Here is a 57,671-nt window from a genome sequence, read left to right as displayed (position 1 = left end):
ATCCCCCTTATACAATTACCAGAAATAATGAAATGAATCCCTATCTGTCTCTAACCACATACCTTTTTTCTTCTATTAGAGACACAATTTTCATTTCACCCTGCGCTAACGAGTAGTCCCCTTAAACGCCCGATTGATGAAGACTATTAATTAATAGGAAATAAAGCTCCCACTCATTAAAGTTTCACCTTATCTGACATTATCATATATAAAGTTCTTTCCTATCGTCAATATTTTTTGACAAACTTCAACAAATTTTCTGTAAAGTTATTATAAACTTTTCATAAACATATAATATGCCCTTACATTGCTAATACTGCTGAATATGATACAATTACCAATTACAAGGAGGATGAATTTATGAAAAAAGTCATCTTAACAATTGTTTGTCTCCTCCTTCTGATCATTTCTTATTCTTATTTTGAAAAGAACGACGAGACAAAACAAAATGAATCTGAAGAAAAAACAGAAAAAACATCTGCCCCAAATTGGATTGATAAGCAAACAAACGAATCTTTTTATCATCTTGTATTAGGTGATTCACTCGCTAAAGGATATGGATCGACACAAGGTGGATTTGCTGAATTAGCTTCTAAGCAAATAGAAGCACAAATTCATAAACCAATTACAGTAGAAAACCTTGGGGTAAACGGTCTTACAACAGATCGTCTCGCTAAAAAAGTTCAATCAGAAGATGTAAAGGAAAAAATTAGAGCAGCAAATATAATTACAATTAATATTGGAGGAAATAATTTATTTCGTTTAAATCGTGATGTTGGTGTTATAGATGGTATAAAAATGTTAAATAAAGAAAAAGCCCATTTTGAAGCGGATATAAAAAGTATTGTAAAGACAGTTCGAGATCAAAATCCGGACGCTTTACTCATTCTCTCAGAACTCTATAACCCGTTACAACTCGATGACTCCATCGCAAGTTATGCAGATATGTTTTTAGATGGCTGGAATGAATCTGTTTATTCCATTTCCAAAGCAAATCAACCATCTATCGTTTTACCAATTCGCAAATTAATATCGAATGATAAAAAAGAGTTATTATTTGACCAAGTACACCCAAATGATAACGGCTATGCAATTATTGCCAACACATTTACAAAGCAAGTGTTATCCTACAAATATTAAAGCGACCATGAAACAATTCTATTTTTATAACATGTCTTTTTTGTTACAATGATAGTGGAAGGGGGCCTTTATATGGAATCACGCGAGTGGGAACGTATTGTTGATCATCTTCTTTCGCTAGTGCCTCTTTTTTATCGCAAATTTATGCTTCCTGGAGAATTTTCTTCTCAAAGACATATGCCGCCATCACATACACAAGTATTACTGCTTTTGCATGAAAACGGCACATTAGCAGTTTCCGAAATCGGCAAGCGGCTAGCGATTTCACGGCCTAACATGACACCTCTATTAAACAAACTTATTCAAGAAGAACTAATAGAGCGTCATTATAGCGAAAAAGATCGACGGGTCATTTTAATTTCTCTAACAGCTGAAGGGAAATTATTAGTAAATCAGTATCAGCAATTCATTTTAGACAAACTAAAAGAAAATTTCCAAACATTATCTGAGGAAGAGCGCGAAAAGCTCATTCATTCTCTTCAAACCATTCAAAATTTAATTTTGAAAACAAACGTATAAAGCTGCTTCTAAATAGAAGCAGCTTTATGATTCGTAATAATTACCATAGTATACATTGGAATATGGCCATGTTGTTAAATATGGTTTTTTTTCCTGTGTAGGCTGTTGTGTTGGTAATTGTGGTATTTGTGATAATTGCTGTAATTGTTGTTGCCGATATAATTCGTATTGTCTACTCGTATCATAAACCGGATAATAATTTACATATGGATATACTTGAGGCACGTAATAATAATACATTATCCTCTCCTCCTTTTTCTTAAACATATTCAAAGGAGAAAATGAATGTGACATTGTTTATAATTGTACAAGTGGTTCTCTCACTCGTTTCTTCCTTTTCTTCAAACGTAACTTACGGTTCTTTTCGTATAAATAATGCACAACGAAATATGAAATGAGACCAAACACAACTCCTAAAGTCGTCATTCCAATTAATACATACACTTCACTTTGTAATAAGCTCTTTAATATCGTAAAAATGTGACTTGAAAACAAGTCCGATATCGTAAATGGTTCATGATGAATTTTCTGTACATGAAATGGATAAATCATTTTTCCTAGCGCATACGCAAGCGGAAATAAAAATACTGGGAGAAACGATATTTTCCCAATAATATTGCCAATAACTGCCGCAGGAAAAGATCCCTTTGCTAACCTGACGATTGGATAAAATATTACATATACGAGCGATGCCGTATAAATGACTAACATTTCTAAGCCGAATCCTATAGCAAACCCTAACGATACTTTCTTTGCGCCTTCTGGCGATCGAAGCAACTTATAATATTGAAACTTTAATATTCTCCACATCCGCTGGAAAAACGAATATGTTTTCTTAGTTGTTTTCACCCTCATCATCTCTTTAACTATATTTTTATATGTAGTATGTCCTTACACACTCTGAAAAACAAATTTAGTTTTCTCTTTTATTATAAATGATATCGAAATGGTTAACCAAATATACATCCGACATTTTAATATAAAAAAACCTCCCTTTTAGGAAGGCTCTTCTACATTTTTAAATAAACTCACTAATAACGCTTTTTGAGCATGCAATCGATTACCAGCTTGCTCAAAGACGATAGACTGCGGTCCATCTATAATTTCTCCTGTTACTTCTTCTTCACGATGGGCAGGTAAACAGTGTAAGAAACGATATGTTTGCTTCGCATGCTTAACAAGTTCGTTATTGATTTGGTAAGGTTGAAATAAAGTATACTTCTCTTCTTCGCCCTCTTGCCCCATGCTCATCCAAACGTCAGTATAAATGAAATCTGCTTCATTCACTGCTAATTCAGGATCATGCAAAACTTCAATTTCAGCTCCTGTTTCCTTGGCAATTGCTAACGCTTTTTTTACAATCTCTTCATTCGGTTCATACCCTACAGGCGTTGCCACAGTCATATGCATTCCGACTTTTGCACTCGCTAGCAACAATGAATGACATACATTATTTCCGTCACCTACGTAAGCCAATTTTATTCCTTTAAATGTATTTGTTTCTTCGTATATCGTCATAAGGTCTGCCAATGCTTGACAAGGATGATGATCATCCGTTAAACCGTTAATAACAGGAATACTCGATTCTTTTGCAAGCTCTTCTACATCCGCGTGTGAGAATGTACGTATCATGATCCCGTCAATATACTGCGATAATACTTTCGCAGTATCTGAAACGCTTTCTCCTCTTCCCATTTGCATCTCTTTCCCACTTAAAAACATACCATGTCCCCCGAGCTGTACCATTCCTGCTTCAAAAGATACACGAGTACGAGTGGAATGCTTATCAAAAATAAGCCCTAATATTTTGCCTTGTAATAAAAGCTCTTGCTTATTCTTTTTTAAATATATAGCGAACTCAATTAAAGAAATAATTTCTTCTTTCGTTAATTCTTCTAGTGTTAAAAGATCTTTCGTATTTAATTTCGGTACTTGTACAGTTGACATGAAACTTCCCCCTTATATGATTGATACGTTTTTTGTACAAACTACTTTTTTTATTATATATACTGCCTGTTCTAACTCTTCATTCGTGACAATGAGTGGCGGTAATAGTCTTATCACATTAGGACCTGCTTGTAATACGAGAAGTCCTTCGTTTTCTAGTTGTTCTATAAAACTTGCAACTTCATGCTTACACTCAATCCCAATCATAAGCCCCTTACCACGTATATTTTGAATACATTCGACATGCTGTAATTCCTCTTGCAACTTCTCTAATACGTACTCGCCTTTTTCTTGTACTTCTTTTAAAAACGATGGTTTTTCACTTACTTGCAATACTTCTTTCGCTGCAGCCATCGCGATGTAATTCCCGCCAAAAGTTGAACCGTGTGATCCTGCAGTAAACGACGCTCCGAGCTCTTTCCGGCCAATCATCGCTCCGACAGGAATCCCATTCCCAAGCGCCTTTGCAACGGTAACGATATCAGGCTCTATTCCCACTTGTTCATAAGCGAATAGTGTTCCAGTTCTTCCTATCCCCGTTTGTACTTCGTCTATAATAAATAAGGAACCGAACTTATTACATAATGTTTCAATCTCTTTCAAAAAAGATAGATCAGCAGGTATTACTCCTCCCTCTCCTTGAACAACTTCTACCATTACCGCCGCAACTTCTTCATTCATTACTTCCTCTAATGCTTTAATATCGTTAAAAGGGATATGTAAAAAAGATGGAAGTAATGGACCAAATCCTTCTTTTACCTTATCTTGGCCCGTTGCACTCATCGTTCCAAATGTTCTACCGTGAAAAGACTGCTGGCATGTTACGACGAGAGATTTTCCAGTATGCTTACGTGCTAACTTTAAAGCCGCTTCATTTGCCTCTGCCCCACTATTACAGAAAAACACATAATCTAATGCTCTATTTTCTGTTAATAATGACGCAACTTCTTCTTGCAAGCTGTTTGTAAACAGGTTAGATATATGCCATATATCATCAAGTTGCTCTTGTACACCTTTGAGAACAGTAGGGTGACAATGTCCTAGATTACATACGCCAATTCCTGATGTAAAATCTAAATATTCCTTACCGTTATTATCAATAACTTTCGTTCCAGTTCCCTTTACAAACTCAATAGTTCTTCTGCCATACGTTTGAAAAAGATGACTCGTCATGCAATACTCACACCTTTCGTTACCGTCGTTCCAATACACTCTCCCGTAACCTCAGTAAAATCTTTTGTACCATTCACAATACTTATCTTTTGCACTCCCATTTTTAATGATGCTAGTGCCGCCTGTACTTTCGGAATCATCCCACCTGTAATAACACCTGTTTCTATAAAAGTAGCAATTTCCGATTCATCCGTTTCCTTTACCAAATTCCCTTCATGTAATATTCCATCTACATCCGTAATAAAAATAAGCTCTTTTGCCCCTAACGCAGCCGCAATCCCAGCTGCAGCATTGTCCGCATTTATGTTATAAATTTCATTACCATTTATCCCGATTGGAGCAATAACAGGAATATACTCCATATTTATTAATCCTTTTAATAAGGCTGTTTCTACATAACTTACTTCCCCCACATATCCTATCTCTTCGCTGACAGGTTGAACTTGAAGTAAATTGCCGTCACACCCTGAACAACCTACCGCAAGTAAATTATGCTTTTGTAAATTCATTACGAGTTTTTTATTCGTACTTCCGCATAGCACCATTTGAACAACATCCATAACTTCTTTTGGTGTTACGCGTAATCCATCTCTTTTTTCTACGTTGATGTTACAATCTTTTAATTTGGCATCAATTTCTGGCCCACCACCATGGACAATCACTACTTTATACTTCTGCTGTAATTTCTTTATACAATCAAAAAACACATCATTTAATTGATTCAACATACTACCGCCGCATTTCACTACAATATATTCGCTCATCTTCTCTCTCCTTATGTACGATAACAAGCGTTTATTTTCACATATTCATAGCTTAAGTCACAGCCCCAAGCTGATCCTGTCTCTTCTCCTAAGTGTAAGTACACATTAATGACTATTTCATCTTCTTGTAATCTCTCTTTCATTTCTTCTTCAGAAAATGTTTGAGGCTCACTATTTTTTAATACCAATATAGATTGAAGAGTAATGTCAATTGTATTCGGATTAATAGCTACTTCACTTTGTCCAATACTGCTAATAATTCGCCCCCAGTTTGGATCTTCACCATGTATTGCTGTTTTCACAAGACTCGAACCGACTATTTGCTTTGCAATTTTTTTTGCCTCTTCATTCGTTTGAGCTCCTAGCACATTTACTTCGATTAACTTTGTAGCGCCTTCACCATCTTGCGCAATTTTCTTTGCTAAATCTTCACATACCTTCTGTAAAGCACATACGAAAGTTTCCCAATCTGTATGTTCCATATTTATCGGCCTTGTTTCTGATAATCCACTTGCCATAACGATGACCATATCATTCGTAGAAGTATCTCCATCTACCGTAATTTGATTAAATGTATGATTCGTAATTTGGGATAATGCCGTTTGCAATACGTCATGCTCTATATGAGCATCTGTCGTAATAAAACTAAGCATCGTTGCCATATTCGGATGAATCATCCCTGAACCTTTTGCAACACCCGCAATCGCCACTTTCTTCCCATCAATAATCATTTCATAGCAAGTTTCTTTCGTTATAAGATCCGTCGTTAAAATTGCTTCAGAAAAAGAATATGCTTCACTTTCTTCCTTCGTCGGTATAAGAGTTGCAACTCCCTTTCGGATTATATCCATCGGCAGCGGAACACCAATTACACCTGTTGAAGCTACTGCAACGTAATTTTCTTTCAATCCAAAATGTTCCGCCCCTAATGCGCGCATCTCGTATGCGTCTTGTAATCCTTTCATTCCAGTACAAGCATTTGCATTTCCACTATTAACGATAATTGCTTGTAACTTCCCTTCTGCCGTTATACTATCCTTCGTTACTTGTAAAGGGGCTGCTTGTATTTGATTCGTTGTATACACAGCGGCACATGATGCTGGTACGTCACAAACGATTGCCCCTAAATCCTTTTTCTCCTTTTTCAGACCATTTGCAGTACCAATTGCCGAAAAGCCTTTCGGCGTTACAATCGAACCATTTTCTAATTTTGTAATAGACGCTACTTTAATCATCATGTCCCCCTTATAGATAAAGCGGCATATGTTGTAAACCTGTTGTCTCTTCTAGTCCCGCTATTATGTTTGCATTTTGAATCGCTTGCCCAGCCGCGCCTTTCATCATATTGTCTATAACAGAAACGACCGTAACTCTTTCTGTTCTTTCATCGTAAGCTATGCCAATATCACAATAATTTGAGCCTCTCACTTCTTTTGGACTTGGAAATTTCCCTTGCGTACAAATTCGGATGAAAGGCGATTGTTCATACGTTTCTTCATACAATTTTTGAAGTTGCTTTATTTCCATCTTTTGTTTTACTTTTGCATAAAGTGTAATCATGATTCCTCGTGATATCGGTATTAAATGTGTGCTAAATGTAATTGGCTGTAATTCACTATTCCATTCTGTAAGCATTTGCTCAATCTCTGGAACGTGCTGATGCTGGTTTACTTTATAGATGTGTAAGTTATCGTATAGCTCAGGAAAATGAGTCATTGTTGTTGGTGTTTTACCTGCTCCTGTTACCCCTGATTTCGCGTCAATAATAATCGAATCTTCTTCAATCATGCTACTACGTACTAACGGTGCTATCGCTAGCAATGTGGCTGTAGCAAAACATCCTGGGTTTGCAATTAAATTTGCCTTTTGAATCTCAGTCCTTTTCCATTCACTTAACCCATACACTGCTTTTCTAAGAATTTCTTCTTTCGCTGCTGGCCTTTTATACCACAATTCATATGACGAAGGATCTATCATACGAAAGTCTCCAGATAGGTCAATTACTTTTAAACCTTCAGCTAATAACTTGGGAGTTAACTCCGCCGATACTCCTGCTGGTGTTGCTAGAAATACGATTTCTGCTTCTTTCCCTATTGTCTCCACATCAATTTCTTGTAACGTATGAACGAGGACATTTCGAAGATGCGGATATACATTTGTTATACACTCACCAACTTGTGAAAAAGAATGAAGAGATGCTATAGAAAAATATGGATGTTGTTCTAATAAACGAATTAACTCAATGCCCCCATATCCAGTGGCTCCAATAATTGCGACTTTCATAAGTTCCTCCTCAAATCGATTCTTTAAATTAAGTATGATTATAATATTGTATATTTATAGAGTCAATTAAATATTTATAAATTTTACAAACTTAAAAAACTTAATTTTACTAGAAAAACAATATACACAACCGAATTTTTATACAAAATAGTGCATGGTAGTTTTTTTATTTCACTTCAAGTACAATAAAACAATACATACGTACATACAGGCGGGAAAAAATATGAACGAAAAATTAATTGAGAAAATGATTATAAAAAGTTTTCAGCAATATCAATGCAGTCCAATATCAAAAGAAGATCAGGAAATGCTAGTGAAACATATTCAAACGGTGACTCATTCAAATATTGAAATTGATTTATACGAGGAGATTGAGGATATTGTTTATGATTATGTGACTGGAAAACAATAAAAATAGGAGATTTCCATGTGGAAATCTCCTATTTTTTACTTAATGATTTACCTGCTACACGTTCAAATAAACCTGGGAATAAAGCATAAAGTTTCGGGCCAATTCCCATCCACTTCGGTAAGTTTACTTCACGTTTTTTCGTGTGCATCGACTTTACGATTTGTTCTGCTACGTATGTTGGTTTTAACATGTAACGTCCCATATTCTTTACATATGTACCAGATTGATCCGCTATTTCAAAAAAGTTTGTATCTATCGGACCTGGATTAATTGCTGTAACATAAATATCTGTATTCGCTAATTCCATGCGTAAACTATTCGTAAATCCTAATACAGCATGTTTCGTTGCTGCATACGCACTTGATTTCGGAGTTGCAATTTTTCCGGCAAGGGAAGCAATATTAATAATATGTCCTTCGTTCTTGTTTACCATATAAGGTAGTACCGCTTTCGTACATGCTACTAATCCAAATACATTTACTTGGAACATATCTTTCACTTCATCCATTGACGCATCTTCAAACGTTTTAAAAATACCAAATCCCGCATTGTTTACTAATATATCAATACGTCCCACTTCTTGTAATACCTTTGAAAAAACAGACTGTACTTCCATCTCTTCACTTACATCTAATACATAATAATAGCAAGGCGTATTATAAGTTTCTTTAATTTTGTCTACTAACGCTTGTAGTTTCTCTTCTGTTCGAGCCATTAATACTGGAGTCGCTCCCTGTGCTGCAACTTGCATTGCAACTTGCTCACCAATCCCACTAGAAGCACCTGTAATGACGATTACTTTATTTTGTAAACGTCCTGTCATTGCTGTCACCTACTTTGCATAATAAATCAATTGTTGCGATGACTCATCAATCATCACTTGTTGATTATATGCTAAATAGTCCAATTGTCCAACCGTTTCTGAAATAGTAAGTGGTAATTGTTCTTTATATAATACCGGAAATAGTTTTACACATACTTCAAATGCTGTCATTGGTTTTTCCTTTAATAACTCAAGCACTTTAAAAGCACGTGTTTCTTGCTTTTGTAATCTCGTTTCAATAAGTTGTTTCACATTTAGAACATCTTCCCCATGCCCTGATAAAATACGTGAAATATTCATTTCGCTTAAACGCTGTAATGTTTGATTATATTGTAGTAATGGGCGTGCCCGTTCTGTTTGCCCTTCATATGGTGGTTCTAGTATTGGATTCGAAGAAATATGACTGATGAGAGCATCTCCACCAATTAATATTCCATCAGATTCTCTATATAAAGAAATATGAGTAGAAGCATGACCTGGTGTTTCAAGTACTATAAATCCAGGCAAAGAATCAATACGATCTCCTTCTCTCACAGTATGCGTTAACGATCTATTACAAGAATATTTAAGTGTCCTCGTCGTCAATAACGACTCGTCTTTCAAAAATGCTGCTGGCACACCAAACTGTAAGGCCGTCTCTCTAAAAAATTCATGATACCGCTTTAAAAATTCTGGATTTTGTGTGATCCAAGGCTCATTCCAAGGATGTCCAATAATATTCGTCTTCTCAGAAAATATATTTAAAAGTCCACAATGATCTGCATGATGATGCGTAATGACTACTGTTTCAATATCTTCTAGCGTATGTCCTAATGCACCTAATTGACTTTCTAACGCATTCCTTGCCTCTTCTGTATTCGTCCCTGTATCAATTAATGTTAATGTCTCCCCCTCAAATAAAAACACATTCACAGTTTCCACTGCAAATGGTACAGGAATCTCCATTCGGTGAATCGCCGTCATGCTTAGCCCCCCTGTCTCTTTCCGGTTCAAAAATGAATACTTCTTCAGTTTACAACTTCTATATATATTTGTCATTATTTTCAGATAAAAAGAGGTGTTTCCTATAAAAAAACGAATGTATGTACATTTATAAGAATTTCTAACCAAAATTAAAGGAGGAACATCATGTCTATTCAAAACATTTCCTTTCTCGGTGCAGGCTCCATTGCCGAAGCTATTATTGGTGGCTTGTTACATGCAAATGTTGTTAAAGGTGAACAAATTACTGTAAGTAATCGTTCTAACGAGACAAGATTACAAGAGCTACATAAAAAATACGGTGTCAAAGGTACTCATAATAAAAAAGAATTGCTTACTGATGCAAATATTCTTTTTCTAGCAATGAAACCAAAGGATGTTGCAGAGGCGCTTACCCCTTTTAAAGAATACATAAATAATAACGTGCTTATTATTTCATTACTAGCAGGTGTTTCTACTGACTCAATTAGAAAACTACTTCAAAAAGACGTTCCAATTATTCGTGCAATGCCAAATACATCCGCAGCCATTTTAAAATCAGCTACCGCTATCTCCCCTTCAAAACATGCAACAGCGGAACATATTCGCACTGCAACATCTTTATTTGAAACGATTGGTCTCGTCTCTGTTGTAGAGGAAGAAGATATGCATGCTGTCACTGCATTATCCGGAAGTGGACCTGCTTATATTTATTACGTAGTGGAAGCTATGGAAGAAGCTGCAACAAAAATTGGTTTAAAAGAAGATGTTGCAAAATCACTTATTCTTCAAACGATGATTGGTGCTGCTGAAATGTTAAAAGCAAGTGACAAACATCCTTCTATTTTGCGAAAGGAAATTACTTCTCCTGGTGGAACTACCGAGGCAGGTATTGAAGTATTACAAGAACATAAATTTCACCAAGCACTTGTTTCTTGTATTACACAAGCAACGAAACGATCACATAATCTTGGAAAAACATTAGAACAACTAACAAAAGAAAAATAGAAAAAGGAGCTCAAGTTTATTTGAGCTCCTTTTTCTATAATTACACTTAGTTATTGTTCTTCCCAAAAATCTCTTCTTGCAGGCGACGACCAGTCGGCGTTGCTGCAAGTCCACCTTCTGCTGTTTCACGAAGTGCTACTGGCATCGTTTGTCCGATTCTAAACATTGCCTCAATTACTTCATCACATGGAATTGTACTCGTTACACCAGCTAATGCTAAATCTGCTGAGATCATCGCATTTGCAGCTCCTGCTGCATTACGTTTTACACAAGGTACTTCTACAAGTCCTGCAACAGGATCACACACTAAACCAAGCATGTTCTTTAATGAAATTGCCATCGCTGTAGCTGCTTGATCTTGTGTTCCACCAGCCATCTCAACTGCAGCTGCAGCCGCCATTCCACTTGCTGAACCAACTTCAGCTTGGCATCCTCCTGCCGCACCAGAAATACAAGCGTTATTCGCAACAACCATACCGAAAGCTCCTGCTGTAAATAAGAATTCAATCATTTCTTCACGTGTAGGCTGCAATTTTTCTCTTAGTGCAAATAGTACACCTGGCACTGTTCCAGCAGACCCTGCTGTTGGTGTTGCACAAATAATTCCCATCGCTGCGTTTACTTCATTTGTTGCAACAGCTTTGCTTACTGCATCCAAAATCGTATCTCCAGATAAGCCTTTTCCACTCTTCATATACGCTTGAACTTTTACAGCATCTCCACCAGTTAAACCAGTTGGTGATTTCACGCCGCGAATACCACGTTCTACTGCTTGCTCCATCACGACTAAGTTCTTTTCCATACCAGCAATTACTTCTTCACGTGAAATACTTCTTGTTTCCATTTCACATTGAATCATAATTTCTGCGATTTTTACATTTTGTTCTTTAGCTTGCGCCACTAGTTCCGCTGCGTTCCGAAACATGGTGTGTCCCCCCTGCAATTATTCCATAATAGTTACTTGACAAATATTTTGTTGCGCTTTTATTTCTTCAATTACTTCATCTGCTAATAATTCATCTGTTTCGATGACCATAAGCGCTCTTCTTCCTTTTTCTTTACGAGATACACTCATTGTACTAATGTTAATCTCATGTTTCGCAAGGATTGAAGCTACCGCTGCAATAGCACCGAAGCGATCGTTATTTACAATAAGTAGTGCTGGGCTCGTGCCTGATAATTGAAGATCGAATCCGTTTAATTCTACAACTTCAATTTTACCGCCACCAATTGAGCAAGCAACAACTTCAATTTCATCTTCACCTTTATACAAACGAATTCTCGCTGTATTTGGGTGAGGTGCATTGGCATCTTCTTCAATGAATTCTACTTCAATTTCGCGCTCTTTTGCTATTTCTAGCGCCTCTGGAATACGTAAGTCATCTGTTTCAAATCCTAATATCCCACCTATTAGCGCTACATCCGTACCATGCCCACGATACGTCTTTGCAAATGATCCATATAATGAAATGCTTACTCTTTCTGGTTCATGACGAAACAGCTGGCGAGCAACTTGCCCCATTCTTGCCGCGCCTGCTGTATGTGAACTTGATGGTCCAATCATAACTGGACCGATAATATCAAATACTGAGCGATACTTCATCATAACTCCCCCTAAACCTCTATGAAAAAATTTATTCTACTATTCTATTAAGCTGCTACATCTGTCGCTTTTCAAGTTGTACCACGAATTTGTTCTGCTGTACGAATTGGATAGTTTTTGAATAAAAGTAATCCAATATAACCTGAAATAATGCCAGTTATCATAATACATAAAATTCTTAGTATTATTTTTATTAAAAAATGATATAAGATAATCCACAATAAAGTCTGGTAGCAATCCAAAGTTTAACACAGAAGCCATTGCAAGCATAGCATAAACAAGTGATATAACCATTGCTAATGCAACTAAATTTGCACCCGCTATTCCGCCTAGACTACCTGCTGATGTTCTGAACTCTTTTAAAGAGTGGTGTACCAATTAAATCTCCACCACCTTATTAATAAAAAGCTTCTACTAAGGAACTTGCAATAGATACACTCGCTAATCATATCGTTTAGCTAAAAAGTGAAAAAGACTTATGACAAATAATAGTAATATCTTTCCTATTATAATTCTCGTGTTACTCTCTCATGATTTAGTCAACTTCACTTGTTACGATAATGACTAAAATACATGTGACTTATCATAAATTATAATCTGCCCTCATTATAGCTTGTTTTTTATAAAACGCTTACTTTTGTTGAATTTTAAAAGTTCTGAATAAAAGTCCATTTCTGCTATTTGTATCACTTGTATGTCATCTGACTTATATAACAGTTTTTCTAAATAATCATTATTTCGTATTTTTATCCTATATATTCAAACCATCCTAATTTTCTGTATCATCCAAGTATAAGTATAAAATAATAACAGTTTTATTTTTAAATTTTTTTAGACATAAAAAAATGGTAACCCGCCGTTACCATTTTTTATAAAATTATCATTTTTCTACTGGGAATGATTTCAAATCCGTCGCTATTTCTGTATTAGAAAACAACTCTCTAGCCTCTTTCAATAATTCCTTATATGTATCTCCTTGATAGCGAGAACTAATGTGAGTTAATATTAGTCGCTTCGCATTTGCCTGAAGTGCAATGCTCGCAGCTTGCTTAGATGTAGAATGAAAATAATCATACGCTTGTTGCTCATCTTCTGCTGCGAAAGTCGCTTCATGGACAAGTACATCTGCATCTTGCGCAAGCTCCCTACTCGCTTCGCAATATCGCGTATCACCTAAGATAGTAATAATTCTTCCTTTTTGAGGTGGGCCGATAAACTCATTTCCATTTAATATCGTGCCATCCTCTAATTCAACTGCTTCACCATCTTTTAAACGTTTAAAGATTGGACCTGGTTTCACACCCATCTCAAGCAACTTATCAACTAAAAGAGCACCTTGTATATCTTTCTCTACAATACGATATCCAAAACATTCTATACCGTGTGACAATCTTTTCGTTTCTACATAAAATTCATTATCTTCAAATACGGTACCTTCTTCTGTTATCTCCACAACTTCAAGTGGATATTTCACATGTGTCGTACTTACCGATAATGCCACTTCAATAAATTGTTTAATTCCTTTCGGTCCATACACCGTTAAAGGCGTAGTTCCTCCTTGAAATGAACGGCTACCTAATAAACCAGGCAATCCAAAAATATGATCGCCATGTAAATGCGTAATAAATATTTTTTCAATGCGGCGCGGACGTACAGATGTATGTAATATTTGATGTTGCGTGGCCTCGCCACAATCAAATAACCAAGTTTGTCCTCGTTCTTCTAACAATTGTAAAGCAATTGCTGAAACGTTCCTTCCTTTTGAAGGAACACCTGCACCAGTTCCTAAAAATACAAATTCCACTTTCTTTCCTCCAGCTCTAAATATACTCTATCTCTCATCTTACGGAATGTTATTTCAAATGGCAAATTGAATTTACATAACCAATCATCTAGACAACTATATAACACGAACATTATACTTAAAAAATTTAGCTATCGTTCGTGTTTTATGGTAAAATGATTATACTACATTTTAAGGGAGCGTTTTATTATGAAAGAAGTATTTCGTTTACAAACTGATTTTTCATCTTCATTTGATCGCTGGGTAAGTTCTTTCGTGTCTGATCACCCAGCACAATTAGAATGGACAACTTTAAAGGAATTAATCCATGAATATACAACATCACATACAAATGATACGTTACCAGCATATATTTCTTCAGCTTTAACATATTACGCCCAACGTGTTTCAACTACAAACAGTTCAGAGATTGTTATTTTTGAAAACCCTACAATCTCGTAATCTATAAATAAAAAAGCACTGGTTACAGTGCTTTTTTATTTATACTTATTTAGTAAATCGTCATATTCCGTCCAAAAGTTTGTATACATCCTTTGATCAAACTCATCTAAAATTATCTTGTCACTTGATTTATTAAATAATTCTTTTGCTTGTAGTGCAAAAGAAACAATTTGTCTTCTATATTCATTTTCATTCAATTCTATATGAAGTCCTTCATAGTATATAGCCTTTTGATCAGTAGAAATAACTTTGACAAAGTCCTTTAAAATCACGTTTTTACCTATATGGTTTATAGTCCAATGAATTGAAATTGGGCATCCTAACATTAGCATAGTGCCACATCCGTGCAAAATAAGCCCCTCTTCATTTTCAATATCACAAATATATTCTTTATCTAAAGTTCGTAACAAAGCTAAAGCTGATTCACTTATTCCCCATTCCTCATCCATACCTGCCTGCGTAATAATCGTTCCAGCCATATTTAAATATATTTCTCCATGAGAACATAAATCTTCCTGCTCATTAAACAACCATTTTTGATTCTCAATATTTATAATAAAATTTTGTGGTACCATTACAAATTCCCCTTTTATAAAAATATTTATTTTCCATATTATTTATAATCAATATCATGCATTTCATCCCATATATCTATTATAAATCCATTTAATATTTTAAAAACACAGATAAAAAAGATATTGACACTAAGATTTTACAGTGCTAACATCAACATGTAATTGAATATGGTCTCTGTTAGGTGAGGCTCCTGTATAGAGAAACGCTGCTGCCCAAAAATGTCGAGAGACGCCAATGGGTCAACAGGAAAGGTCGGAATGAAGGCCTTTTTTAACGTAGCTGGTTTCAGTACCTATGCTATACAGTGCTAAAACTCAACGAGGGAGAGGTGCATGTATTTTGTCATACACAAAAACTGTTTTTATTTATATCTACTAACAGTCTTTGTTGTGGACTCTTTTAACTGCGAATTCAGACCTTTACTCGTTTTGAGTAAAGGTCTTTTTACGTCTATATGCACCTTACTATGAAACAAACATAGCATATTCAGAAACTACTAAATTGTACGGAGGTGAGGAACAGTTGGCAATTGATGATTCGGCCCAGATACCCATACGTTTTACATTCATATTTCATCATGTAGGTAGGAAAGAAACTGTTCCTCACCATTTCAAATAGTTAGGTAACAGATTGTTTCCTCCTTCATGACAGAGGAGGAACTACCGATGTTTAATTTACAAAGACAAGAAACAAAGCATGCTTATGAGCAAGATAGCATGAAAACAAATAACGAATTATTAGTGGAGGTTGCAACACAAGATGTAAGCTCTGCGTTAAAACTTTTAGAAACAACACAAGATGGATTATCTAAACAAGAAGCGTCTCGTAGACTTTCTTTATATGGTCCGAATGAAATAGCTCATAATAAAATGGCGCCGTGGTACATTCAATTTCTATTGGCATTTAAAAATCCATTTATTTTCGTTTTATTAGCTCTTGGAGCACTCTCCTTTTTCACAGATGATATGCAAGGAACGATTGTCGTATCTGTAATGGTCCTACTTAGTGCAACGATTCGGTTCTCCCAAGAATTTCGTTCTCAAAAAGCTGCCGATAAGTTAAAAGCTATGGTTCGAACAACTGCGAGCGTATTTAGAATAAATGGATTTGTACATGAAACAAAAAATGTAAAGAATTTAAACCGAAATTACACAACAGAAATTCCAATTGAGGAACTTGTACCTGGCGATATTATTTCCCTTTCAGCTGGTGATATCGTTCCAGCTGATGTGCGTGTTGTATCCGCTAAAGATTTATTTGTTAATCAATCTTCTTTGACAGGGGAAGCACTTCCTGTAGAAAAATACGAACACTGCTACCATACAGAAAATAAGCATATCTTACCGAAAAACATGAAAAAAAATTACAATCCACTCGATATGGAAAACCTTTGTTTCATGGGAACAAATATTGTAAGTGGCAGCGCAAAAGCTGTTGTCATCTCAACAAGTACCGATACGTATTTCGGCTCTTTAGCAAATAAGGTAATTGGAAAGCGTGTAGAAACAAGCTTTGATAAAGGTGTAAACAAAGTAAGCTGGCTCTTAATTACATTCATGCTTATTATGGCACCTATTGTCCTTCTCATTAATGGATTCACAAAAGGAGATTGGCAAGAAGCTTTCTTCTTCGCTATTGCCGTTGCTGTTGGCCTTACACCTGAAATGTTACCAATGATTGTAACTGCTAATTTAGCTAAAGGTGCCGTTAACATGTCTAAACAAAAAGTAATTGTAAAACAGCTAAATTCTATTCAAAACTTAGGTGCTATGAACATTCTTTGTACAGATAAAACCGGAACTTTAACAGAAGATAAAGTGGTCCTTGTTCGTCACTTAGATCCCAAGGGAAATGAATGCAATCGCGTCTTGCAATTTGCCTATTTAAATAGTTTCTATCAAACTGGATTGAAAAATTTAATAGATAAAGCTGTTATTAAGCATACAGAGGAAAACAATAAATTTAATCCATCAGCTTTTCAAAAGCTAGATGAAATTCCATTCGATTTCGCCCGCCGGCGTATGTCAGTTATCGTAAAGGATATTTCAGGTGAACATACAATGGTTTGTAAAGGTGCCGTAGAAGAAATTTTATCAATTTGTAACTACACTGAAGTGGATGAAAAAATCGTTCCACTCACCGAGGAAATACGTTCAAATGTCAAAAAACTAAGTGAGACACTAAATAGTGAAGGTATGCGAGTTATTGCTGTGGCTTATAAAAAAGATAGAAGAATAAATGATACAGAGTACGCAGTAAAAGACGAAACTGATATGATTCTCAGTGGATATATCGGCTTTTTAGATCCACCGAAACCATCTGCAGCAGCTGCAATTCAAGCATTACAAAAACATGGTGTACAAGTGAAAATTTTAACTGGCGATAACGAAATTGTTACAAGAAAGGTTTGTAAAGAAGTTGGATTAGATATCGGCGAACCAATCCTCGGTTACGAGATTGATTCTTTACCAGATAAAGCATTAGCAAAACTTGCTGAAGAAACGACTGTATTTGCGAAGCTTAATCCAATGCAAAAATCTCGTATTATACACGCATTACAAGGAAATGGACACACTGTAGGTTACATGGGAGACGGCATTAACGATGCTGTAGCATTACGTGAAGCTGATGTCGGAATATCTGTTAATACTGCTACTGATATTGCGAAAGAAGCTTCCGATATTATTCTACTCGAAAAAAGTTTAACTATATTAGAAGCAGGTATTTTAGAAGGACGTACTACATTCGGAAATATTTTAAAATATATTAAGATGACAGCTAGCTCTAACTTCGGTAATGTGTTTAGCGTGTTAGTAGCAAGTGCTTTCATTCCTTTTTTACCGATGCTTGCCATTCATCTTTTAATTCAAAACTTACTTTATGATATTTCACAACTTTCTATTCCATGGGACAAAATGGATAAAGAGTTTCTAGAAAAACCACGAAAATGGGATACTGCAAACTTACGAAGCTTCATTATTTCTATCGGCCCAATTAGTTCCGTATTTGATATTATCACATACGTAGTCATGTGGAATGTATTTGGTGCAAATACACCGAGCGAGCAATCATTATTCCAGTCCGGTTGGTTTGTCGTTGGATTGTTAACACAAACTTTAATTGTTCACATGATAAGAACACAAAAGATTCCATTTATTCAAAGCACTGCATCAACACCAGTCGTTTTATTAACCGCTCTTATTATGGCAATCGGGATTTATATTCCATTCTCACCACTTGGTGCAGCCGTTGGTTTGCAAGCATTGCCACTTAACTACTTCCCTTGGTTAGTAGGAATACTATTAGGCTACGCTTTTTTAACACAGTTCCTAAAAAAGCTTTATATTAAAAAGTTTCATAGCTGGTTGTAAAAATAAGAATGAGTGGATATTCCCCGCTCATTCTAAAAAACATAACACATATTTATATATGGAGGTGACCATGATGGTATGGTACGACATTGTATTCAGATTAGTTATCGCAATTATTGTAGGAGCTTGCATTGGAATGGAAAGACAATGGAGACACCGAATGGCTGGGTTACGGACAAATGCTCTCGTATCACTTGGTACCTGTATAATAGGAAAGGTGTCATGATTTTACTACTTCATGACACCTTCTACATAAATTTATTTTCTAACTTTTGTTGAAACGACTTCTCTTGCTTACGTAGTAGTTGACTACCTCGTTGTAAAATCGGTGTTCCATACTTATCATTAATTTGATCAATGACAGCAAGTAGTGGTTCTTTTTTCGCATCCTCTTCAAATGAAAACAAATCTAATTGTTTCACCGATTCTGTCTTCCACTCTATTTCAGTAGCTGTAACACCTAGTAAACGAACGGAATCACCATCCCAATGTTGCTTCCATAAACGGGATGCTGCTTGAAAAATATCGCGTTCTTCCCAAATTGCATTTTTCAATTGCTTACTCCGTGTTACTGTTCGCCTATCATGGTATTTAATCATAATTTGAATATTATAGCTGACAAGGGTTCGCTTTTGTAATCTTTTACTCACTGATTTTGATAAACGTTCTAACATATCAAGCAATTCTTTCTCTTCATCCATATCCTTTGAAAAAGTCATCGAGTTACCGACACTTTTATGTTGGCCCATTTGACTCGGATCCACTTCCCTATCATCCGTACCTTTTGCACGCTTTTGTAAATCAATACCGTGCTTCCCAATTTTAGCGCGAATGATATGCTCGTCTCCCTTCGCTAACTGTTCAATTGTATGTATATGAATTTCATTTAATTTTTCAGCTGTTTTTTCTCCAATCCCATGCATTGCTTCAACTGGAAGTGTCCAAATCATTTCTGGAACATCACGTTTTCGAAGTACGGTAATACCGAGAGGTTTTTTCATATCAGAAGCTGTTTTTGCTAGGAAAAGATTTGGAGCAATTCCGATACTACACGGAAGCTGCAACTCTGTTAATAGTGCTTGTTGAATCATCTTTGCTATTTCAAGAGGCGAACCAAGTGCGTAGCAATCTGTAATATCTAAATATCCTTCATCTATTGAGACTGGTTGTATCTTTTCTGTAAAACGGGAAAGGACTTGAAACATTTGAAATGAAGCTTCGCGATATAATGTGAAATTAGGACGCCTTACAACTAATTGCGGGCATAACCTTTTCGCTTCCCAAAGGGGCATCGTCGTACGTATTCCGTATTCTCTCGCCTCATAACTACATGTTATAATAATTCCTTTTCTCTCTTTTTCATTTCCAGCAACCGCTAATGGCTTTCCTTGTAATGATGGATCATGAGCAATTTCAACAGATGCGAAAAAGCAATTCATATCTACATGTAAAATAACACGACCATTTTTCGGATACATTTCTCGCATAGTACTCACTCCCTAATCAGAACGTTCGTTCTTTCATTATATCAAATTTTGCACAATAGTTATAATAATTACTTGTTCTTTTTTATAATCGATATAAAGAGGATATATATGTGAAAGGGTCTGATTATGATGAGATTAACTAATAAAGTGAAACTTTAATCAGCCTCACCAATCGGGTTTTTGCGGGCAGCAGGGCCCCCACTTAACTTCTTTACTTTCGCAGAATTTTGAGGTAGGGAGCTTACTGTCCGGCAAATAGCGGGATAAACTCAACTATACATGCCTTGTAGTTATATTAATCATTGCAATTAATTATTTACTACTTCCGATTTTCAATATGAATACGTTAGGATTATTCCTTCGTCTAGTACATGTAGCAACAACGTATATACTTCCATAGGTTTTCTTATATTGGCTTATACGTCTTGTCAAAGCAATCGAATCAAAATAAAAAGCGTGTAAATCACAATTGATTTACACGCTTTTTCTATTTCATTACTTCGCTACTTCTTCAATAATTGCAACAACTAATTCTGCTGTTTTTGCTAATTCTTCAACAGGAATCTTCTCGTTTGTTGTATGAATTTCTTCATAACCAACTGCTAAGTTAACTGTTGGGATACCATGTCCTGCAATTACGTTTGCATCACTTCCGCCACCACTTTGGTGAAGAGAAGGTGTACGACCAATTTTTTCAGCTGCACGTTTTGCAACTTCTACAACGTGATCGCCATCAGCAAATTTAAATCCTGGGTACATAACGTTTACTTCAACGTCTGCATGCCCGCCCATTTCTTTTGCAGTTGTTTCAAATGCTTCTTTCATTTTCGCAACTTGTGCTTCCATTTTCTCATTGATTAAAGAACGAGCTTCTGCAAAGATTTGTACATGATCGCAAACGATATTCGTTTGTGTACCACCTTCAAAACGTCCAATATTTGCAGTCGTTTCAGAGTCAATGCGACCAAGTGGCATCTTCGCAATTGCTTTCGCTGCGATAGTAATTGCAGATACACCTTTCTCCGGCGCTACACCAGCGTGAGCTGTTTTTCCGCGAATAATTGCGTTCACTTTCGCTTGTGTTGGAGCTGCAACAACGATTTCACCAACTTTTCCATCGCTATCTAATGCGTAGCCATATTTCGCTGTAATACGCTCACGGTCTAATGCTTTTGCACCAACAAGACCTGATTCTTCTCCGACTGTAATAATAAATTCAATTTTACCATGAGGGATATTTTTCTCTTTTAAAACACGGATTGCTTCGAACATTGATGCTAATCCAGCTTTATCATCCGCACCTAAAATTGTTGTACCATCTGATACGATATATCCATCTTTAATAGAAGGCTTAATTCCATTACCAGGAACTACTGTATCCATATGAGAAGTAAAGTAAATTGTATCAACACCATCTTTTGTTGCTGGTAAAGTACAAATTAAGTTACCTGCACCATGACCAGTTACAGCCATTGTGTCATCTTCAAATACTTCTACACCTAAATCTGTGAATTTCTTCGTTAATACTTTGCAGATTTCTGCTTCAAATTTCGTTTCAGAATCTACTTGTACTAATTCCATAAATTCATTTACTAAACGTTCTTGATTAATCATAAGACTGCGCCTCCTGCACTACCATTATGTATGTAACACTATTAATTATAACAGAATTTCGCAAAAGTTTCGAAATACAAGACAAAAAACAGATGGTTTACATGTCTAGATAACCATCTGCTTTCTATTACTCATTTAACAATACCCAGCGCATATGATCTTCCCACACGCCATTTACCATTAACATCTTCCTAGACACGCCTTCATATTGAAAACCTATCTTCGTTACTACTTGTATAGATGCTAAATTACGAGGCATAATCGGAGCTTCTATACGATGTAACTGAAATTCCCCAAAAGCAACTTGAATTGCTTTTCTAAGCGCTTCTGTCGTATACCCTTTGTTTAACTCTGCTTTATCTAATTTATAACTGAGTACACAAGATTGATAAATGCCACGAACGATTAAATTAAATGAAATACACCCAATTATTTTCGTATCATCACCCTTTTTAAAAATCCATAGTCTGATGATTTTCCCTTCTTCGAACTCTTTTCTATCCTTTTGCAACTTTTTCTTTTGATAATCTAGCGTAAAAAAATCATCCGGTCTATACTCTTCCCAAGCTTTTAAAAATTCACGATTTCTGTCGTAATATTGAAGAACTGTTTCAGCATACGACTCATCAATTTCCCTTAAGTATAAACGATCTGTTTCGTATATTTTCATCATCGTATCTCCATTCTTCAGCTTGCCCAACTAAAAATTAACAATATACCCTTTTACTATATTCTCTACACACTCTCAAATTTCCTGTTATATTTTGCAATCCCCTCCCGAATTTTGTCCTCACTCTCCCCTTGTCCATAATTTCATTTCTCGTTACAATGAAATTGTACTGATTTGCAAGGAGGTATAACGATGCATAAAAAAGCTCAAAAAGTTATGGTTTATGTGATGCTAATTTCTATGCTTGTAACAACATTACTTGCTGGCGCGAGTATGTTTTGGTAAAAAGGGCGATGTGTTCGTCCTTTTTTTACTTTTTACACATAACAAAATAAACCATCTCGACATCGAGATGGTTTATTTTATATAAAACACAATCGCTACAATACTAAAGGAAAATGACATTACAAGTGCTATTACAAAACTTGTATATTGTTTCTGCTGAAATGCCCCAATAACAAAAGTGAGATTAAGTAATGCCATACATACAATCGCTACAAGATAAGAACATATATTAAAAGTTGCCAATATGAATGTAATAACAAATAGAAATCCCATAAAAAACTGCATATACGAAAGTTTTGGATTCAAGTACATATGAGCAACCCCTTTATCTAATTTTATCTTTCTATACTCTCATTAACGCACGGTTATGTACACATGTCAAGACAACTTATTATAATAGAAAAAGCCAACCTTTTTGTTGGCTTTTTCATATGCAACGGCTCCTTTTTCTTTTGCCAATTGCTGAAATGATTTTTTCGATTTCACAATCCATACTTTCGTTCCAATTGGAATGCGATCAAACAAATATTCCACATCGTTTTTCTTCATTCTTATACACCCTTGTGAAATATACTTTCCAATTGAACTCGGTTGGTTTGTTCCATGTATTCCATATTTACTTCCATCAGTTCCTCTTGCATTAAATCCAATCCACCTTGACCCAAGTGGATTTTTTGGCGATCCACCTGGAATATCCTTCGCAATGTAATACGGATCCTTTGCTTTCATTACAACATCAAAATTTCCTTCTGGAGTTAATTCATTCGTTTTCCCTGTCGCTACTGGAAAAACCTTTTGAATCTTTCCATCGTCAATGTAAGCTAATTTATTCGTTGCTTTATTTACAATAATAAAAGGATCTCCGGCACGTGGATTATCCCCAAGAGGCCAAATCGGTGATAAAGAAAGACATAATATGATAGAGAGAAGATACGGCATAGATAATTCCTACCTTCTATATAAGTTCTTTTATATTATCCTTTCCCTTAAAGCGACTTTTAATGAGTAAATATTGTTCCATTTCATACACAAGTTGAACAAGTTTCGCACGTATCTCAAATTCTTCGCGTGTAGCTGGCAATGGCATGTCTCTAAATAATTCCCTCATTTCTTGAAGCTGCCTTAAGGAAATAACGCCAGTACTTTCAGGGCTAATAGCATTACCAATGTTTTCAACAACATCTGCAATCATGTCAGCTTGTTCATATGTCCACGATAAAGAAGCTGCTAGTGGTATCATTCGCTCTAAAATTTCGAATTGTTGCATACGCATATTAAAATAACGATAGTAATAATCATCTTCTCGCATAAATGCATTCTCAAGTTTTTTAAACGATAAATCTCTTGCTTCATTTAACATATTCTCGGTTTCAATGAGTTCTGCTCCACTCCAACTACTTTCTCGATTTCGTAAATACACAACCATTTCAAACAAAATCGTTTTAAAATTATTCTCTATTTTATCCTGATACTCTTTTAGCTTATTTTCACTACTCGGCATATACATATTTACTAATAACGCCACGCTAATCCCTATCGTTAATATAGCAATTTCATTTCCAACTATAAGCCATGTAATTTGCTTCAATGAATATAGATGCATAACAATAACTGAACTCGTGACAATACCTTCTTGAATTTTAAGCATTACTGCAGTCGGAATAAATGTAAGTAACAATATGCTAATTGCAAGTGGTGTATAGCCAATCGTTTCAAAAATACAAAACGCGAATGCCATTGATAATACACACGCTAGAAAACGATGTAACGACACTTGAAGTGATTTGCGCTTCGTATTTTGTACACATAAAATAACTAAAATGCCTGCTGAACTATAAAATTCTAACCCTAATAACTGAGCAATAAAAACTGCCGCACCTGTCCCTATTGCTGTTTTTACTGTACGATATCCAATTTTAAACATATCATTACTCCTATATGTATAAACGTATTTACAGCTAGTATAAAAAAAGGATGACACAATGTCATCCTTTTCTACTTATTATTCACATAACCTTTTCATATTACAATATTTTTTGTAAAAATTGTTGCGCACGTTCACTTTTCGGCGCTGCAAAAAATTCTTCTGGCGCACTATCTTCTACAAGCTTTCCTCCGTCCAAGAAAAGAACACGATCTGCCACTTCTTTTGCAAAGCCCATTTCATGTGTAACGATAGCCATCGTCATTCCTGTCGTAACTAACGATTTCATAACTTCTAACACTTCTTTCACCATCTCTGGATCTAGCGCCGATGTCGGTTCATCAAATAACATAACTTCCGGTTCCATCGCTAACGCTCTTGCAATTGCTACACGTTGCTTTTGTCCTCCCGAAAGACGATTTGGATACGTATCTTTTTTATCTACTAATCCAACCTTTTCTAAAAGTTTCTCAGCTTTCTTTTCAGCTTCTTGCTTCGTTACCCCTTTTACATTGATAGGAGCATACGTAATATTTTCTAATACAGTCATATGAGGAAATAAGTGAAAATGCTGAAATACCATACCGACATTTTCACGAACATGCATAACATTCGTTTTCGGATTCGTTACTTCTTCCGTCCCAATCCAAATGTGACCATCCGTTGGTGCTTCTAACATATTCATACAACGTAAAAATGTTGATTTTCCTGATCCAGAAGGCCCTATAATTGCGACTACTTCCCCTTTTTCAATTGTTGTTGTAATTCCTTTTAATACTTCGTTTTTACCAAATGATTTATGAAGGTTTTCAATTTTAATCACTTTTCTTCATTCTCCCTTCAATTGCCTTCCCGACTAATGTAAGAATAATGACTAACATATAATAAATCAGTCCAACAAAAAGTAATGGTTCAAGATATTTAAATGTCTCACCGCCTACAATGTAAGCACGACGCATTAAATCAGTCGCGCCTATTACTGTTACTACAGCCGATTCTTTCGTAAGTGTCGCAAATTCGTTCACAAGCGCTGGTAATATATTTTTTAATGCTTGAGGGAAAATAATATTTCTCATCATTTTTCCGTACGGTATCCCTAAAGCCATTGCTGCTTCTGTTTGTCCTTTATCAACCGCTTGAATACCAGCACGAATTACTTCTGACATGTATGCACCTGAATTCAAGCTAAATGCAAGTACAGCAGCTAAGAACGCTGGTATTTCATAACCAATTATTTGTGGGACGCCGAAATAAATAATCATTAATTGCAATACAAGGGGTGTACCACGAAAAATTGATGTATAAAAATCTGCTGCTATATTTAATGCTCGTATTCTAGCAATTTTACAAAGTGCTAATAGCGTTCCTAAAATAAATCCTGCTAAAGCTGATACTGCTACAATTTTCAAAGTAACTTCTAAACCTTTTAGTATATATGGTATCGAAGGCGTAATCGCCGAAAAATCTAAGTTCATTCTTTTCATTCCCCTCACAGAAAAGTGAAAGGCAGCTTATTTTCCGCTGCCAAACCATTTCTTCACTAATTTATCCATTTCTCCATTTTCTTGCATTTTTTTAATTACTTTATTAAATTCAGCTGTTTTATCACTGTTTTTCGGAAGGGCAATTGCTGCTCCAACTTCTTCTGGTGCTTCTTTAATTTCAATTCCTTGTAAATCTTTCATTTTCTCTAAATAATTTTTAGCAACTGTATCTTCTATAATTGCAGCGTCAAAACGACCAGCTTTAATTTCTTGTACGATTTCTGGTATACGGTCACGTCCCTCAACTTGGAAATCTACTTGTTTTTTAAATTCTGCAGCTTTCTCTTCTTGAATAGACCCTGTTTGTACCCCTACTTTTTTCCCTTTTAAATCCTCTACAGATTTAATGTTAGAATCCTTTTTAGAAACGACCATATTTTTCGCAACAAAATAAATATCTGTAAAATCAACATTATTTTTACGCTCTGCAGTTGGCGTCATACCTGCCATTACGAAATCAACTTTTCCTGAACTAAGAGATGCTAATAAACCACCAAAATCCATATCTTTCACTTTCACTTCATACCCAAGTTCTTTTCCGATATATTTAGCAACATCAACATCAAAGCCAATAATTTCATCGCTCTTTGACGCATCTACATATTCATAAGGTTTATAATCTGCTGAAGTTCCCATTACGAGTACTTTTTTATTTCCTTTTGTTTCTTTCGATTCCCCATTACTACAAGCGCTGAATATACTTACAATTAAAATAAGTGCAAACGATATTGATACTAACTTCTTCATCTTTCTTCCCCCTAATAATGTATATTTAAAAGTTTAATAGAATATTTATTCGATGTTTGTATTGTATCAGCACTTTTATTTTTATGCAATATATAAAATAAAAATAAATAATCAAACAATATAAATGCTGTTTGTTATGTATAAAATGATGCATAAAATAACACAACTATGCATATCTCAGAAATTTTAATAATAAATAAAAAAGGCGGCACATCCACTTGATTGTGGACGTGCCGCCTTTTCTCTTATTTTTTATAGTTCTTCACAATTCTCTTCGAAATATGATTGTAGTTTCGCAATAACTTGCATCGGTTCATGACCTTCAATTTCATGACGCTCTACCATCGTTACAATTTTTCCATCTTTTAATAAAGCAAATGATGGAGAAGAAGGTGGGTACCCTTCGAAATATTCACGCGCTCTTGCTGTCGCTTCTTTATCTTGACCTGCAAACACCGTTACAAGGTGGTTAGGACGTTTATCATAATGTACGGAATGCGCAGCAGCAGGACGAGCAATACCACCTGCACAACCACATACAGAGTTTACCATTACAAGTGTTGTTCCATTTCTTTTAAACGCTTCTTCTACCGCTTCCGGCGTCGTCAATTCTGTATATCCAGCAGAGACAATCTCTTCACGCGCTTGGCGGACAACATCATTCATAAAAAAGTTAAAATTAATCACTCTTTTCCCTCCTCTAAAACTACCTATTTGTATCTTACCAGTTAATGTTTATGAAATACAAGTAAGTTTACTTGTATTTAAGTATAGAAAAGGTGTTAGAGCTCTTGCTCTAACACCTTTTCTTTAATGACCACGATGTTTTTGCTTTGCTTTTTGTACTTTCATTAAACGTCTTCTTTCTTTTTCAGCTTCTCGCTTCTCTTTAGACTGCAGTTTCTTTTCTTGTTTATGCAATTCATAAGATAAAGTAATCGCCTCTTGCGCCTTAGTAAAACGTTTAATAGTTGTTTCTTTTGCTGCTTGTCGTATGATACGCTTTATGTTTTTAGAACGCTGTTTTTCTTTAACTTCTACACCACATTTTGCAAAGTGCTGAAAATGCTCTAAAAGTGAACCATTCACAAACATAAGCACTTCTTCATCTGACGGTTCCGCCCCAAAAATATACCTCGCCCCATACAATTTCCCTTTTTCTTTACATGTAATGATTCCAACAAAAAATTGGCCATCGTGATATACTGTCAAATCCATTGACAGCCCCTCCTTTAAAAGATTAGAAATACGGGACATCCCGGAGGGGAAGGTTACTGACATGAAATCATGCGTCTGGACTACCAACCAGAGCTGTGTTTTTGTATTTCTTTCACTATTATTATATCTTTTTTTCCATAATCTTCATATATTCAGCAATCATTTTTTTATGCGATCCTACAATATAGTCAGGTAGTTCTGTTACTGAAAAGAATTTAAGCTGAACTGCTTCTTCTTTATTCATAACAAAATCCCCTTCGTATTCATCCGTATAATAGGCGGTTGTTACAGATTGAAATTCATCACCGTTTTCTAATTTTGTAAAGTAGTTCGCTCCAGAAAATACATTGATTAGTCGCAAGTTCTTCACTTTTATTCCTGTCTCTTCATATACTTCACGATAAGCTGTTTCTTCTGGTGATTCACTAAGCTCCATTAGCCCGCCAGGTAGCCCCCATTTTCCGTACGGCTCTGTCCGCTGCTGCAATAAAACATATCCATTTTCATTTATAACGAGTACAACAGCACCAACTAAAATTAAAGGGCGATGACCAACTATTTTTCGTAATTCTTCTACATATCCCACCGTATCGCCTCCTTTTTCGTTGTCCACACTATTGTATCATATGTACGAAACGACAAAATGCGTATATTTTTCATTTTTTTAACAAAATATTTATTTTATGTGATTCATCTACTGTAGCTAACATAATAGATTCGACTTCTGTACTCTCCTCTAGAAATTCTCTCGCCCACGCTTCTGTTTTTCCTAATAATGCAAGAACATCTTTCTGTATCCTCCCATCCTTTACTAATACAAAAGAAACTGGAGATTTTTTTCCCGCCACTTTAAGATCAAGCCGCGAAACTGCTTCATATTCTGGATACCGAAATATAGAAACGACACCGTTTGCTTCCCATAACGCTAATTTAATCGTTTGAATATCGCTCACATTTCGCATACGAAGTTCCGAAAACAAATATTCCAAGGTAATTCTCGCCTTTTTCAAATTGCTAAAATCAATGGAACCATTGTGTATAAGAATAATAGGTGCAGGCTCTAAAAAGCGTCTCCATCTATCCCATTTCAGCATTAACACTGAGCTTATAATATGAAGTACAACAAGTATGAACGTTGTAATCATCGATCCCAGTAACCCTACTTTTTCATCAGACAATGCGTTAGAAATATTCCCACCAAGCAATAACACTAATACAACATCTAAAAAACGAAGTTGTGCGATAGACCTTTGCCCCATCGCTTTCGCAACTAATATTAAAAATATGTATGCTATAATAGCCCGAATAACCCATTCACTAGTAGAAAGATGTCGTGCTCCTTCAAAAATATGCATATGCATCACTTTGCACTCCTTACCCGTCTCAAACTGCTATCCTGTTTAGTTTGCAACGTTTATGAGCATATATGTAAAAAAGCTGGTTCGTTTAAAAACGAACCAGCTTTTTTTACTTAACTGAAAACATATATTTTTTATAAGTTTTCCGTACCGATAATATGAGCCCCATCATAATCATATTTGAGAATAAGGAACTTCCCCCATACGATAAGAAAGGTAATGCAATACCTTTTACAGGCATTAATCCAACGATCATACCGATGTTTTGGAATATTTGAACTGTTAATATACCGATTGATCCAGCGCATAATAATGTACCAAATAAATTATCAGCGGAATAACCAATAATAATTGTTCGATATAGTAGTAATAGGAACAAGAAGACAACTAAGGCTGCTACGATAAATCCACCTTCTTCGGCAATTGTAGCGAAAATAAAGTCAGTATGCTTCTCTGGGATATAGACGCTTCCTCCACCGTATCCTTTACCTTCCATTCCTCCACTACCTACAGCTAAAATCGATTGTTGCGTTTGATAACCTTGATCTGCATTTTCAAATGGATTTAACCAACCTACAATACGCGACTGTTGGTGAGGTTTTAGTAAAGTAACTAACTTATTATAGAAAAAATCTGGATACTTAAAGAAAATAAATATTAAAGCAGATAATATGGTCAACGGAATAACTGTACATAATGCTATCAATTTCTTTTGAATACCTGACATAAATAAAATACATGCAATAGCAGCAGCATATAAGAACACCATACCTGTATCCGGTTGGCTATATACAACAGCCATAGGCGGAAGAGAAACTAGCATAATTTTACCTACTAATTTTAAATCCGTTTGGAATGTCCTCGCCATATACTGCGCATTATGTTTCACAGCTATGCTTGCTACTACAAGAAGCAATGCAATTTTGAAAAACTCCGACGGCTGAATTTGCCCAAGTACTGGAAAAACGAACCATCTTTTTGCACCTAATTTTTCAGGTGTGAAGGTGGAAACCGGTAGTATTTTCAAAAGAATAAGTGAACCAAACCCGGCAATATAAAGTGGCCAAGATAATTTTTGCAATTGATCTAAGTCGATGCTTGCAACAAGAAGTAACAATACAACCCCAATTATGTAGTTAACACCTTGTTTCATAGCAAAGTTTGCAGCTCCATACTGTCCCGTTTGCTGACTGCTATATATAGCAGCTATACTCGTCACACATAGTGCACACAAAATTAAAATTAATTTTACATCTAAACTTTTTAGAAACTCGGTACTTCTTTTCATGACATCCTCCTGAAACATTGTTACGGCAAAAATAAAAAACCAGGAGTCAACATTCTTCATGTTTTGACGACTGATTACACATTATCTATAAAACACTTATATAGAATAACTCTCTTTTTCATACAATACAATATATTATACTACAGTTTCGTCAGTAAGATTTGCCAAAAAAATTATTCTTTTCTTATTTTATATCCATATACCATATATCAGCAATGTATTTTCGTAAATTCCTAATACATAATCGTTTATTGTAAGATTACTGGGAAAGATATTTATACATATAGTAGGATGTAGATGAAGAAATAAGATAATAAAAAGCTCGCATAAGCGAGCTTTTTATTAATATACAGATGTATTGTTTTCTGACATGTTTTCTAAAATTTCTTTAACACGTCCTAAGAACTTACCACAAATTAAACCATCAAGTACTCGGTGATCAAGTGATAAACATAAGTTAACCATATCACGAGCACCGAACATTCCGTTATCCATAATTACTGGGCGTTTTACAATTGATTCAACTTGTAAAATAGCTGCTTGCGGGTAATTAATAATACCCATAGATTGAACAGAACCGAATGATCCTGTGTTATTAATTGTAAATGTTCCACCTTGCATTTCGTCTGCTTTTAACGATTTCGTACGTACTTTTCCTGCAAGTTCTGTAATTTCACGAGCGATACCTTTAATTGTTTTCTCGTCCGCTTGCTTAATTACTGGTACAAATAGTTCTTCCTCTGTTGCAACAGCGATAGAAAGGTTAATATCTTTCTTCTGAACAATTTTATCGCCAGCCCACATTGAATTAATTTGAGGATACTCTTTTAACGCTTGTGCTACTGCTTTTACGAAGAAAGCAAAGAACGTTAAGTTAAAGCCTTCACGCTTCTTAAAGTCACCTTTAATTGAGTTACGGTATGACACAAGGTTTGTCACATCTACTTCAATCATCATCCAAGCATGTGGTGCTTCGTGTTTACTACGTAACATGTTTGCTGCTATTGCTTTACGCACACCTGTTACTGGAATTTCGATATCTCCAGGCATTGTAGGTACAGAAACTGGTTTCGCAGCTTCTACTTTTTGCGCTACTGGTGCTGCTTTTGGTGCTTCTGGGCGAGCTTCTACTACTGCCGCTACAGCTTCCTCTTTCTTCGCCGCACCTGCTTGTGGGATATTTCCAGATTCCACTAGCTTTAAAATATCTTTACGAGTGATACGGCCGTTTGCTCCCGTACCTTCTACTAGATCTAAATCAACGTTATGCTCACCTGCAAGCTTTAACACAGCTGGTGAAAAACGTGGTTTTCCATCAGTTGGTTGTTTTACTTTCGGTGCTTTTTCAGACGTAGCTACTTCTGCCTTTGATTCTTCTTTTGTTTTTTCCTCAACAGCTGTTGCTGCTACTTCATCTGCGCCTTCTACTTGAATAACACAAACTACTTCACCTACAGCTAACGTATCACCTTCACCAGCGATTAACTCTTTCACAACACCCGTGAAAGAAGATGGTACTTCAGCATTTACTTTATCAGTCATTACTTCTGCAAGCGGATCATACTTATTTACGTGATCGCCAACATTAACGAGCCATTTACTAATTGTGCCCTCTGTAACGCTCTCCCCGAGCTGAGGCATTGTAATATTTTCTACAGCCATGTATAGTCCCCCCGATTAAAATTCCGCAAGTTCACGCATTGCTTTTTCAACTTTATCTGGATTTACCATAAAGAATTTTTCCATTGTTGGTGCATATGGCATTGCTGGAACGTCTGGACCTGCAAGACGTGCGATTGGCGCATCTAAATCAAATAGACAGTTTTCAGCGATAATTGCTGCCACTTCACTCATAATGCTTCCTTCTTTATTGTCTTCTGTTACAAGAAGAACTTTACCTGTTTTAGAAGCTGCTTCAATGATTGCTTCTTTATCTAATGGATATACAGTACGTAAATCAAGAATGTGTGCAGAGATGCCATCTTGTGCTAACTTTTCAGCCGCTTGAAGAGCAAAATGAACACATAATCCGTACGTGATAACTGTAATATCATCACCTTCACGTTTTACATCTGCTTTTCCGATTGGTAATACGTAGTCATCCTCCGGTACTTCACCTTTAATTAAACGATATGCACGTTTATGTTCAAAGAATAATACTGGATCTTCATCACGAATGGCTGCTTTTAATAAGCCTTTTGCATCATATGGTGTAGAAGGGATAACGATTTTTAAACCTGGTTGGTTTGCAAACATCGCTTCTACAGATTGTGAATGATACAATGCACCGTGAACACCCCCGCCAAATGGTGCACGGATTGTAACTGGACAAGTCCAATCATTATTAGAACGATAACGAATTTTTGCTGCCTCAGAAACAATTTGGTTTACTGCTGGCATGATGAAATCAGCAAACTGCATTTCAGCGATTGGACGCATACCATACATTGCTGCACCAATTGCTACCCCAGCAATTGCAGATTCTGCAAGCGGTGCATCAAGCGCACGATCTTCACCAAATTGATCATACAAACCGTGTGTCGCTTTAAACACGCCACCTTTTTTACCAACATCTTCTCCTAAAACGAATACTTTCTCATCGCGTTCCATTTCTTCGCGCATTGCTAATGTAATAGCATCAATATAAGACATTACAGCCATGAAACGTTCCCCCCTATTCTGCGTATACGTGCTTCAATGCATCTTCAGGTGCTGCATACGGAGCATTTTCTGCATATTCTGTTGCTTCATTTACGATATGCATAATTTCGTCTAACATTTGTTTTTCGGATTCCTCAGTTAACACACCAGCTTCTTTTAAATAAGCTGCGAATGTTATAATTGAATCTTTTTTCTTTGCTTCTTCTACTTCTTCTTTATCACGATAAACACGATCATCATCGTCACTAGAATGTGCTGTTAAACGATATGATACTGTTTCAATTAAAGTTGGTCCTTCACCACGACGACCGCGATCTGCTGCTTCTTTTACAGCTTTATATACTGCAAGTGGATCGTTTCCGTCTATTGTATATCCAGGCATACCGTAACCAATCGCACGATCTGATACGTTTTTACATGCTAATTGTTTTTCAACTGGAATAGAGATTGCATATTTGTTATTTTCACACATAAAAATAACAGGTAGTTTGTGTACACCAGCAAAGTTTGCTCCTTCATGGAAGTCACCTTGGTTTGAAGAACCTTCTCCAAATGTAACGAACGTTACTAAATCTTTCTTCTCCATTTTTCCAGCTAGTGCAATACCAACTGCATGTGGTACTTGTGTTGTTACTGGAGATGAACCTGTAACAATACGATTTTTCTTTTGACCGAAGTGACCAGGCATTTGACGACCACCAGAGTTTGGATCTCCAGCTTTCGCAAAAGCAGACAACATAAGCTCTTTAGCTGTCATACCAAATGCTAGTACAACACCCATATCACGGTAGTATGGTAATGCATAATCTTTCTCTCTATCAAGAGCGAACGCCGCTCCAACTTGTGCAGCCTCTTGTCCTTGACAAGAAATTACGAATGGAATTTTACCAGCGCGGTTTAATAACCACATACGTTCGTCAATTTTACGTGCAAGTAACATCGTACGGAACATTTCTAATACTTGCTCATCACTTAAGCCAAGCTCTTCATGGCGCTTTTCTTTTACTTCTGCCATTTTTCATAACCTCCTAAATCCACATTTTTATGCGTGTAACGCTCTTCCATCTACAGCAAGTGCTGCTTCACCAATCGCCTCAGATAATGATGGATGCGGATGAATTGTATGTGCTACTTCCCAAGGTGTTGCATCAAGTACTCTTGCAAGACCCGCTTCAGAAATCATATCTGTTACATGTGGTCCAATCATATGAACACCAAGAATGTCATTTGTCTCTTCATCAACTACAAGTTTTACGAAACCATCTGATTCTCCGTATACAAGTGCTTTTCCGATTGCGCGGAATGAGAACTTACCTACTTTTAACTTATAGCCTTTTTCTTTCGCTTCTTGTTCTGTTAAACCGACAGAAGCAACTTCTGGACTGCTATATACGCATTTTGATACCATAGAGTAATCAATTGGTGTAACTTCTTTCCCTGCAATATGTTCTACTGCAGCAATTCCTTCATGAGAAGCAACGTGAGCAAGTTGCAGGCCACCGATTACATCTCCAATTGCGTAAATATGCGATTCTTTCGTTTGATAAAACTCATTTGTTTGAATGTATCCTTTTTCCACAACGATATCTGTGTTCTCTAAGCCAATATTTTGCGTATTCGCTTGTCTTCCTACAGATACAAGCATTTTTTCTGCTTTAAATTCTTTATTTTCACCGTTGTGTTCAGCTTGGATTGTTACTCCATTATCTTTTACCAATGTTTCTGGTAATACTTTTGCACCAGTTACCACTTTAATACCTTTTTTCTTAAATAGACGTTGCATTTCTTTTGAAACGTCTTGATCTTCTAGTGGTAATATTGTTTTTGCATACTCTAATACTGTAACTTCTACACCGAAGTCAGCAAGCATAGATGCCCACTCAATACCGATTACACCGCCACCAACGATAATAATCGAACTAGGAAGCGTTTCCATTTTTAGGGCATGATCTGAAGACATTACGTACTCTCCGTCTAATTCTAAACCTGGTAATGAATTTGGACGAGAACCTGTTGCAATAAGTACATTTTTTGGAATTAACATTTCATTCTCTTCTCCACTTGCAAGTTCAACTGAAATTGTCCCTGGCATCGGAGAGAAAATAGATGGGCCAAGAATACGGCCAATACCTTCAAACACATCAATTTTACCTTGTTTCATTAAGTGTTGAACGCCTTTATGAAGCTGCGTTACAATCTTCTCTTTACGCTCTTGTACTTTCGCAAAGTTTAGTTCTACATTGCTTGCAATAACTCCGAACTCTTCGCTTTTTTTAGCAGTTGCATATACTTCCGCACTACGTAAAAGAGCTTTACTAGGGATACATCCTTTGTGTAAACAAGTACCACCAAGATTTTCTTTTTCGACTAGTGCAGTTTTTAACCCTAGTTGTGATGCACGAATTGCAGCAACATATCCACCAGTACCGCCGCCAACGATGACTAAATCATATTCTTTTGCCATTATCTCAACCCCTAGCTACCGTTTCTTTTTCACGTACAACGTATTCTTTTGGAGCTTCTTCTTCACGTAATACACGAAGTGCTCCTTCTGCTAACGCTTCTAACTCATCTTCGCCTGGATGTACGATAACATCTGCAATCCAGTCCACTCGCTCTTTTATTTCATCGACAAGAATTTTACTGTATGCCAGTCCACCAGTTAATACGATTGCATCGATTTTCCCGTGAAGTACAGCGCTAGCTCCGCCAATCTCTTTTGCAACTTGATATGCCATTGCTTTATAAATAAGAGTTGCTTCAGGATCACCTTTTTCAACCATTTTCTCTACTTTAATCGCATCATTTGTACCGATTAAACTTACAAGTCCACCTTGTCCGACAAGCTTTTTAATCATTTCATCTCGGTAATACTCACCAGAGAAACACATTTCTACTAGTTGCCCTACTGGCACTGTACCAGCACGCTCTGGACTAAATGGTCCTTCTCCGTTTAAACCGTTATTCACATCGATTACTCTTCCTTTTTTATGAGCACCAACTGTAATACCACCGCCCATATGTGTAACTAATAAATTTAAATCCTCATATTTGTGGTTTAACTGTTCGGCTACTTTACGAGCAACTGCTTTTTGATTTAATGCATGGAAGATACTTTTACGTTCCATACCAGCAATACCACTTATACGAGCAACTGGCTCCATCTCATCTACAACGACAGGATCCACAATAAATGCAGGAATGTTTAATCCAGAAGCAATTTCATATGCTAAAATGCCTCCAAGGTTTGAAGCGTGATGACCGCTAAACCCATTTTTTAAATCTTCTAACATCGCATCGTTTACTGTATACGTACCGCCTTCGATTGGACGAAGTAATCCACCACGTCCACAAACAGCGTTTAATTTTGAAATGTTAATACCATGAGAATGTAGAACTTCTAAAATCGTTTCTTTTCGAAACTCATATTGGTCGATAATTCGCTTGTATTTCCCAATCTGTTCTACGTCATGACGAATCGTTTCTTCTAAAACGGGTCTTTCATTATCAAAAACACCAATTTTTGTGGATGTACTACCTGGGTTAATAACAAGAATTCGATTTACAGACAATGTTGCTACCTCCACTAATAAATTCAAAAGGAAGTGGAAACCTCATAAGAGGTAACCACGCCTTTTGTAAAAGTTATATATGAATGATTAGCGACGGCTAATAATATCGTGACCGTTGCGTAAGTAAGTGCTACGAGAATTTTTCAAGCTTGCAATGCGCTCTTCAGCTAGACGATCTGCCGCTACATAAGTTGCTATGCCATCGCGTTTTGAAATTTCGATTACTTTTGCAATTGTGTCATAAATAGACTCAACACGTTTTAGTGCACGTTCTCTATTGTATCCATATAATTCGTCTGCTACGTTAATTACGCCACCTGCATTAATTACATAATCTGGTGCGTATACAATACCCATTTCATGAATGATGTCACCGTGACGATTTTCTTTTAATTGGTTATTTGCAGAACCTGCGATTACTTTTGCTTTAAGTTGTGGAATAGTTTCATCATTAACTGTTGCGCCTAATGCACATGGTGCGTAAATATCGCATTCAACACCGTAAATTTCATTTGGTTCAACTGCTGATGCACCGAATTCTTCTACAGCACGTTGTACAGCTTCTTTATTAATATCTGTAACGATTAATTTTGCTCCTTCAGCGTGTAAATGTTTGCATAGGTGATATGCTACGTTACCAACGCCTTGAACAGCAATTACTTTTCCTTCTAAATTGTCAGTACCGAAAGCTTCTTTTGCAGCTGCTTTCATACCACGGTAAACACCGTATGCAGTTACTGGAGATGGGTTACCAGAAGAACCGAATGATGGTGAGATACCTGTTACAAAGTCAGTTTCTTCATGGATAATATCCATATCATCTACTGTTGTACCAACATCTTCAGCTGTAATGTAACGTCCGTTTAGTCCTTGGATATAACGTCCTAGTGCACGGAACATTGCTTCGCTCTTATCTTTACGAGGATCACCGATAATTACTGTTTTCGCACCACCTAAGTTTAAACCAGCTGCTGCGTTTTTGTATGTCATCCCTTTTGCAAGACGCAATGCATCTTCAATCGCCGCTTCTTCAGAATCATATGTCCACATTCTTGTTCCACCAAGAGCCGGTCCAAGTGTTGTATCATGAATTGCAATAATTGCTTTTAAACCAGATTCTTTATCTTGACAAAATACTACTTGCTCATAATCATATTTTTCTAAGTATTCGAAGATTTCTAATGTCATTGTCGTTTCCCCCTAATGTTTTACCCTTTTTGGTTTATTTTGAAGCAGTCGCAACTGCCAATGCTAATGAATATACTTTTGTTTCTGCTGAATCAGCACGAGATGTTAAAACAATCGGTGCTTTTGCGCCAGCAATCATTGCTCCTACTTTTGCATCCGCAAAGTATACGAGTGATTTATATAGCACATTTCCAGCTTCAATCGTTGGGACGAGTAAAATATCTGCCTTACCTGCTACATCACTTACTATGCCTTTATGTTCTGCTGCAATTTGTGATACTGCATTATCTAAAGCAAGTGGTCCATCAACGATACAATCTTTAATTTGTCCGCGGCGATTCATTTGTGTTAACATCGCTGCATCAATTGTCGCCTGCATCGCTGGATTCACAACTTCTACTGCTGCGATTGGTGCCACTTTGGGCAAGTCGATTCCTATTGCCTGGGCAACTTCTACAGTATTTTGTATAATAGCAGCTTTTTGTGTTACGTCAGGTGCGATGTTCATCGCTGCATCCGTAACGAAAATAAGACGGTCGTAATTTTGAACTTCAAATGCTGCTACATGTGAAAGTACGCTACCTTTACGTAGGCCCCACTCTTTGTTTAACACAGCCTTCAAAATATTCGCTGTTGGGATGTTCCCCTTCATAAGCACATCTGCTTCACCATTTCTCACAGCTTTAACAGAAAGTTCTGCAGCTTCAGCACTAGACATTGCTGCAATCACTTCAACATGTTCTGAAGTTTGTAAACCATGTTCTTGTAGCATCCCCATTATTTTTTCTTGATTTCCATATAGACGAAATTGAGCTAGCTGTAATTTAATTGCTTTCGCTACAGCTTCAATTACTTCATGATCTTCAGCTACTGCTACAGCCACAGTTTTTTTAGGCTTTCCTGCTGCTTGATCAATTAAGTATTCTAACTTCATATTTTGTAATCAACCCTTTCCGTCGTCCCTCGTCTATTTATAAAGCAAATACCGTGCCAACTTTTAAAAGTGGTCTTACCAATAATGAAAACGCATTCAAAATGCAGTAAAATCAATACTTTGGAAAATAACGAAAGATTCTGTCTCATTTTGTCGCTTTTTGTATACCATGCAATAAATTGCACGGTACGCAATTTATTGCATGCTATTTTTTGCATGGTCATACTTTTCTAGCTTGTAATATAAATTTCGAACGGAAATTCCTAACGCTTTTGCAGTTTGTGTTTTATTCCCATCAAATCTCTCCAAATATTCATAAATAATATTCCCTTCAAACTCTGTCACTAAATGTTCAAGTGGCTTTTCTTCTAATTCAGGTAATAAATGAGATTGCTTTGACTCCACCTGCTCTTCGTTATGTAATGGCGGTAAATGGTGTACATCAATATAGGTCTCGTTATAATTCATAAAGATAATAGCTCTCCCCAAAATATTTTCAAGTTCCCTCACATTTCCTGGCCATTCGTATGATTGTAAATATAAAACGGCTGAATCAGTGAGCCCTTCTACATTACGACCGTAATCTTGATTAATTTTTTGAATCAATCTGTCCGCAATTGTCGGTATATCTCCTTTACGTTGACGAAGAGATGGAATTTGAATTGGAATTTTATTTAATCGATAATATAAATCCTCCCTAAACTTCCCTTCTAGAATAGCCTTTTCTAAATTCACATGTGTCGCTGCAATTACTCGAACATTAATAGGTATCGCTTTCGTTCCACCAACTTTTACAATTTCTTTTTCCTGCAATACACGAAGGAGTTTCGCTTGTGTATTTGCAGACAACTCCCCTATTTCATCTAAAAAAATACTACCGTTATTCGCCTCCTCAAAGAACCCACGTTTCCCGCCTCTTTTCGCTCCAGAAAACGCCCCTTCCTCATAACCAAATAATTCACTTTCTAACAACGTCTCCGAAATGGCCGCACAGTTTACACGGACGAACTTATTGTATTTTCGATTACTTCCATTATGGATTGCATGTGCAAACAATTCTTTACCAGTCCCAGATTCCCCGCGTAACAGTACTGTTGCTGGTGTATTCGCTCCTAGCTTCGCCTGTTCGATAGCTGCCGTTGTTTCATCTGAATTTCCGACAATATCATCAAATGAATATTTCGCTTCTAATGTACGAATAATTTGCCTTGCTCTATTCAATTCATTTGTTAATTTTTGAATTTCCGACACGTCACGGATAACGCCGACGCTTCCTTTCAATATTCCATCCACAATAACTGGTGCTACGTTTACAATTACATCTCGCTTTTTTTGCCCAATCTTCATATGTATTCCGCGCACCGCACGACGCGTTCGAAGTACTTTCATATGCATACTTTCGCCTTCTACAATATCAGTTGTAGCAGGCTTCCCAATAATATCTTCTTCTGTTAAACCCGTTAATTTCGTATATGCTGGGTTAATGACTAAACCTCTTCCTTTTTCATCCACAACCGAAATCGCTTCTTCAGATGAGTTAATAATTGCCTCTAATAGTGTTTGAATTTCTTTTAAGTCTGTAACTTCTTCCGCAAGATCTACAACTTCTGTTATATCTTTAAAAATTGCAAATGCCCCTTGTACCTCTCCTCCTTCTTTTAATATTGGAATACGCGTTGTAATAATTTTCTTTCCATTCTCTAATGTCAGTTCATAATTTACTTCTATTTGTTTCGTACGTATAATGCGAAGTAATTTACTAGTTGGAATGACTTCTAAAATATACTTTCCTATCGCCTCTTCTTTTTTATATCCGATAATACGCTCTGCACTTTTATTAAAAAGACGAACTTGTCCCTCTCGATCAATTACAATCATGCCGTCATGTGTAGAATTTAAAATTAATTCTCCTTGTTGCGTCTGTTCCTCTAACCGCCCAATTAGCTCTTCCTTCTCATGCGCTAATCCTGTAACAATTTTTGCGATATCACCTGGTATAAGAAGAGTGTCTTTTTTCTTTTTTTCTAATAAAACTTTATGTACATCATCTTCACCTGTCATATCAAATATTACATCGATATGCATAGAAAGAAATGGAGTTACACTTTCTCCAATTGCAATCCCGTATTCCTTAGCAATTTGTAGTCCTTTTGCCAACGGATTTATATCAATAATCCCTATAATTTGAAATATATTCGAACTTTGTAACAGATTCAGCAGCGCGCTCCCGCCTTCACCTGCACCAACAATTAATACTTTTTGTTTCATATATTACACTTCCTCTCGAAGTAACTCTGCAAATTTTTTCACACCCTTATCTTACTCGTTCAGCACCCTCTTGACAAACCCCCTTTCCGTATAACATCATTAAAATATACGAAATAATCTGAAAAGGAGCGTTATGTATGCAGCGTTACGTTGCTCTACTATTAGCACTCATCCCTATTTCATTAGCTGTGTTTGGTATAAAGTTAATGAGAGATACTGTATTCGGGATTCTATTTCCACCAATTTCTATACTGTGGTTACAATTTTTAATCGGCGCTCTCTGCTTCGCGCTCGGGTTTTATATCTTTGGTGGCTTCGTCTTGCACCGAGATCGCAAACGAAATAAAGTACAAGCTCGCTTTAGAAGATAGGAATACCCCACTATTTATAAATAAAAAAATGAGACCGTTACACGCGGTCTCATTTTTTTATTGGCAATAACGTTCTTGCCGTTTCAGGGTAATCAGTAATAATCGCCGATATATTCATATCAAAATATTTGCGCATAAGCGTTTCTTCATTAATTGTATAAGGGCGAACTTCTACACCACTTTCCATCGTTAGTTCGGCAATAGCATCTTGAAGATAACGATAATTCGGATGTACTGCTGTAGCCCCCATTTTTTTCGCGTATGCCCACGGACTATGCAAACCTTCGCGATATAAAATTGCTGTTTGAATATCAGGAGCCATCATATGGCACCGTTTCATACTGTAGTGATTAAACGAAGAAAATATAACACGATCCTCTAGACTAAATTTCCGTACAAGCGTTATAACTTCTTCCTCTAAACCTCTGTATGGAATTTTATTATTTTTAAGTTCAATATTAAGTAGCAAACTCGTTTGTTCAAGCCATTCTAATACCTCTTCTAAAAGTGGTATTTTACAAAAACCTACTTTATCACCAAATTTATAACTTGCATCTAACTTGCATAAGTCCTCAGATACATAATTCCGAACCGCACCTTTTCCATTTGTTGTCCGGTCCACCGTTTCATCGTGAATGACGACAACTTTTCCATCTTTCGTTAATTGAACATCAAGTTCAATTCCATCCGCTCTAAAAGACTCAGCTGCTTCAAATGAAATCATTGTATTTTCTGGGTACGTTCCAGCCGCACCACGATGTGCAAATATAAGAGTCATCCTCACTCCCCCAATCTTATGCTATACTATACGAAAAAGGAGGTACTTCTATGAGACCATTACAAATCTCTCCAGATACTGCAGTCCGCTTATCAAAAGCACTAGGTGTTCCACTTGAACAACTCATGCATATGCCGCAGCACATTTTAATTCAAAAACTAGTTGAATTAGAAAAACAAAATAAAGACGAAGAATAATACAGTCCTGTTTTTTGCAGGACTTTTTATTATTTTCTATTATATCACGGATGCCTTTCCTACTAAAATCCTTTAACAGATGTACTACGATGTGATTTAGCCGTTCCTTCATCATTTAATAATGAATCACATCTTTTCTTTTTTGTTACACGTCATAAAGAAAGCAGACCATTTATTTATAAGTCCCCATTGCGTCCTAAAAACACGATCATAAAAAACTAGAAGCCCTTTATATTGTTTTTTATTGAACGTGCGGAGCATCCCCTGATTCGTATAGTTCTTTCGCTTTTTCCTCCCCGAATGTAGTTAAAATATAATGTTGCTCTTCTAACGCATCCATTGCTCTAGTTGCTTTACAAACGCTATCTTCTTGAGCATCTGAGAAATAATTGTGATCTTCTACAATTTTACTAAAATCTTTTTTCGCCCATCTATCAGCAATTGCTAAAAGTTCATTTTTCTTCGCAAAGCTACTCTTATTTATAATTTCTTTTAATTTTTTAGTATTACTTTGAATCATTGGGGTAGAGCCCGATTTTCGTTCTGCCACCACTTTTTGATGAGTCATGCGATGCATCACTGTAATGACTTCGCTTTCAGTAGAATTTTCAGTAACATACACATCAACAAAGACCCCATCTACCTCTCTACCTACTATTGTTTGGTCTTCTTTTTTATCTATTTGAGCACTCACTTCTTTATCTACGGGATTATCTGCAAGTTCTAACATTCCAAATGTAACTGCAATAGCAAGAACTCCCATAGCTGCTACTATTCCTAGCCAAGTTGAAATTTTATTTTCCATTCCCCTTCTCCCTATCTATATCTATTTTATTGCCTTATAAAAAACTCAATTACATGTAATATTACTAAAAATAGGTTTTATTTTCCATGCTATCAAATAATCTCTTTTTCTCAACAAAATAAAAAGACCAACGAATTATAACATTCATTGGTCTTTAAATAAAAAGTTCATTGGCTTTAAATTTGATATCGAGTATCAATTTCAAGAATTATTAAGCTTTACTAAAGCTTAAATCCCTTACTACTTTTACTCTCAACTAGCTTTATGTTCAAGTCTCAGCTTATCCGCAACCATTGCGATAAACTCAGAATTCGTAGGTTTTGCTTTTGACATGGATACTGTATAACCGAATAAGGACGAAATAGAATCAATATTCCCACGGCTCCAAGCTACTTCAATTGCGTGACGAATTGCGCGCTCCACACGGCTTGCTGTTGTATTATATTTCTTTGCGATATCTGGATACAATACTTTCGTAATCGATCCTAATAATTCAATATCATTGTATACCATGGAGATTGCTTCTCGTAAATACATATATCCTTTAATATGAGCGGGTACACCAATTTCATGAATGATACTCGTAATACTCGCATCTAAGTTTTTCGGTTTTCCATCTACTGTTGTGGCTGATCGGAATGATGGTAGTGGACGCTTAATCATAGTGTTTGCTTTACCACTCACTTGACGAATATGACTCGTTAAATTCTCCATATCAAATGGTTTTAATATGAAATATGAGGCACCTAAGTCAACTGCTTTTTTCGTCACATCTTCTTGGCCAAATGCTGTCAACATAATTACGCTAGGCTGTTTTAACCTTTCAATATGTCGCATTTTCTCCAATACAGCTAAACCATCTAAGTGTGGCATAATAATGTCTAAAACGAGTACATCAGGTTGCTTATCTGTTAATAAGTTTAAACACTCTTGACCATTATAAGCAGTACCGATTACTTCCATATCATCTTGAGCGGCTACATAGCTCTCTAACATTGATACTAGTTCTTTATTATCATCCACAAGACATACTTTAATTTTCTCCACAGCTTTTCCTCCCTTACCGAATCGATTCTCCGACATGTGTATCCTTCTAGGCTACATGAATTGTTCGACAATTGTGTGAAAATTCCCTTTTAAAGTTTCTTACTTTCCGATAAAATCACAAAAAAATATGTTTATCGTTCATTTATTCCCTTTCGCAACACATTCCATCATAGAAATACAACGAAACGTTCAACCCTTTCCTTTTATTTTACAACAAAAAACACCTCTTGCGGAGCTTTTACAAAATTTCAACGAATTTTTCAACAGAAAAAGCGAGCTAATAATATATATTAGCTCGCTTTTTTCTCTTGATCATAAATATTAATTCCAGCTTGATGTAACATCCATTCAATATGAACACCATATCCTGATGTTGGATCATTTACAAATACATGTGTAACAGCACCAATTACTTTTCCATTTTGTACAATTGGACTTCCGCTCATTCCTTGTACGATACCGCCCGTTTTCTCTAATAGACGTTTATCTGTTACTTTTATTACCATACCCTTTGTAGCTGGGAATTTTTGCTGCACTGTACTAACAACTTCAATATCAAACGCTTCTACTTTATCTTGATCAATAACTGTTAATATTTTTGCCGGTCCTTCTTTTACTTGATGAGATAATGCGATAGGCATTGCTTTATCCATTATACCGTTTTTCATATTCGTATTTAATTTTCCAAAAATACCATATGGACTATTAATTGTAATATTGCCAATCACTTCACGGTCTGGTGAGAATCTTGCTAATTTCTCCCCTGGATTCCCATGACTACCTCTTTCAATTGATGTAACTGTCGAGCGCATAATTTGTCCATCTTCGACTTGAATCGGCTTTTTCGTATCATTATCAGAAATAACATGACCAAGTGCCCCATATTTCATAGAATCTGGATGAACAAATGTCATCGTTCCAATTCCAGCTGCCGAATCACGGATATACAAGCCAATTCGATAAGACGATTCACCGTTGTCTTTTTGTGGAGTTAGCTTCGTACGAATATATTTTCCATCTCTTAACAATACAAGATTAAGCGGTTCACCTGTTTCTCCACTATTATGAATAAACGGTGCTACATCACTCATTCTTTCAATTGTTTTACCATTAATTTCAGTAATCATATCTCCAATTTGTACACCTGCTGTTTCACCAGGAGATATTTTACCTTTTTCAGTTTGAATTAAATGATGGCCTACAACAAGTACACCTTTTGTATTTAATTTCACACCAATTGATTGTCCACCTGGAATCACTTTAAAATCTTTTAACACTTTCACATTTACTTTTTTCACTGGAAAACCAGCAAGCTGAAATACCATATCAGCTTCACCATTTTGATGAGAATTTACCATAAGTCCTTGTTTTTGTTCATTCGAACTCACTGTAAATACATGACGATTTGTGGATGAAGCTTTGAAAACTGGTAATGATGATATTTCTGATTGTTGCCCTTCAAAAACAACAAGTTGTTTCGGTGATGAAATAAACGTTCGAAGCGGTTTAAAACATCCAATAAAAACTAAAGAAACAAGGAGACAAAGACCTATTATTTTTCGAAATTTTTCTAATTTCAACTTGTTCACTCTCCTCGCTCCTACCCCACATTCAGCCTCTTGGCTTCACTTTTTAATCTCTCCTTGCAGTGCTTTATTTATAACCGGAAGAATTAAGAAATCGTCATTTGAGAAAAAAAGCTATCCATTACTGGATAGCCTCTGCTGTCTGTTTAAAATGATGCGCTTGCGTAAGTAATTCTTTCGCATGCTCTGTCGTTAAATCTGTGATTTCCACACCAGAAATCATTCGAGCTATTTCTGTTACTTTATCCTCCATAGTTAAAACAGTAACTGATGTAATTGTCCGATCATTCGCTACTTGTTTTCGAATAAATAAATGTGAATCCGCCATTGAAGCTACTTGAGGTAAGTGCGTAATACAAAGTACTTGCGAGTTTACTGATACTCGATAAATTTTTTCCGCAATAGCCTGTGCGACCCGGCCACTTACACCCGTATCCACTTCATCAAAAATAACAGATGCAACCCCTTGATGCTTAGAAAAAATGCTTTTTAAAGCTAAAATGATACGAGATAACTCTCCGCCAGAAGCAACCTTTGAAAGTGGTTTTAGCGGCTCTCCTGGGTTCGTTGAAATATAAAATTCCACATGATCGTAACCATCCGCCGTAAGTCTTACCGGCGCACCTTCCACAAGGGGCTCTTCTGCATTTCCTTCTCTCTTCATAATTCTCACTTCAAATTTCGTTTTTTCCATATATAATTCTTTTAATTCCTGATGAATTGCATTTGTAAGGTGTTCTGCAAGCTCATGACGCATATTACTTAACAACGTTGCTTCTTTCATAATAACACTTTCTAATTCCTTCAACTGTTTCTTCGTCGTTTCAATATGAACGTCTTTATTTTCAATCGTAAAAATTTCCTGTTCAATTTTATCAGCATACGCTAAAATCTCTTCTACATTATTTCCATATTTTCTCTTTAGCATACGAATTTCATTCAAACGTGTTTCGATTTCATCTAAACGATTTGGATCATATTCCATCATATCGAGCTTTTCCCTCAGTTGATAGGCAACCTCTTCTAATAAGTAATAGCTATTTGCAATTGAATCATGATTCTCTTGATACACATCATCTAAATGTGTAATACTTTCCATTTGCCCCATTGCACTTCTTACATTATCTAATCCTTGTCCGTCGGCACTTAAAGAACGATATGCATCACCTAACGCTTTATAAATCTTTTCAAAATTAGAAATTTGCAATCGTTCCTCAGTTAATTCATTTTCTTCATCCATCTTTAAATCCGCCTTGCGAATTTCCTCGTGCTGAAATTGAATTAAATCTAAGCGATGTGCCATTTGTTGCTCATTTTCACTTAACGATTTCAATTGTTTTTTTAATTTTTCATAGTCAGCGTATACGTTTTGATATATGTCTAATTGTTTAACGATTCGATCCCCATCAAAGTGATCAAGCATAAACAGATGTCGTTCTTCATTCATTAAATCTTGCGTTTCGTGCTGTCCATGAATATCAACAAGTGTTTTCCCAATTTCTTTTAATATGCTAAGTGTAACAAGCTTCCCATTTACACGACATACACTCTTCCCGTTCGCAGCAATATCACGCTTTAAAATAATCATACCATCTTCTATTTCTATATCTAACTCTTCTGCCTTTTCAATACATGGATGCTTCTCATCTTCAACATAAAATAGCCCTTCAATCTCAGCCTTTTCTGTTCCATATCGAACAAATTCTGCTGACCCACGGCCACCTACAAGTAAACTAATTGCATCAATAATAATCGATTTTCCGGCCCCTGTTTCACCGCTTAAAACCGTTAAACCTTTTTGAAAAGAAATATTTAATGCTTCAATAATAGCAAAGTTTCTAATCGATAATTCCGATAACAATGCCCCATTCACCTCGTTATAAAATAATCCCTTACTAAAGGATTTTCTCAGTTCTTCATTCAAATAATCATGCTATATATTTGTATGTATATACTCTTCTAACCCGCTTCATTGTACCAAACATTTGTTTTACGGGTCAATCCATCTATTTTTTAACTTTATGCAAACAAAATATTATATTACAATTGAAAATTCATATTTTTAACCAATAAAAATATCTTGTTCACTTTCCACTTTACGATGGAAAGCAAACAAGATTTTTTGTTACAACATATTTAAGAAACGATCAGAGACAACACCTGTATCGTCAGGTGTACGGCAAATAATTAAGCAAGTATCATCACCACAGATGGTTCCGATGATCTCATCCCACTCTAAATGATCAATAAGTGCTCCAAGTGAATGAGCGTTACCAGGCAATGTTTTTAGCACAAGCATATGTCCTGCCGTGTCTAATTTTACAAATGAATCCACTAGATTTCGTTTTAATTTTTGTAACGGGTTAAATCGTTGATCTGCTGGCAAGCTATATTTATAGCGCCCATCATGTAATGGCACCTTCACTAAGTGCAGTTCTTTAATATCGCGCGATACTGTTGCTTGCGTTACATTAAATCCCTCATTACGTAAAATATCAACTAATTCATCTTGTGTTTCAATTTCTTTGTTTGCAATAATTTCCCTGATTTTAATATGGCGCTGACCTTTATTCATACATTTGCACCTCACACTATCTCTTACCATAGTTTAAACATTGGTATACTTCACTTATTTATGTTAACTTATAATTCGTTTCTTGTACACAATTGTTTTTACAATCATTATACAATTACAGCAAAAAGAGGAACAACATATGTTATTCCCCTTTCCCTTTTTGTTTTAGAACGTCATGCGCTTCTGTAACAACTTGCTCTATAGAAATTGGAGAATGATTTTCGCCATTCTCACGTTCACCATGCCATTTCAGATGAATTAAAAATTCAATATTACCATCCCCACCCGTAATTGGTGAGAATGTTAAACCTTCCACATCATAGCCTTCTTTTAAAGCAAACTCGACAATCATTTCTACAACAGCTTCATGTACTTTTCTATCACGAACGATACCTTTTTTCCCAACTTGCTCTCTTCCAGCTTCAAACTGCGGTTTAATTAACGCTGCTACATCTCCGTTAGGCATAAGCATTGTTTTTAAAACTGGCAGTATAAGCTTTAATGATATAAATGAAACATCAATACTTGCAAATTGAGGTAAACCACGTTCTAAGTCTGCTGGTGTCACGTAACGGAAGTTTGTTCGTTCCATTACAACAACACGCTCATCTTGACGTAATTTCCACGCTAGTTGATTGTATCCTACATCTAATGCATAAGATAATTTCGCTCCATTTTGAAGCGCGCAATCTGTAAAGCCACCAGTTGATGAACCAATATCTATCATAACTTTATCTTGTAAATCAAGATGAAATGTCTCTAATGCCTTTTCAAGTTTATAACCACCACGACTTACATACGGCATAACTTGTCCCTTCACCGTAATCTCAGTATCTTGCGAGATTTTCTCTCCTGGCTTATCAAGTCTCATCTCATTTGCATATACGAGTCCGGCCATAATGGCGCGCTTTGCTTTCTCACGCGTTTCTATAAGTCCTCGCTCTACTAATAGTACATCTACTCTTTCTTTTTTTACGCTCATTTGTTACGCCCTTTTTTGTTTTGATGGAATCATTGTATGAATACGGTCTACAACAGCATCTGTCGTTAAACCAATTTCTTCTAATAATTTTGTTACACTTCCGTGCTCTATGAAGCGGTCTGGAATACCCATTCGTTCAACTAATGCACTATGGTAACCATTTTCAGATGCAAATTCAACTACTCCTGTTCCAAAACCACCGATTAAACAAGCTTCTTCAATCGTTAAAATCGGTATATTCTTTCCTAGAAGATCATGTAAATATGCTTCATCCATTGGTTTAATAAAGCGAGCATTCACTACTTTCACTGAAACCCCAGCTTTTTCAAGACGCTCAGCTGCTTCCATTGCCATTGGTATTGTCGTACCAAACGTTAAAATAGCTGCTTGTGTACCCTCTTTTAACGTCTCCCACGTACCGATTGGAATCGCCTTTAATTCTTTATCCATATGAACGCCAAGTCCATTACCGCGAGCATAACGCAATGCGATTGGTCCATCTTCATATTGCATCGCCGTATAAACTAAATGTTGCCCTTCATTTTCATCTTTCGGCATCATAAGCACCATATTCGGCAAGTGACGTAAGAATGAGATATCAAATACGCCTTGATGCGTTTCACCATCTGCTCCTACTAATCCCGAGCGATCTATTCCGATGAAAACATTTAAATTTTGGCGGCATATATCATGAACAACTTGGTCATATGCTCTTTGTAAAAATGTTGAATAAATCGCTAAGAATGGCTTCATTCCTTGCGTTGCCATACCTGCTGCCATTGTTGTAGCATGCTGTTCTGCAATACCTACATCAATCATACGATCTGGGAATTCTTTTTGGAATTTCTCAAGTTTTGATCCAACAGGCATTGCAGGTGTAATTGCTACGATACGCTCATCCGCTCTCGCTAGCTTAAGTACTGTTTCACTAACAACAGCACTCCATGCTGGTGCAACTTCTTTCGGCTTAACGAAGTCACCTGATTCAATTTTATAAGGTCCTGTTCCATGCCAAGTTCCAATAACGTCACTCTCAGCCGGTTTATAACCTTTTCCTTTTTTCGTAATAACGTGAACAAGCACTGGGCCTTTTGTTTTCTTTGCATATTGCAACGTTTCGAATAACTTTTCATAATCATGCCCATCGACTGGACCTAAATATGTAAAGCCTAACTCTTCGAAAAAGACACCAGATACTAGTAAATATTTAAGACTATCTTTTATTTTCTCTGCTGTCGCAGCCACTTTCCCGCCAACTGCTGGGATTTTCTTTAATATATACTCTAATTCATCTTTTACCCAGTGATATTTTCCTGCGGTACGTAAACGACCGAGCACATTATGAAGCGCACCAACGTTTGGTGCAATTGACATTTCATTATCATTCAAAATAACAATCATGTCTGTTTTTTCATGTCCAATATGGTTCAATGCCTCTAAAGCCATTCCGCCTGTTAAAGCACCATCTCCAATAATTGGTATAACATATTCTTTCGTTTTCTTTAAATCACGTGCCAGAGCCATTCCCATTGCAGCCGATAACGAAGTCGAGCTATGACCAGTTTCCCATACATCGTGCTCACTCTCGCAACGTTTCGGGAAACCACATAGACCTTGATATTGCCTTAATGTACCAAACTCTTTCGCACGTCCAGTTAAAATTTTATGTACATAGGATTGATGTCCTACATCCCATAAAAATTTATCTTGCGGGCTATCAAATAATTTGTGCAGAGCAATTGTGAGTTCTACTACACCTAAATTAGGTGCAATATGTCCACCTGTTTGAGAGAGCTCTTCAATTAAAAACTTACGAATATCCTCACTCAATCCCTCTAGTTCACTGATAGACATATCTTTCAAAAAACTAGGGTTTTGAATTTGCGTTAGATCCACATGGATCACTCACTTTCATTTCATAATCTGTCAACATGTCAAATATTATAAAAAACATTTACACAAAACAAGAAATTCTCTTTTCTATTTTTCGTCTTGTCCCGCTATTAACCAGTCTATTGCGCCCTAATCCTATTATAAACCATATTTCTTTAGGCGATGAAAAAAATAGCCGCTAACACGAAGTGATAACGGCAATGTAATCTACATATATTTTTGCCAATAACAAGAAAAGAAAAACCTTTTCCTACATTTATATCATAAAATGATGAATGACTCAACAAATGAAAACGCTGTTATATTAGTTATTACGTTTTGCAATCAAATCACAAATAGATAGTAAATATTCATCTTGTAATTGCAAGGAACTAATCGCACCTTTTGCTTCTGCAATTGTTTCTTCTAAAATATCTTTTGCTCTATCTACAGTAAACAACGTTGTATATGTGCTCTTTTCATTAGAAAGATCGCTACCAATCGGTTTTCCAATCTCTTCTTCAGTTCCTTCGACATCTAAAATATCATCTCGAATTTGGAAAGCTAGACCGATATATTTGGCAAACGTAAGCAACTTTTCTTCTTGCTCTTCTGTCGCATCAGAAAGTATCGCACCCGCAAGTACAGCAAATTCAAGCAGTTTTCCGGTCTTATGTTTATGGATGTACTCCAATTCATCAATCGTAAGGCGTTTCCCTTCAGCTTCCATATCTGCCACTTGTCCGCCAACCATTCCTTCTGGTCCTGCTGCTTTTGCAAGTTCAAGTACAAGTCTTACTTTTTTTTCGGCAGAAATTTCTTTTTGCTCATATGCCATAATAACTTGAAAAGCATACGTCAATAAGCCATCTCCTGCTAAAACTGCCATCGCTTCACCAAATACTTTGTGATTTGTGGGCTTTCCTCTTCTTAAATCATCATCATCCATACAAGGTAAATCATCATGAACTAATGAATATGTATGAATCATTTCAAGAGCACAAGCTGCACCTACTCCAAGATTTCTTTCTTTCCCAAACGCTTGTAATGTTGCAAACAAAAGTAACGGGCGGAGACGTTTTCCACCCGCTTCCAAAGAATATGCCATCGCTTCACGAAGTACATTTGGACATTGTAATTCATTTGCATAGCTTACAAGTTTTTCTTCTACGAAAGTTTTACTTTCTTTCAAAAAAGTATCAAAAGCAATCGTCACTATGCTTCATCTCCTAAAGCAGTAAACGGTTCAAGCTCTCCATCTTCCCCAAGAATAACTGCCATTTGTTCTTGTACATTCTTCAGCTTCTCATCACAAAGCTTAGATAATTCCATACCTTCTTTAAAATAAGAAATCGCTTCTTCTAAAGGTACGTCACCTTGTTCTAGCTTAGAAACAAGATGCTCAAGTTGCGAAATTGCCTCTTCAAAGCTTAATTTATTTTCCATTATTCAATTCACGCTCCTCTATGCCTGATACGCTACAATCTAGTATTCCATCTTGTAATTGAACTGAAACAGCATCTCCAAGGCTTACATCTTTCACACTTTTTAACACTTGCTTCTCTTCATCATATACAAGCCCGTACCCTCTCATCATTACTTTAAGCGGACTTAACGCTTCAAGTTTTTGAGCAGCTCTTACAAAGGCAAATTCTTTCGTTTGAAGTAACGTTTGCATTTCACGTTGTAATTGCTTTTGCAACGTTTCAACAGCTACCTTCGTTTGCATAATTTTTTGAGATGGGTGGTGCTTCTCTAAATAAAATGAAAGTTGCTTTAACTGATTCACCTTTTTATCAATATAGCGCTCTTTCGCTAAAACAAGCTGTTCTAGCGCTCTATCTAATTGCTCTTCCTTTTGCTCATATACTTGTCTTGGATAACGGAACGCATACGATTTTTGCAACACTTGTAGTTTTTCTTCTTTTTTATGTACTAACTCTCTCATTGCTCTTTGCAATCTCAGAGTTCTTTGTAATACCTTTTCTTGTAACTCTATAATGTTAGGTGCTGCCAGCTCAGCTGCTGCAGTCGGTGTTGGCGCGCGTAAATCTGCAACAAAATCTGCGATTGTAAAATCCGTTTCATGGCCTACTGCCGAAATAATAGGAATTTCACTCTTAAAGATTGCTCTTGCAACCATTTCCTCATTGAAAGCCCATAATTCCTCAATAGAACCTCCACCACGACCAACGATTAGTACATCTATCTCTCCCATTTCATTCGCTGTACGAATCGCTTGTACAATCGAGGGAGCCGCTGACTCCCCTTGTACAAGTACCGGAAATACAATAACATTCCCAATTGGATAACGACGTTTAATCGTTGTTATAATATCACGAATCGCTGCTCCTGTTGGCGACGTAATCACACCTATTGTTTTAGCGTAAGGAGGAATCGCTTTTTTATAAACTTGAGAAAAAAGTCCTTCTTCTTCTAAACGAACTTTTAACTGTTCGTACGCTAAATGTAAATTCCCGACTCCGTCAGGCTGCATGTCTTGAATATAAATTTGATAAGAACCACTCGCCTCGTAAACAGAGATTTTCCCTTTCACGAGTACCTTCATCCCATTTTCAGGTTTGAATTTAATATTACGATTATGGCCCGCAAACATAACCGCTGCGATTCTTGCATTTTCATCTTTCAATGTAAAATACATGTGGCCACGGCTATGATTTTTAAAGTTGGAAATTTCACCTTTTAACCAAACAGACTGCAAATGCGGATCATATTCTATTTTTGTTTTTATATAGCGTGTTAACGCTGTAACGGTTAAATATTGCTTCTCCATTTCTCTCTCCTCATAGCCGACTCAAATTATTTACAAACGACACCTGCACGTTTGGCAGATTCAACAGTATTATGAAGAAGCATTGTGATTGTCATTGGACCAACACCCTTTGGCACAGGTGTAATGTAACCCGCAACATCTAACACATTGTCAAAGTCAACATCACCACAAAGTTTTCCTGTTTCTAAACGGTTAACACCAACGTCAATTACAACCGCTCCTTCTTTAATATAATCCGCTGTTATCATTTTAGGTCGTCCAACAGCTACGATTAAAATATCAGCTAACTTCGATAACTCTTTCATATTTTGCGTCTTAGAATGACAATATGTTACAGTGGCATTTTCATTTAAAAACAATTGTCCCACTGGTTTACCGACAATATTACTTCTTCCAATTACTACTACATGTTTTCCAGAAATATCAAGATTTGTTTCTTTTACTAATTCTACAATACCATGCGGTGTACATGGAAGGAATGTATCTTGTCCCGTCATCATACGTCCCACGCTGATTGGGTGAAATCCGTCTACATCCTTTTCTGGTGAAATTCTTTCAATGATAGCTTTTTCTTCAATATGTTTTGGTAAAGGTAATTGCACTAATATGCCATTAATACGGTCATCTCCATTTAAGCGATCGATTTCAGCAAGCAAACGTTCCTCAGTAATTGTTTCAGGAAGTTCAATTAGCTCTGAGTAAATCCCTACTTGTTCACAGCCTTTTTCTTTTCCTTTCACATAAGAACGAGATGCTGGATCTTCTCCAACTAAAATAACTGCTAATCCTGGTACAATACCTTGCTCTTTCAACTTCACAACTTCTTCTGTTAATTGTGCTCGTTTTTTCTCCGCAACTTCATTTCCTTTGATGATTACTGCTACCATTTTAAGATTCCCCCTTAAAGAATTTACAGTGTATCTTTTATATTAGATAAAACGCCGTTAATAAAACGACGAGATTCCTCATCCCCAAATGTTTTTGCAATTTCAATTGCTTCGTTAATTGTTACGTTGTGTGGAATTTCTTCCATGTACTTCATTTCATACACAGCTACACGTAAAATACTGCGATCAACAATACTAATACGCTCAAGCTTCCACTTTTTTAAGTTTTGACGAATCGCTTCATCGATTGCTTCTTTATTTTCTACAAAACCTACTACAAGTGACTCTAGAAACTCATTTGTTTCTTCGCCTTCATCCAGCGTGTTTTCCACTGCTACTTTCGGTTCTAATTCACCTGTAATATCCATTTGGTATAATGCTTGCATTGCTCTTTCTCTAGCCGTCCTACGTTTCATTGTAACTCTCCTTTATGCTTCAAGTCTTTCCTTATACTTTGTTATATTATTATAATTTATAAGCCGTCAATTCACTTACTCTTACAGTTTTCATTGATTTTCCAACCTTATAATACAATGATAATAACACAATTTATCGTTTCACACACGGGTTACAAGGCTGAAAAATAATAAAAAGATTAACTTCAAGTTCCATATCTTATCACAATGTACGTTTTTTGGAAAAACGACACATTTTCTTGTTTATTTCTTATTTTTTGAAATAGTATAATAATTAGAGGGTTGTAATTTGTGAAGAAATGAAACGATAAAAAAGATGCCTATGTTACTAGGCACCTTTTCATTCTTACACTGGTTCGATTTCTGTTTTTTGTGTTTCGAATGTTACGCCAACGATGTGAACATTCACTTCTTTTGGCTCAAGTCCTGTCATTGTAAAGAGTGCTTGGCGAATATTGTCTTGAATCTTTTGTGCAACAACTGGAATTGCTACACCAAAATACATTACAACATAAAGGTCAACGATAATATCTTCGTTTGCTAATTCAACCTTTACACCTTTACCATGATTTTTCTTACCTAACTTCTCAACAACATCTGTAGCAAAATTACCGCGCATTGCCGCTACACCTTCTACTTCAGCAGCTGCAATACCTGCAATTACTTCAATTACTTCTGGTGCAATTTCTACTTTACCAAGAGTTGTATCTTGACCCATATCTAACATATGTTCAGCCATGAAAAAAACCTCCTTTAATGTATCACTGCGTCACAAGTTCATGCTCTTCCAAAAATTTCGTATTAAACTCACCTTTTACAAAATCAGGATGATCTAGCAATTGCAAATGGAACGGGATTGTTGTATGTACGCCTTCAATGACAAATTCACTAAGTGCGCGCTTCATTTTTGCAATTGCCTCTTCACGTGTTTTTCCGTGAACAATTAATTTAGCAACCATCGAATCATAGAAAGGTGGGATTGAATATCCCGGATATACAGCTGAATCGACGCGAATACCAAATCCTCCTGGTGGTAAGTACATTTCTACTTTACCTGGAGATGGCATAAATTTTTTGGCAGGGTTTTCCGCATTAATTCGACATTCAATTGCCCAACCATTAAATTGTACTTCTTCTTGCTGTAACGATAACTTTTCTCCTGAAGCAACAAGAATTTGCTCTTTAATTAAGTCCATTCCCGTTACCATTTCAGTAACCGGATGCTCAACCTGAATTCTCGTATTCATCTCCATGAAATAAAAGGTTTTCGTTTTATATTCATAAATAAACTCAACCGTACCAGCACCTGTATAATCAACCGCTACCGCCGCTTTAACTGCCGCTTCACCCATCTGCTTGCGAATATCTTCATCAAGTGCAGGTGATGGACTTTCTTCTAATAGTTTTTGCAAACGGCGCTGAATTGTACAATCACGCTCTCCTAAATGAATGGCATTTCCGTGTGTATCTGCCATTATTTGAATCTCAACATGGCGGAAATCTTCAACGTACTTTTCTAAGTATACACCAGGGTTCCCAAAAGCGGTACTAGCTTCTTGCTGTGTAATTTGAATTCCTTTTATAAGCTCTTCTTCATGGCGTGCAACACGAATACCTTTTCCACCGCCACCTGCAGTCGCTTTAATAATAACTGGATATCCAATTTGATCAGCAAGCTCGATCGCTTCTTCGGTATTTTTAATAATCCCTTGTGAACCTGGTACAATCGGAACCCCTGCTTCTTTCATTGTATCACGAGCAACGTCTTTTGTGCCCATC

General features: G+C 36.3%; 60 protein-coding genes, 1 pseudogene and 1 riboswitch (1 of these 62 running past the window's edge). Of the genes and pseudogenes, 10 read left to right on the top strand and 51 right to left on the bottom strand.

The window, feature by feature from the left end; genetic code table 11:
- Positions 1-360: 360 nt before the first annotated feature.
- Positions 361-1,140, top strand: a complete 780-nt coding sequence (locus tag ACTFR8_RS12070; protein ID WP_000755850.1) for a GDSL-type esterase/lipase family protein — start codon at positions 361-363, stop codon at positions 1,138-1,140.
- Positions 1,141-1,212: 72 nt separating this feature from the next.
- A complete protein-coding gene (locus ACTFR8_RS12065) occupies positions 1,213-1,659 on the top strand; it encodes a MarR family winged helix-turn-helix transcriptional regulator (protein ID WP_000445819.1) in 447 nt (148 codons plus the stop codon).
- Positions 1,660-1,683: 24 nt separating this feature from the next.
- Here ACTFR8_RS12065 and ACTFR8_RS12060 read toward each other — a convergent pair whose 3' ends face one another.
- The 7 genes from ACTFR8_RS12060 to argC form a co-directional block, all read right to left on the bottom strand.
- Positions 1,684-1,899 carry a hypothetical protein gene (locus ACTFR8_RS12060; protein WP_000291957.1) on the bottom strand — a complete coding sequence of 72 codons (216 nt, stop codon included), beginning with the start codon at positions 1,897-1,899 and terminating at the stop codon, positions 1,684-1,686.
- Positions 1,900-1,956: 57 nt separating this feature from the next.
- Positions 1,957-2,517, bottom strand: a complete 561-nt coding sequence (locus tag ACTFR8_RS12055) for a DUF2062 domain-containing protein (RefSeq protein ID WP_098389464.1) — start codon at positions 2,515-2,517, stop codon at positions 1,957-1,959.
- Positions 2,518-2,655: 138 nt separating this feature from the next.
- Positions 2,656-3,606 (bottom strand): ornithine carbamoyltransferase, encoded by a 951-nt coding sequence (gene argF / locus ACTFR8_RS12050; RefSeq protein WP_000108846.1) that lies wholly within the window; start codon positions 3,604-3,606, stop codon positions 2,656-2,658.
- Positions 3,607-3,618: 12 nt separating this feature from the next.
- Positions 3,619-4,779, bottom strand: a complete 1,161-nt coding sequence (locus ACTFR8_RS12045) for an acetylornithine transaminase (RefSeq protein WP_025966326.1) — start codon at positions 4,777-4,779, stop codon at positions 3,619-3,621.
- Positions 4,776-5,543 carry an acetylglutamate kinase gene (gene argB / locus ACTFR8_RS12040; protein WP_000006081.1) on the bottom strand — a complete coding sequence of 256 codons (768 nt, stop codon included), beginning with the start codon at positions 5,541-5,543 and terminating at the stop codon, positions 4,776-4,778. The genes ACTFR8_RS12045 and argB overlap by 4 nt, the downstream gene beginning before the upstream one ends.
- Before the next feature lie 11 nt (positions 5,544-5,554).
- Positions 5,555-6,778, bottom strand: coding sequence for a bifunctional glutamate N-acetyltransferase/amino-acid acetyltransferase ArgJ (gene argJ, locus ACTFR8_RS12035; RefSeq protein WP_000598380.1), 1,224 nt, complete (start codon positions 6,776-6,778; stop codon positions 5,555-5,557).
- 10 nt (positions 6,779-6,788) lie between these two features.
- A complete protein-coding gene (gene argC / locus ACTFR8_RS12030) occupies positions 6,789-7,826 on the bottom strand; it encodes an N-acetyl-gamma-glutamyl-phosphate reductase (protein WP_000861250.1) in 1,038 nt (345 codons plus the stop codon).
- Positions 7,827-8,049: 223 nt separating this feature from the next.
- Here argC and ACTFR8_RS12025 point away from each other — a divergent pair, with 223 nt between their 5' ends.
- Complete coding sequence (locus ACTFR8_RS12025) at positions 8,050-8,238, top strand: YqzH family protein (protein ID WP_001003222.1); 189 nt, start codon at positions 8,050-8,052, stop codon at positions 8,236-8,238.
- 28 nt (positions 8,239-8,266) lie between these two features.
- Here the strand turns inward: ACTFR8_RS12025 and ACTFR8_RS12020 are convergent, their stop codons facing one another.
- Both ACTFR8_RS12020 and ACTFR8_RS12015 read right to left on the bottom strand, forming a co-directional pair.
- Complete coding sequence (locus tag ACTFR8_RS12020; protein WP_000147791.1) at positions 8,267-9,061, bottom strand: SDR family NAD(P)-dependent oxidoreductase; 795 nt, start codon at positions 9,059-9,061, stop codon at positions 8,267-8,269.
- Between the two features lie 9 nt (positions 9,062-9,070).
- A complete protein-coding gene (locus ACTFR8_RS12015) occupies positions 9,071-10,024 on the bottom strand; it encodes an MBL fold metallo-hydrolase (protein WP_100619278.1) in 954 nt (317 codons plus the stop codon).
- Between the two features lie 165 nt (positions 10,025-10,189).
- Here ACTFR8_RS12015 and proI point away from each other — a divergent pair, with 165 nt between their 5' ends.
- Positions 10,190-11,029 carry a pyrroline-5-carboxylate reductase ProI gene (proI, locus tag ACTFR8_RS12010; RefSeq protein ID WP_000027251.1) on the top strand — a complete coding sequence of 280 codons (840 nt, stop codon included), beginning with the start codon at positions 10,190-10,192 and terminating at the stop codon, positions 11,027-11,029.
- A 46-nt stretch (positions 11,030-11,075) separates the two neighbouring features.
- On the opposite strand, the gene sdaAA is transcribed toward proI, so the two are convergent.
- The 4 genes from sdaAA to rnz all read right to left on the bottom strand — a co-directional run bounded on the left by sdaAA (position 11,076) and on the right by rnz (position 14,436).
- A complete protein-coding gene (sdaAA, locus tag ACTFR8_RS12005; RefSeq protein ID WP_000489461.1) occupies positions 11,076-11,954 on the bottom strand; it encodes an L-serine ammonia-lyase, iron-sulfur-dependent, subunit alpha in 879 nt (292 codons plus the stop codon).
- Between the two features lie 18 nt (positions 11,955-11,972).
- A complete protein-coding gene (gene sdaAB / locus ACTFR8_RS12000; protein WP_000877445.1) occupies positions 11,973-12,632 on the bottom strand; it encodes an L-serine ammonia-lyase, iron-sulfur-dependent subunit beta in 660 nt (219 codons plus the stop codon).
- A gap of 39 nt (positions 12,633-12,671) precedes the next feature.
- Positions 12,672-12,956, bottom strand: coding sequence for a hypothetical protein (locus tag ACTFR8_RS11995; protein WP_044585103.1), 285 nt, complete (start codon positions 12,954-12,956; stop codon positions 12,672-12,674).
- A gap of 556 nt (positions 12,957-13,512) precedes the next feature.
- Positions 13,513-14,436: a ribonuclease Z gene (rnz, locus tag ACTFR8_RS11990; protein ID WP_000397453.1), complete on the bottom strand. Its 924-nt coding sequence runs from the start codon at positions 14,434-14,436 to the stop codon at positions 13,513-13,515.
- Positions 14,437-14,625: 189 nt separating this feature from the next.
- Here rnz and ACTFR8_RS11985 point away from each other — a divergent pair, with 189 nt between their 5' ends.
- The gene (locus ACTFR8_RS11985) at positions 14,626-14,877 is read left to right on the top strand and encodes a DUF3932 family protein (protein WP_000665709.1); all 252 of its coding nucleotides are present in this window, start codon (positions 14,626-14,628) and stop codon (positions 14,875-14,877) included.
- A 35-nt stretch (positions 14,878-14,912) separates the two neighbouring features.
- Here the strand turns inward: ACTFR8_RS11985 and ACTFR8_RS11980 are convergent, their stop codons facing one another.
- Entirely contained in the window at positions 14,913-15,452 is a 540-nt protein-coding gene (locus tag ACTFR8_RS11980; RefSeq protein WP_000249056.1) for a hypothetical protein, read from the bottom strand.
- A 167-nt stretch (positions 15,453-15,619) separates the two neighbouring features.
- A riboswitch (M-box (ykoK) riboswitch) is annotated at positions 15,620-15,787 on the top strand.
- Positions 15,788-16,118: 331 nt separating this feature from the next.
- On the opposite strand from ACTFR8_RS11980, the gene mgtA reads away from it, so the two are divergent.
- The gene (gene mgtA / locus ACTFR8_RS11975; protein WP_000482690.1) at positions 16,119-18,824 is read left to right on the top strand and encodes a magnesium-translocating P-type ATPase; all 2,706 of its coding nucleotides are present in this window, start codon (positions 16,119-16,121) and stop codon (positions 18,822-18,824) included.
- A 73-nt stretch (positions 18,825-18,897) separates the two neighbouring features.
- Positions 18,898-19,032, top strand: a pseudogene (locus tag ACTFR8_RS11970) (MgtC/SapB family protein); the annotation flags it as partial.
- A gap of 40 nt (positions 19,033-19,072) precedes the next feature.
- Here the strand turns inward: ACTFR8_RS11970 and ACTFR8_RS11965 are convergent.
- The 3 genes from ACTFR8_RS11965 to ACTFR8_RS11955 all read right to left on the bottom strand — a co-directional run bounded on the left by ACTFR8_RS11965 (position 19,073) and on the right by ACTFR8_RS11955 (position 22,598).
- Complete coding sequence (locus ACTFR8_RS11965) at positions 19,073-20,311, bottom strand: DNA polymerase IV (RefSeq protein ID WP_152127489.1); 1,239 nt, start codon at positions 20,309-20,311, stop codon at positions 19,073-19,075.
- Between the two features lie 495 nt (positions 20,312-20,806).
- Positions 20,807-21,925 (bottom strand): tripeptidase T, encoded by a 1,119-nt coding sequence (locus tag ACTFR8_RS11960; protein WP_000609803.1) that lies wholly within the window; start codon positions 21,923-21,925, stop codon positions 20,807-20,809.
- Positions 21,926-22,052: 127 nt separating this feature from the next.
- Entirely contained in the window at positions 22,053-22,598 is a 546-nt protein-coding gene (locus tag ACTFR8_RS11955; RefSeq protein ID WP_001987197.1) for a GNAT family N-acetyltransferase, read from the bottom strand.
- A 189-nt stretch (positions 22,599-22,787) separates the two neighbouring features.
- Between ACTFR8_RS11955 and prli42 the strand changes: the two genes are divergently transcribed.
- Positions 22,788-22,880 carry a stressosome-associated protein Prli42 gene (gene prli42 / locus ACTFR8_RS11950; protein WP_000549040.1) on the top strand — a complete coding sequence of 31 codons (93 nt, stop codon included), beginning with the start codon at positions 22,788-22,790 and terminating at the stop codon, positions 22,878-22,880.
- A gap of 72 nt (positions 22,881-22,952) precedes the next feature.
- On the opposite strand, the gene ACTFR8_RS11945 is transcribed toward prli42, so the two are convergent.
- From ACTFR8_RS11945 to ACTFR8_RS11855, 19 genes are all read right to left on the bottom strand, one after another.
- A complete protein-coding gene (locus tag ACTFR8_RS11945; protein ID WP_000281167.1) occupies positions 22,953-23,192 on the bottom strand; it encodes a DUF3894 domain-containing protein in 240 nt (79 codons plus the stop codon).
- A 66-nt stretch (positions 23,193-23,258) separates the two neighbouring features.
- A complete protein-coding gene (locus tag ACTFR8_RS11940; protein WP_100619275.1) occupies positions 23,259-23,819 on the bottom strand; it encodes a L,D-transpeptidase in 561 nt (186 codons plus the stop codon).
- A gap of 16 nt (positions 23,820-23,835) precedes the next feature.
- Positions 23,836-24,804: an aromatic acid exporter family protein gene (locus ACTFR8_RS11935; RefSeq protein WP_000472665.1), complete on the bottom strand. Its 969-nt coding sequence runs from the start codon at positions 24,802-24,804 to the stop codon at positions 23,836-23,838.
- Between the two features lie 100 nt (positions 24,805-24,904).
- On the bottom strand, positions 24,905-25,627 hold the full coding sequence (locus ACTFR8_RS11930; RefSeq protein ID WP_000590202.1) for an amino acid ABC transporter ATP-binding protein: 723 nt from the start codon (positions 25,625-25,627) through the stop codon (positions 24,905-24,907).
- Positions 25,620-26,279, bottom strand: coding sequence for an amino acid ABC transporter permease (locus tag ACTFR8_RS11925; RefSeq protein ID WP_001046915.1), 660 nt, complete (start codon positions 26,277-26,279; stop codon positions 25,620-25,622). The genes ACTFR8_RS11930 and ACTFR8_RS11925 overlap by 8 nt, the downstream gene beginning before the upstream one ends.
- A gap of 36 nt (positions 26,280-26,315) precedes the next feature.
- On the bottom strand, positions 26,316-27,095 hold the full coding sequence (locus ACTFR8_RS11920; RefSeq protein ID WP_000737673.1) for a transporter substrate-binding domain-containing protein: 780 nt from the start codon (positions 27,093-27,095) through the stop codon (positions 26,316-26,318).
- 252 nt (positions 27,096-27,347) lie between these two features.
- On the bottom strand, positions 27,348-27,761 hold the full coding sequence (locus tag ACTFR8_RS11915; RefSeq protein ID WP_001979317.1) for a BrxA/BrxB family bacilliredoxin: 414 nt from the start codon (positions 27,759-27,761) through the stop codon (positions 27,348-27,350).
- A gap of 144 nt (positions 27,762-27,905) precedes the next feature.
- Positions 27,906-28,313 carry a YjdF family protein gene (locus tag ACTFR8_RS11910; RefSeq protein ID WP_000366587.1) on the bottom strand — a complete coding sequence of 136 codons (408 nt, stop codon included), beginning with the start codon at positions 28,311-28,313 and terminating at the stop codon, positions 27,906-27,908.
- A 121-nt stretch (positions 28,314-28,434) separates the two neighbouring features.
- Positions 28,435-28,899 (bottom strand): NUDIX hydrolase, encoded by a 465-nt coding sequence (locus tag ACTFR8_RS11905; RefSeq protein WP_000542555.1) that lies wholly within the window; start codon positions 28,897-28,899, stop codon positions 28,435-28,437.
- Between the two features lie 70 nt (positions 28,900-28,969).
- Positions 28,970-29,674 (bottom strand): DUF421 domain-containing protein, encoded by a 705-nt coding sequence (locus ACTFR8_RS11900; protein WP_000550978.1) that lies wholly within the window; start codon positions 29,672-29,674, stop codon positions 28,970-28,972.
- Between the two features lie 106 nt (positions 29,675-29,780).
- Entirely contained in the window at positions 29,781-30,959 is a 1,179-nt protein-coding gene (locus ACTFR8_RS11895) for an FtsW/RodA/SpoVE family cell cycle protein (protein WP_000831182.1), read from the bottom strand.
- 342 nt (positions 30,960-31,301) lie between these two features.
- Entirely contained in the window at positions 31,302-32,621 is a 1,320-nt protein-coding gene (locus ACTFR8_RS11890; protein ID WP_000257681.1) for a dihydrolipoamide acetyltransferase family protein, read from the bottom strand.
- A gap of 15 nt (positions 32,622-32,636) precedes the next feature.
- Positions 32,637-33,620, bottom strand: a complete 984-nt coding sequence (gene bfmBAB, locus ACTFR8_RS11885) for a 3-methyl-2-oxobutanoate dehydrogenase subunit beta (protein WP_000290071.1) — start codon at positions 33,618-33,620, stop codon at positions 32,637-32,639.
- A 13-nt stretch (positions 33,621-33,633) separates the two neighbouring features.
- Positions 33,634-34,635, bottom strand: a complete 1,002-nt coding sequence (gene bfmBAA / locus ACTFR8_RS11880; RefSeq protein WP_000852551.1) for a 3-methyl-2-oxobutanoate dehydrogenase subunit alpha — start codon at positions 34,633-34,635, stop codon at positions 33,634-33,636.
- A gap of 27 nt (positions 34,636-34,662) precedes the next feature.
- Positions 34,663-36,084: a dihydrolipoyl dehydrogenase gene (lpdA, locus tag ACTFR8_RS11875; protein WP_001051289.1), complete on the bottom strand. Its 1,422-nt coding sequence runs from the start codon at positions 36,082-36,084 to the stop codon at positions 34,663-34,665.
- 4 nt (positions 36,085-36,088) lie between these two features.
- Positions 36,089-37,192 carry a butyrate kinase gene (buk, locus tag ACTFR8_RS11870; protein ID WP_000115780.1) on the bottom strand — a complete coding sequence of 368 codons (1,104 nt, stop codon included), beginning with the start codon at positions 37,190-37,192 and terminating at the stop codon, positions 36,089-36,091.
- A gap of 87 nt (positions 37,193-37,279) precedes the next feature.
- Entirely contained in the window at positions 37,280-38,380 is a 1,101-nt protein-coding gene (locus tag ACTFR8_RS11865) for a leucine dehydrogenase (protein WP_000171357.1), read from the bottom strand.
- 34 nt (positions 38,381-38,414) lie between these two features.
- Positions 38,415-39,314, bottom strand: a complete 900-nt coding sequence (gene yqiS, locus ACTFR8_RS11860; protein ID WP_000764670.1) for a phosphate butyryltransferase — start codon at positions 39,312-39,314, stop codon at positions 38,415-38,417.
- 195 nt (positions 39,315-39,509) lie between these two features.
- Entirely contained in the window at positions 39,510-41,582 is a 2,073-nt protein-coding gene (locus tag ACTFR8_RS11855; protein WP_016118618.1) for a sigma-54 interaction domain-containing protein, read from the bottom strand.
- Positions 41,583-41,719: 137 nt separating this feature from the next.
- Here ACTFR8_RS11855 and ACTFR8_RS11850 point away from each other — a divergent pair, with 137 nt between their 5' ends.
- Entirely contained in the window at positions 41,720-41,953 is a 234-nt protein-coding gene (locus ACTFR8_RS11850) for a DUF2627 domain-containing protein (protein ID WP_001190210.1), read from the top strand.
- Between the two features lie 49 nt (positions 41,954-42,002).
- Here the strand turns inward: ACTFR8_RS11850 and ACTFR8_RS11845 are convergent, their stop codons facing one another.
- On the bottom strand, positions 42,003-42,731 hold the full coding sequence (locus ACTFR8_RS11845; RefSeq protein WP_100619271.1) for a glycerophosphodiester phosphodiesterase: 729 nt from the start codon (positions 42,729-42,731) through the stop codon (positions 42,003-42,005).
- Positions 42,732-42,781: 50 nt separating this feature from the next.
- Between ACTFR8_RS11845 and ACTFR8_RS11840 the strand changes: the two genes are divergently transcribed.
- Positions 42,782-42,928 (top strand): YycC family protein, encoded by a 147-nt coding sequence (locus ACTFR8_RS11840; RefSeq protein ID WP_001247671.1) that lies wholly within the window; start codon positions 42,782-42,784, stop codon positions 42,926-42,928.
- A gap of 241 nt (positions 42,929-43,169) precedes the next feature.
- Here the strand turns inward: ACTFR8_RS11840 and ACTFR8_RS11835 are convergent, their stop codons facing one another.
- The 14 genes from ACTFR8_RS11835 to accC all read right to left on the bottom strand — a co-directional run.
- Positions 43,170-43,733 carry a PRK06770 family protein gene (locus ACTFR8_RS11835; RefSeq protein WP_030027994.1) on the bottom strand — a complete coding sequence of 188 codons (564 nt, stop codon included), beginning with the start codon at positions 43,731-43,733 and terminating at the stop codon, positions 43,170-43,172.
- Positions 43,734-43,985: 252 nt separating this feature from the next.
- Positions 43,986-44,780, bottom strand: coding sequence for a sporulation transcription factor Spo0A (spo0A, locus tag ACTFR8_RS11830; RefSeq protein ID WP_021727703.1), 795 nt, complete (start codon positions 44,778-44,780; stop codon positions 43,986-43,988).
- 290 nt (positions 44,781-45,070) lie between these two features.
- Positions 45,071-46,369 (bottom strand): SpoIVB peptidase, encoded by a 1,299-nt coding sequence (spoIVB, locus tag ACTFR8_RS11825; RefSeq protein WP_002098091.1) that lies wholly within the window; start codon positions 46,367-46,369, stop codon positions 45,071-45,073.
- Between the two features lie 118 nt (positions 46,370-46,487).
- Positions 46,488-48,227: a DNA repair protein RecN gene (gene recN, locus ACTFR8_RS11820; RefSeq protein ID WP_000947763.1), complete on the bottom strand. Its 1,740-nt coding sequence runs from the start codon at positions 48,225-48,227 to the stop codon at positions 46,488-46,490.
- A 264-nt stretch (positions 48,228-48,491) separates the two neighbouring features.
- Complete coding sequence (argR, locus tag ACTFR8_RS11815; RefSeq protein ID WP_001032580.1) at positions 48,492-48,941, bottom strand: arginine repressor ArgR; 450 nt, start codon at positions 48,939-48,941, stop codon at positions 48,492-48,494.
- Between the two features lie 142 nt (positions 48,942-49,083).
- On the bottom strand, positions 49,084-49,923 hold the full coding sequence (locus ACTFR8_RS11810) for a TlyA family RNA methyltransferase (RefSeq protein WP_000111874.1): 840 nt from the start codon (positions 49,921-49,923) through the stop codon (positions 49,084-49,086).
- A gap of 3 nt (positions 49,924-49,926) precedes the next feature.
- On the bottom strand, positions 49,927-51,819 hold the full coding sequence (gene dxs, locus ACTFR8_RS11805; RefSeq protein WP_000366454.1) for a 1-deoxy-D-xylulose-5-phosphate synthase: 1,893 nt from the start codon (positions 51,817-51,819) through the stop codon (positions 49,927-49,929).
- Between the two features lie 301 nt (positions 51,820-52,120).
- A complete protein-coding gene (gene ispA / locus ACTFR8_RS11800) occupies positions 52,121-53,011 on the bottom strand; it encodes a (2E,6E)-farnesyl diphosphate synthase (RefSeq protein WP_000150374.1) in 891 nt (296 codons plus the stop codon).
- Positions 53,011-53,241, bottom strand: coding sequence for an exodeoxyribonuclease VII small subunit (gene xseB / locus ACTFR8_RS11795; protein WP_000428423.1), 231 nt, complete (start codon positions 53,239-53,241; stop codon positions 53,011-53,013). The genes ispA and xseB overlap by 1 nt, the downstream gene beginning before the upstream one ends.
- The gene (gene xseA, locus ACTFR8_RS11790) at positions 53,231-54,589 is read right to left on the bottom strand and encodes an exodeoxyribonuclease VII large subunit (protein WP_000415249.1); all 1,359 of its coding nucleotides are present in this window, start codon (positions 54,587-54,589) and stop codon (positions 53,231-53,233) included. Before xseA ends, xseB begins: the two co-directional genes overlap by 11 nt.
- Positions 54,590-54,615: 26 nt before the next feature.
- Positions 54,616-55,476: a bifunctional methylenetetrahydrofolate dehydrogenase/methenyltetrahydrofolate cyclohydrolase FolD gene (folD, locus tag ACTFR8_RS11785; RefSeq protein WP_000226732.1), complete on the bottom strand. Its 861-nt coding sequence runs from the start codon at positions 55,474-55,476 to the stop codon at positions 54,616-54,618.
- Between the two features lie 23 nt (positions 55,477-55,499).
- A complete protein-coding gene (nusB, locus tag ACTFR8_RS11780) occupies positions 55,500-55,892 on the bottom strand; it encodes a N utilization substance protein NusB (RefSeq protein ID WP_000830247.1) in 393 nt (130 codons plus the stop codon).
- Positions 55,893-56,238: 346 nt separating this feature from the next.
- A complete protein-coding gene (locus ACTFR8_RS11775) occupies positions 56,239-56,631 on the bottom strand; it encodes an Asp23/Gls24 family envelope stress response protein (RefSeq protein WP_000807630.1) in 393 nt (130 codons plus the stop codon).
- 22 nt (positions 56,632-56,653) lie between these two features.
- Positions 56,654-57,671, bottom strand: the 3' portion of a protein-coding gene (gene accC, locus ACTFR8_RS11770; RefSeq protein ID WP_061138960.1) for an acetyl-CoA carboxylase biotin carboxylase subunit. 335 nt of this gene lie beyond the right edge of the window; the window shows 1,018 of its 1,353 coding nt (coding positions 336-1,353); its start codon lies beyond the right edge, outside the window; the stop codon is at positions 56,654-56,656.

It is taken from the genome of Bacillus cereus group sp. MYBK15-3 (genome assembly GCF_051916765.1).
GTDB lineage: Bacteria > Bacillota > Bacilli > Bacillales > Bacillaceae_G > Bacillus_A > Bacillus_A cereus.
Note: the sequence above shows the minus strand (reverse complement) of the source record. Positions and strands in the feature narration are given on the sequence as shown.

Excerpts from the sequence above, each read along its gene's own strand:
- ACTFR8_RS12070 (WP_000755850.1), top strand. The coding sequence starts at position 361 with ATGAAAAAAGTCATCTTAACAATTGTTTGTCTCCTCCTTCTGATCATT.
- ACTFR8_RS12065 (WP_000445819.1), top strand. The coding sequence starts at position 1,213 with ATGGAATCACGCGAGTGGGAACGTATTGTTGATCATCTTCTTTCGCTA.
- ACTFR8_RS12060 (WP_000291957.1), bottom strand. The coding sequence starts at position 1,899 with ATGTATTATTATTACGTGCCTCAAGTATATCCATATGTAAATTATTAT.
- ACTFR8_RS12055 (WP_098389464.1), bottom strand. The coding sequence starts at position 2,517 with ATGATGAGGGTGAAAACAACTAAGAAAACATATTCGTTTTTCCAGCGG.
- argF (WP_000108846.1), bottom strand. The coding sequence starts at position 3,606 with ATGTCAACTGTACAAGTACCGAAATTAAATACGAAAGATCTTTTAACA.
- ACTFR8_RS12045 (WP_025966326.1), bottom strand. The coding sequence starts at position 4,779 with ATGACGAGTCATCTTTTTCAAACGTATGGCAGAAGAACTATTGAGTTT.
- argB (WP_000006081.1), bottom strand. The coding sequence starts at position 5,543 with ATGAGCGAATATATTGTAGTGAAATGCGGCGGTAGTATGTTGAATCAA.
- argJ (WP_000598380.1), bottom strand. The coding sequence starts at position 6,778 with ATGATTAAAGTAGCGTCTATTACAAAATTAGAAAATGGTTCGATTGTA.
- argC (WP_000861250.1), bottom strand. The coding sequence starts at position 7,826 with ATGAAAGTCGCAATTATTGGAGCCACTGGATATGGGGGCATTGAGTTA.
- ACTFR8_RS12025 (WP_001003222.1), top strand. The coding sequence starts at position 8,050 with ATGAACGAAAAATTAATTGAGAAAATGATTATAAAAAGTTTTCAGCAA.
- ACTFR8_RS12020 (WP_000147791.1), bottom strand. The coding sequence starts at position 9,061 with ATGACAGGACGTTTACAAAATAAAGTAATCGTCATTACAGGTGCTTCT.
- ACTFR8_RS12015 (WP_100619278.1), bottom strand. The coding sequence starts at position 10,024 with ATGACGGCGATTCACCGAATGGAGATTCCTGTACCATTTGCAGTGGAA.
- proI (WP_000027251.1), top strand. The coding sequence starts at position 10,190 with ATGTCTATTCAAAACATTTCCTTTCTCGGTGCAGGCTCCATTGCCGAA.
- sdaAA (WP_000489461.1), bottom strand. The coding sequence starts at position 11,954 with ATGTTTCGGAACGCAGCGGAACTAGTGGCGCAAGCTAAAGAACAAAAT.
- sdaAB (WP_000877445.1), bottom strand. The coding sequence starts at position 12,632 with ATGAAGTATCGCTCAGTATTTGATATTATCGGTCCAGTTATGATTGGA.
- ACTFR8_RS11985 (WP_000665709.1), top strand. The coding sequence starts at position 14,626 with ATGAAAGAAGTATTTCGTTTACAAACTGATTTTTCATCTTCATTTGAT.
- ACTFR8_RS11980 (WP_000249056.1), bottom strand. The coding sequence starts at position 15,452 with ATGGTACCACAAAATTTTATTATAAATATTGAGAATCAAAAATGGTTG.
- mgtA (WP_000482690.1), top strand. The coding sequence starts at position 16,119 with ATGTTTAATTTACAAAGACAAGAAACAAAGCATGCTTATGAGCAAGAT.
- ACTFR8_RS11965 (WP_152127489.1), bottom strand. The coding sequence starts at position 20,311 with ATGCGAGAAATGTATCCGAAAAATGGTCGTGTTATTTTACATGTAGAT.
- ACTFR8_RS11960 (WP_000609803.1), bottom strand. The coding sequence starts at position 21,925 with ATGATTAATCAAGAACGTTTAGTAAATGAATTTATGGAATTAGTACAA.
- ACTFR8_RS11955 (WP_001987197.1), bottom strand. The coding sequence starts at position 22,598 with ATGATGAAAATATACGAAACAGATCGTTTATACTTAAGGGAAATTGAT.
- prli42 (WP_000549040.1), top strand. The coding sequence starts at position 22,788 with ATGCATAAAAAAGCTCAAAAAGTTATGGTTTATGTGATGCTAATTTCT.
- ACTFR8_RS11945 (WP_000281167.1), bottom strand. The coding sequence starts at position 23,192 with ATGTACTTGAATCCAAAACTTTCGTATATGCAGTTTTTTATGGGATTT.
- ACTFR8_RS11940 (WP_100619275.1), bottom strand. The coding sequence starts at position 23,819 with ATGCCGTATCTTCTCTCTATCATATTATGTCTTTCTTTATCACCGATT.
- ACTFR8_RS11935 (WP_000472665.1), bottom strand. The coding sequence starts at position 24,804 with ATGTTTAAAATTGGATATCGTACAGTAAAAACAGCAATAGGGACAGGT.
- ACTFR8_RS11925 (WP_001046915.1), bottom strand. The coding sequence starts at position 26,279 with ATGAACTTAGATTTTTCGGCGATTACGCCTTCGATACCATATATACTA.
- ACTFR8_RS11920 (WP_000737673.1), bottom strand. The coding sequence starts at position 27,095 with ATGAAGAAGTTAGTATCAATATCGTTTGCACTTATTTTAATTGTAAGT.
- ACTFR8_RS11915 (WP_001979317.1), bottom strand. The coding sequence starts at position 27,761 with ATGAATGATGTTGTCCGCCAAGCGCGTGAAGAGATTGTCTCTGCTGGA.
- ACTFR8_RS11910 (WP_000366587.1), bottom strand. The coding sequence starts at position 28,313 with ATGGATTTGACAGTATATCACGATGGCCAATTTTTTGTTGGAATCATT.
- ACTFR8_RS11900 (WP_000550978.1), bottom strand. The coding sequence starts at position 29,674 with ATGCATATGCATATTTTTGAAGGAGCACGACATCTTTCTACTAGTGAA.
- ACTFR8_RS11895 (WP_000831182.1), bottom strand. The coding sequence starts at position 30,959 with ATGAAAAGAAGTACCGAGTTTCTAAAAAGTTTAGATGTAAAATTAATT.
- ACTFR8_RS11890 (WP_000257681.1), bottom strand. The coding sequence starts at position 32,621 with ATGGCTGTAGAAAATATTACAATGCCTCAGCTCGGGGAGAGCGTTACA.
- bfmBAB (WP_000290071.1), bottom strand. The coding sequence starts at position 33,620 with ATGGCTGTAATGTCTTATATTGATGCTATTACATTAGCAATGCGCGAA.
- bfmBAA (WP_000852551.1), bottom strand. The coding sequence starts at position 34,635 with ATGGCAGAAGTAAAAGAAAAGCGCCATGAAGAGCTTGGCTTAAGTGAT.
- lpdA (WP_001051289.1), bottom strand. The coding sequence starts at position 36,084 with ATGGCAAAAGAATATGATTTAGTCATCGTTGGCGGCGGTACTGGTGGA.
- ACTFR8_RS11865 (WP_000171357.1), bottom strand. The coding sequence starts at position 38,380 with ATGACATTAGAAATCTTCGAATACTTAGAAAAATATGATTATGAGCAA.
- yqiS (WP_000764670.1), bottom strand. The coding sequence starts at position 39,314 with ATGAAGTTAGAATACTTAATTGATCAAGCAGCAGGAAAGCCTAAAAAA.
- ACTFR8_RS11855 (WP_016118618.1), bottom strand. The coding sequence starts at position 41,582 with ATGAAACAAAAAGTATTAATTGTTGGTGCAGGTGAAGGCGGGAGCGCG.
- ACTFR8_RS11850 (WP_001190210.1), top strand. The coding sequence starts at position 41,720 with ATGCAGCGTTACGTTGCTCTACTATTAGCACTCATCCCTATTTCATTA.
- ACTFR8_RS11845 (WP_100619271.1), bottom strand. The coding sequence starts at position 42,731 with ATGACTCTTATATTTGCACATCGTGGTGCGGCTGGAACGTACCCAGAA.
- ACTFR8_RS11840 (WP_001247671.1), top strand. The coding sequence starts at position 42,782 with ATGAGACCATTACAAATCTCTCCAGATACTGCAGTCCGCTTATCAAAA.
- ACTFR8_RS11835 (WP_030027994.1), bottom strand. The coding sequence starts at position 43,733 with ATGGAAAATAAAATTTCAACTTGGCTAGGAATAGTAGCAGCTATGGGA.
- argR (WP_001032580.1), bottom strand. The coding sequence starts at position 48,941 with ATGAATAAAGGTCAGCGCCATATTAAAATCAGGGAAATTATTGCAAAC.
- ACTFR8_RS11810 (WP_000111874.1), bottom strand. The coding sequence starts at position 49,923 with ATGAGCGTAAAAAAAGAAAGAGTAGATGTACTATTAGTAGAGCGAGGA.
- xseB (WP_000428423.1), bottom strand. The coding sequence starts at position 53,241 with ATGGAAAATAAATTAAGCTTTGAAGAGGCAATTTCGCAACTTGAGCAT.
- xseA (WP_000415249.1), bottom strand. The coding sequence starts at position 54,589 with ATGGAGAAGCAATATTTAACCGTTACAGCGTTAACACGCTATATAAAA.
- folD (WP_000226732.1), bottom strand. The coding sequence starts at position 55,476 with ATGGTAGCAGTAATCATCAAAGGAAATGAAGTTGCGGAGAAAAAACGA.
- nusB (WP_000830247.1), bottom strand. The coding sequence starts at position 55,892 with ATGAAACGTAGGACGGCTAGAGAAAGAGCAATGCAAGCATTATACCAA.
- ACTFR8_RS11775 (WP_000807630.1), bottom strand. The coding sequence starts at position 56,631 with ATGGCTGAACATATGTTAGATATGGGTCAAGATACAACTCTTGGTAAA.